The sequence below is a fragment of the Blastococcus sp. SYSU DS0753 genome (assembly GCF_054051175.1).
This window is the reverse complement of the sequence record NZ_JBJHAT010000002.1, coordinates 228,040-274,144: the sequence shown is the minus strand read 5'-3', so window position 1 is coordinate 274,144 and position 46,105 is coordinate 228,040. Positions and strand designations below refer to the sequence as shown.

41 protein-coding genes and 1 pseudogene (1 of these 42 cut by a window edge) are annotated in these 46,105 nt (G+C 73.9%); 22 read left to right on the top strand and 20 right to left on the bottom strand.

What is annotated here, in order from left to right:
• Positions 1 to 113: 113 nt before the first annotated feature.
• From ACI799_RS03270 to ACI799_RS03255, 4 genes are all read right to left on the bottom strand, one after another.
• On the bottom strand, positions 114 to 1,010 hold the full coding sequence (locus tag ACI799_RS03270; RefSeq protein ID WP_456589362.1) for a glutamate ABC transporter substrate-binding protein: 897 nt from the start codon (positions 1,008 to 1,010) through the stop codon (positions 114 to 116).
• 23 nt (positions 1,011 to 1,033) lie between these two features.
• Entirely contained in the window at positions 1,034 to 1,789 is a 756-nt protein-coding gene (locus ACI799_RS03265) for an amino acid ABC transporter ATP-binding protein (RefSeq protein ID WP_456589363.1), read from the bottom strand.
• Between the two features lie 82 nt (positions 1,790 to 1,871).
• Positions 1,872 to 2,153, bottom strand: a complete 282-nt coding sequence (locus ACI799_RS03260; RefSeq protein WP_456589364.1) for a helix-turn-helix domain-containing protein — start codon at positions 2,151 to 2,153, stop codon at positions 1,872 to 1,874.
• Positions 2,150 to 2,776, bottom strand: a complete 627-nt coding sequence (locus ACI799_RS03255; protein WP_456612441.1) for a DUF2975 domain-containing protein — start codon at positions 2,774 to 2,776, stop codon at positions 2,150 to 2,152. The genes ACI799_RS03260 and ACI799_RS03255 overlap by 4 nt, the downstream gene beginning before the upstream one ends.
• 72 nt (positions 2,777 to 2,848) lie before the next feature.
• On the opposite strand from ACI799_RS03255, the gene miaB reads away from it, so the two are divergent.
• Entirely contained in the window at positions 2,849 to 4,330 is a 1,482-nt protein-coding gene (miaB, locus tag ACI799_RS03250; RefSeq protein WP_456598769.1) for a tRNA (N6-isopentenyl adenosine(37)-C2)-methylthiotransferase MiaB, read from the top strand.
• 73 nt (positions 4,331 to 4,403) lie between these two features.
• Here miaB and ACI799_RS03245 read toward each other — a convergent pair whose 3' ends face one another.
• The gene (locus ACI799_RS03245) at positions 4,404 to 5,909 is read right to left on the bottom strand and encodes a DUF349 domain-containing protein (protein WP_456612440.1); all 1,506 of its coding nucleotides are present in this window, start codon (positions 5,907 to 5,909) and stop codon (positions 4,404 to 4,406) included.
• Between the two features lie 40 nt (positions 5,910 to 5,949).
• Between ACI799_RS03245 and ACI799_RS03240 the strand changes: the two genes are divergently transcribed.
• Genes ACI799_RS03240 through dapF form a run of 3 tightly spaced genes read left to right on the top strand, consistent with a single transcriptional unit; the run spans position 5,950 to position 8,497 of the window.
• On the top strand, positions 5,950 to 6,675 hold the full coding sequence (locus ACI799_RS03240; RefSeq protein ID WP_456612439.1) for a hypothetical protein: 726 nt from the start codon (positions 5,950 to 5,952) through the stop codon (positions 6,673 to 6,675).
• Positions 6,672 to 7,628: a tRNA (adenosine(37)-N6)-dimethylallyltransferase MiaA gene (miaA, locus tag ACI799_RS03235; RefSeq protein ID WP_456612438.1), complete on the top strand. Its 957-nt coding sequence runs from the start codon at positions 6,672 to 6,674 to the stop codon at positions 7,626 to 7,628. The genes ACI799_RS03240 and miaA overlap by 4 nt, the downstream gene beginning before the upstream one ends.
• Positions 7,625 to 8,497, top strand: coding sequence for a diaminopimelate epimerase (dapF, locus tag ACI799_RS03230; protein ID WP_456612437.1), 873 nt, complete (start codon positions 7,625 to 7,627; stop codon positions 8,495 to 8,497). The genes miaA and dapF overlap by 4 nt, the downstream gene beginning before the upstream one ends.
• A 4-nt stretch (positions 8,498 to 8,501) precedes the next feature.
• Here dapF and ACI799_RS03225 read toward each other — a convergent pair whose 3' ends face one another.
• Positions 8,502 to 8,708, bottom strand: a complete 207-nt coding sequence (locus tag ACI799_RS03225) for a hypothetical protein (protein ID WP_456612436.1) — start codon at positions 8,706 to 8,708, stop codon at positions 8,502 to 8,504.
• Between the two features lie 114 nt (positions 8,709 to 8,822).
• Here ACI799_RS03225 and hflX point away from each other — a divergent pair, with 114 nt between their 5' ends.
• From hflX to ACI799_RS03210, 3 genes are read left to right on the top strand one after another with little or no spacing between them, the layout of a single operon-like run.
• Positions 8,823 to 10,313: a GTPase HflX gene (gene hflX / locus ACI799_RS03220; protein ID WP_456589372.1), complete on the top strand. Its 1,491-nt coding sequence runs from the start codon at positions 8,823 to 8,825 to the stop codon at positions 10,311 to 10,313.
• Positions 10,314 to 10,371: 58 nt separating this feature from the next.
• Positions 10,372 to 11,094, top strand: a complete 723-nt coding sequence (locus ACI799_RS03215; protein WP_456589373.1) for a phosphatase PAP2 family protein — start codon at positions 10,372 to 10,374, stop codon at positions 11,092 to 11,094.
• Positions 11,066 to 12,097, top strand: coding sequence for a hypothetical protein (locus tag ACI799_RS03210; RefSeq protein ID WP_456612435.1), 1,032 nt, complete (start codon positions 11,066 to 11,068; stop codon positions 12,095 to 12,097). The genes ACI799_RS03215 and ACI799_RS03210 overlap by 29 nt, the downstream gene beginning before the upstream one ends.
• Before the next feature lie 3 nt (positions 12,098 to 12,100).
• On the opposite strand, the gene lexA is transcribed toward ACI799_RS03210, so the two are convergent.
• Entirely contained in the window at positions 12,101 to 12,868 is a 768-nt protein-coding gene (lexA, locus tag ACI799_RS03205) for a transcriptional repressor LexA (protein ID WP_456612434.1), read from the bottom strand.
• Positions 12,869 to 13,289: 421 nt separating this feature from the next.
• On the opposite strand from lexA, the gene ACI799_RS03200 reads away from it, so the two are divergent.
• From ACI799_RS03200 to ACI799_RS03180, 5 genes are all read left to right on the top strand, one after another.
• Entirely contained in the window at positions 13,290 to 13,586 is a 297-nt protein-coding gene (locus ACI799_RS03200) for a LysM peptidoglycan-binding domain-containing protein (protein ID WP_456598761.1), read from the top strand.
• A 125-nt stretch (positions 13,587 to 13,711) separates the two neighbouring features.
• Positions 13,712 to 14,464, top strand: coding sequence for a hypothetical protein (locus ACI799_RS03195; protein WP_456598760.1), 753 nt, complete (start codon positions 13,712 to 13,714; stop codon positions 14,462 to 14,464).
• Between the two features lie 516 nt (positions 14,465 to 14,980).
• Positions 14,981 to 15,502: a transcriptional regulator NrdR gene (gene nrdR / locus ACI799_RS03190; RefSeq protein ID WP_456589378.1), complete on the top strand. Its 522-nt coding sequence runs from the start codon at positions 14,981 to 14,983 to the stop codon at positions 15,500 to 15,502.
• Between the two features lie 144 nt (positions 15,503 to 15,646).
• Complete coding sequence (locus ACI799_RS03185; RefSeq protein ID WP_456612433.1) at positions 15,647 to 18,529, top strand: vitamin B12-dependent ribonucleotide reductase; 2,883 nt, start codon at positions 15,647 to 15,649, stop codon at positions 18,527 to 18,529.
• Positions 18,530 to 18,781: 252 nt separating this feature from the next.
• On the top strand, positions 18,782 to 19,507 hold the full coding sequence (locus ACI799_RS03180; protein ID WP_456589380.1) for an IclR family transcriptional regulator: 726 nt from the start codon (positions 18,782 to 18,784) through the stop codon (positions 19,505 to 19,507).
• 76 nt (positions 19,508 to 19,583) lie between these two features.
• Here the strand turns inward: ACI799_RS03180 and ACI799_RS03175 are convergent, their stop codons facing one another.
• The 9 genes from ACI799_RS03175 to ACI799_RS03135 form a co-directional block, all read right to left on the bottom strand.
• A complete protein-coding gene (locus tag ACI799_RS03175) occupies positions 19,584 to 21,032 on the bottom strand; it encodes an aldehyde dehydrogenase family protein (RefSeq protein WP_456589381.1) in 1,449 nt (482 codons plus the stop codon).
• Between the two features lie 67 nt (positions 21,033 to 21,099).
• Positions 21,100 to 22,314: a fumarylacetoacetase gene (fahA, locus tag ACI799_RS03170; RefSeq protein ID WP_456589382.1), complete on the bottom strand. Its 1,215-nt coding sequence runs from the start codon at positions 22,312 to 22,314 to the stop codon at positions 21,100 to 21,102.
• Positions 22,311 to 23,189, bottom strand: coding sequence for a hypothetical protein (locus ACI799_RS03165; RefSeq protein ID WP_456589383.1), 879 nt, complete (start codon positions 23,187 to 23,189; stop codon positions 22,311 to 22,313). Before ACI799_RS03165 ends, fahA begins: the two co-directional genes overlap by 4 nt.
• On the bottom strand, positions 23,186 to 24,391 hold the full coding sequence (locus tag ACI799_RS03160; protein ID WP_456589384.1) for a cupin domain-containing protein: 1,206 nt from the start codon (positions 24,389 to 24,391) through the stop codon (positions 23,186 to 23,188). The genes ACI799_RS03165 and ACI799_RS03160 overlap by 4 nt, the downstream gene beginning before the upstream one ends.
• Positions 24,392 to 24,409: 18 nt before the next feature.
• On the bottom strand, positions 24,410 to 26,017 hold the full coding sequence (locus ACI799_RS03155; RefSeq protein ID WP_456612432.1) for an FAD-dependent monooxygenase: 1,608 nt from the start codon (positions 26,015 to 26,017) through the stop codon (positions 24,410 to 24,412).
• 27 nt (positions 26,018 to 26,044) lie between these two features.
• On the bottom strand, positions 26,045 to 27,007 hold the full coding sequence (locus ACI799_RS03150; RefSeq protein ID WP_456589386.1) for an MBL fold metallo-hydrolase: 963 nt from the start codon (positions 27,005 to 27,007) through the stop codon (positions 26,045 to 26,047).
• A 169-nt stretch (positions 27,008 to 27,176) separates the two neighbouring features.
• Positions 27,177 to 28,667: an APC family permease gene (locus tag ACI799_RS03145; RefSeq protein ID WP_456612431.1), complete on the bottom strand. Its 1,491-nt coding sequence runs from the start codon at positions 28,665 to 28,667 to the stop codon at positions 27,177 to 27,179.
• Between the two features lie 418 nt (positions 28,668 to 29,085).
• Positions 29,086 to 29,676 (bottom strand): TetR/AcrR family transcriptional regulator, encoded by a 591-nt coding sequence (locus ACI799_RS03140; protein WP_456589388.1) that lies wholly within the window; start codon positions 29,674 to 29,676, stop codon positions 29,086 to 29,088.
• Positions 29,677 to 29,723: 47 nt separating this feature from the next.
• Positions 29,724 to 31,706 (bottom strand): primary-amine oxidase, encoded by a 1,983-nt coding sequence (locus ACI799_RS03135; protein ID WP_456612430.1) that lies wholly within the window; start codon positions 31,704 to 31,706, stop codon positions 29,724 to 29,726.
• 197 nt (positions 31,707 to 31,903) lie between these two features.
• Between ACI799_RS03135 and ACI799_RS03130 the strand changes: the two genes are divergently transcribed.
• Together ACI799_RS03130 and ACI799_RS03125 are read left to right on the top strand one after the other, a co-directional pair.
• Positions 31,904 to 32,203: a hypothetical protein gene (locus tag ACI799_RS03130; RefSeq protein WP_456589390.1), complete on the top strand. Its 300-nt coding sequence runs from the start codon at positions 31,904 to 31,906 to the stop codon at positions 32,201 to 32,203.
• A 10-nt stretch (positions 32,204 to 32,213) separates the two neighbouring features.
• A complete protein-coding gene (locus ACI799_RS03125; protein WP_456589391.1) occupies positions 32,214 to 33,071 on the top strand; it encodes a DUF817 domain-containing protein in 858 nt (285 codons plus the stop codon).
• A 9-nt stretch (positions 33,072 to 33,080) separates the two neighbouring features.
• Here the strand turns inward: ACI799_RS03125 and ACI799_RS03120 are convergent, their stop codons facing one another.
• The gene (locus tag ACI799_RS03120) at positions 33,081 to 34,373 is read right to left on the bottom strand and encodes a HupE/UreJ family protein (protein WP_456612429.1); all 1,293 of its coding nucleotides are present in this window, start codon (positions 34,371 to 34,373) and stop codon (positions 33,081 to 33,083) included.
• 171 nt (positions 34,374 to 34,544) lie between these two features.
• Here ACI799_RS03120 and ACI799_RS03115 point away from each other — a divergent pair, with 171 nt between their 5' ends.
• Positions 34,545 to 35,120 (top strand): hypothetical protein, encoded by a 576-nt coding sequence (locus tag ACI799_RS03115; RefSeq protein WP_456589393.1) that lies wholly within the window; start codon positions 34,545 to 34,547, stop codon positions 35,118 to 35,120.
• Here the strand turns inward: ACI799_RS03115 and ACI799_RS03110 are convergent.
• Positions 35,117 to 36,538 (bottom strand): serine hydrolase domain-containing protein, encoded by a 1,422-nt coding sequence (locus ACI799_RS03110; RefSeq protein WP_456598750.1) that lies wholly within the window; start codon positions 36,536 to 36,538, stop codon positions 35,117 to 35,119. The two genes, ACI799_RS03115 and ACI799_RS03110, sit on opposite strands and share 4 nt — an antisense overlap.
• Before the next feature lie 248 nt (positions 36,539 to 36,786).
• Here ACI799_RS03110 and ACI799_RS03105 point away from each other — a divergent pair.
• Positions 36,787 to 37,329: pseudogene (locus ACI799_RS03105) on the top strand (SemiSWEET transporter); the annotation flags it as partial.
• 93 nt (positions 37,330 to 37,422) lie between these two features.
• Here the strand turns inward: ACI799_RS03105 and ACI799_RS03100 are convergent.
• Entirely contained in the window at positions 37,423 to 38,610 is a 1,188-nt protein-coding gene (locus tag ACI799_RS03100) for a glycoside hydrolase family 26 protein (RefSeq protein ID WP_456612428.1), read from the bottom strand.
• Between the two features lie 207 nt (positions 38,611 to 38,817).
• Here ACI799_RS03100 and ACI799_RS03095 point away from each other — a divergent pair, with 207 nt between their 5' ends.
• From ACI799_RS03095 to nagB, 6 genes are all read left to right on the top strand, one after another.
• On the top strand, positions 38,818 to 39,903 hold the full coding sequence (locus ACI799_RS03095; protein WP_456612427.1) for an ROK family transcriptional regulator: 1,086 nt from the start codon (positions 38,818 to 38,820) through the stop codon (positions 39,901 to 39,903).
• A gap of 91 nt (positions 39,904 to 39,994) precedes the next feature.
• Complete coding sequence (locus ACI799_RS03090) at positions 39,995 to 41,326, top strand: extracellular solute-binding protein (protein ID WP_456589397.1); 1,332 nt, start codon at positions 39,995 to 39,997, stop codon at positions 41,324 to 41,326.
• 78 nt (positions 41,327 to 41,404) lie between these two features.
• Complete coding sequence (locus tag ACI799_RS03085) at positions 41,405 to 42,400, top strand: carbohydrate ABC transporter permease (protein WP_456612426.1); 996 nt, start codon at positions 41,405 to 41,407, stop codon at positions 42,398 to 42,400.
• Complete coding sequence (locus tag ACI799_RS03080; RefSeq protein ID WP_456612425.1) at positions 42,397 to 43,275, top strand: carbohydrate ABC transporter permease; 879 nt, start codon at positions 42,397 to 42,399, stop codon at positions 43,273 to 43,275. The genes ACI799_RS03085 and ACI799_RS03080 overlap by 4 nt, the downstream gene beginning before the upstream one ends.
• Positions 43,272 to 44,243, top strand: coding sequence for an ROK family protein (locus ACI799_RS03075; RefSeq protein ID WP_456598744.1), 972 nt, complete (start codon positions 43,272 to 43,274; stop codon positions 44,241 to 44,243). The genes ACI799_RS03080 and ACI799_RS03075 overlap by 4 nt, the downstream gene beginning before the upstream one ends.
• 3 nt (positions 44,244 to 44,246) lie before the next feature.
• Entirely contained in the window at positions 44,247 to 45,029 is a 783-nt protein-coding gene (gene nagB, locus ACI799_RS03070) for a glucosamine-6-phosphate deaminase (RefSeq protein WP_456612424.1), read from the top strand.
• 1 nt (position 45,030) lies between these two features.
• Here nagB and nagA read toward each other — a convergent pair whose 3' ends face one another.
• A protein-coding gene (nagA, locus tag ACI799_RS03065) for an N-acetylglucosamine-6-phosphate deacetylase (RefSeq protein ID WP_456612423.1) crosses the window boundary here: on the bottom strand, positions 45,031 to 46,105 show its 3' portion. Its footprint extends 74 nt past the window's final position; the window shows 1,075 of its 1,149 coding nt (coding positions 75-1,149); its start codon lies off the right edge, out of view — the gene reads right to left on this strand; its stop codon occupies positions 45,031 to 45,033.

Below are 46,105 nucleotides of genomic sequence, written 5' to 3'. Positions count from 1 at the left end.
CCCCGGGGGGAGTTTTTTTTTGAGCTGCACACCCCCCCCCCGGGGGGGGGGGGGGGGGGGGGGGGGGGGGGGGGGGGGGGGCCCCCCCCCCCCCCCCCCCGCGCCGGAGATTGTCAGTAGCGGTCGACGTCCGGCGGCTGGGGGGCCTCCTGGCCGCTGATGGCGCCGGCGGTGCGGTCCCAGGCGTCCGCCCAGGCGCCGCTCTCGTAGGCCTCTTCCAGCGTGTCGTTGATGAACGCGCGGAACTCGTCGTCACCCTTCGGCACGCCGATGCCGTACGGCTCCTCGGTGAACGGGTTGCCCACGAGCTCGAACGCGCCGTCGCTGCCGGCGACCAGGCCGGTGAGGATGACGTTGTCCGTGGTCACGGCGTCGACCTGGCCGTTGGCCAGGGCGTCGGCGCACTTGGAGTAGACGTCGAACAGCGTCAGGGTCGCCTCCGGGTAGTTGTCCCGGATGTTCTGTGCCGGCGTGGAGCCCTCCACCGAGCAGACGTTCTTGCCCGCCAGGTCCTCGGGGCCCTCGATGCCCTCCGGGTTGCCGGCCGCCACCATGATGTCCTGGCCGGCCTCGTAGTACGGCCCGGCGAAGTCGATCAGCTCCTTGCGGGCGTCGTTGATGGTGTAGGTCGCCACCACCATGTCGACCTGGCCGTTCTGGAGGAAGGGCTCGCGGTTGGCCGAGACGGTCTCGGTCCACTCGATGTCCTCGGGTGCGATGCCGAGTTCGGCGGCGATGATCTTGGCGATCTCGACGTCGAAGCCCTCAGGGGTCTCGGTGTTGGGGTTGAGGAGCCCGAACCCGGGCTGGTCGAACTTGGTGCCGACGGTGATGGACCCCGCCTCGGCCAGTTCGGCCATCGTGGTGCCGGCTTCGAAGTCGACCTCCTCCTGCACCTCGACGGTCGAGTCGGCGGCGTCCTCTGCCTGGTCGCCGGCCTCGCTGCCACCGCAGGCGGTGAGCATGAGGCCGAGGGCCGCGAGCGAGGCGGCGTAGCGGGTGGTGCGCATGAGCTGTCCTTCCGTAGGGACGGTCAGTGGTTCAGGATCTTGGACAGGAAGTCCTTGGCCCGGTCGGAGCTCGGGTTGCTGAAGAACGTCTCGGGGTCGGACGACTCCACGATCCGGCCGCCGTCCATGAACACGACGCGGTTGGCGGCCTTCCTCGCGAAACCCATCTCGTGGGTGACGACGATCATCGTCATGCCCTCGGCCGCCAGGCCGACCATCACGTCGAGCACCTCGCTGATCATCTCGGGGTCCAGGGCCGAGGTCGGCTCGTCGAAGAGCATGACCTTCGGGTCCATGGCGAGGGCCCGCGCGATCGCCACCCGCTGTTGCTGGCCACCCGAGAGCTGAGCCGGGTACTTGTCCGCCTGGGCGCCCACGCCCACCCGGTCCAGCAGCTCGCGGGCGCGCTTCTCGGCGTCCACCTTGGAGCGCTTGCGCACCTTGATCGGCCCCAGGGTGACGTTCTCGAGGATCGTCTTGTGCGCGAAGAGGTTGAAGCTTTGGAAGACCATGCCGACGTCGGCGCGCAGGCGGGCGAGCTGCTTGCCCTCCTCGGGCAGCCGCTCGCCGTCGATGACGATCTCGCCCCTCTCGATCGACTCGAGGCGGTTGATCGCGCGGCACAGCGTCGACTTGCCCGACCCCGACGGGCCGATGACGACGACGACCTCCCCGCGGGCGATCTCGAGGTCGATGTCCTGCAGCACGTGCAGGTCGCCGAACCACTTGTTCACGCCGGACAGGCGGACGAGAGGCTCTCCGGTCGTACGGCTGGTCACCCTGGGGACCCTAAGGGTGGGAGGTCGCGGTTCCCGCACCGCGCGATCACGAAGGCGTAACGAACCCCGGTAGGTCGCGCGCTCACGGCTCGGTGTCCGCCCGTTCGGGTGACCGCTCCGGCGCGACGGAGAAGAGATCGCCCGGCTGGCAGCCCAGCGCGCCGCAGACCGCGGTCAGCGTGGAGAACCGGACGGCGCGCGCCCGCCCGTTCTTGAGCACCGACAGGTTGACCACCGAGACGCCGACGCGTTCCGAGAGCTCGACCAGCGTCATGCCCCGCTCGTCCAGGAGCCGGTCCAGGTGGCACACCACGCGGTGGGCGGCGTCCTCGTCGGGGGCCGGCTCGCCCAGGCGGGGGCTCACACGGTCCCCTCGACCTCGTCCTCCAGCGCGCGCCCGCGGCGGAAGGCCTCGGCCGCGGCCAGGAGGGCGAGGGCCAGCCCGATCGGCGTGAACGGGATCGTGACCTCGAACAGGACGAGCGGGGAGTCGGGCCCGGCCAGGTCGAGGTGCTCGAGCACGGCGGTGGCGACCACTCCCTCGGCCATGGGCACCACCAGGCCGCCGAGGACGACGGCCGCGGCGAGGCCGGCCAACCGGCCGGGGTTGCGCCGGTCGAAGGGGTGCCCGTCGTGGATGGCCCAGAGCACCCGCGCCAGCAGCCATGCGCCGACAGCGACGGCGATCGCGCTCAGCGAGGCCGGCAGCTCGGTGAGCGCCCGCAGCCCGGCCGGGAGGTCGGAGGCGACCAGCGTCGACTCCGGCGTGGAGTCGACGACCCAGACGCCCTCCGGCAGCCCGGGCAGGTCGAGCGCGCGGTCCCCGGCCGGTTCGGCCGCGTTCACCGTGATGCTGCCGCCCGGCTGGGTGAGCTGGTTGATCGGCTGCACCACCGCGAAGAGGGCCGCGACGCCGGCGACGACGAACAGGACGGCGGCGCCCAGGTTCGTGCCGGTGCGGCCGAGGAAGGGGCGGCTCGTCGTCATGGCGCGGACCATAACGAAAATCGATAACAACGACAATCGTTGTGCCAACCGCGACGTACCCTTCCTCCTGTCATGAGCAGCCTTGTGGAGAGCCCCGCCCCGCGCACCTACCGGGTGCGCACCTACGGGTGCCAGATGAACGTGCACGACTCCGAGCGGCTGTCCGGCCTCCTGGAGCAGGCGGGGTACACCGCCGCGGCGGACGGGGACGACGCCGACGTCGTCGTCCTCAACACCTGCGCCGTGCGCGAGAACGCCGACAATCGCCTCTACGGCAACCTCGGGCACCTCCGCCCGGTCAAGGACGCCCGCCCCGGCATGCAGATCGCCGTCGGCGGCTGCCTCGCGCAGAAGGACCGCGGCGAGATCGTCCGGCGGGCGCCGTGGGTCGACGTCGTCTTCGGCACCCACAACGTCGGCTCGCTGCCGGCTCTTCTGGAGCGGGCCCGGCACAACGCCGAGGCGCAGGTGGAGATCGCCGAGGCGCTGGAGGTCTTCCCCTCGACCCTGCCCGCGAAGCGGGACTCGGCCTACTCCGGCTGGGTGTCGATCAGCGTCGGCTGCAACAACACCTGCACGTTCTGCATCGTCCCGGCGCTGCGCGGCAAGGAGAAGGACCGCCGTCCCGGCGAGATCCTGGCCGAGGTGCAGGCGCTGGTCGACCAGGGCGTGCTCGAGGTGACCCTGCTCGGGCAGAACGTGAACAGCTACGGCAGCGACTTCGGTGACCGTGGCGCGTTCGCCGACCTGCTGCGGGCCACCGGCCGCATCGAGGGGCTGGAGCGGATCCGGTTCACCAGCCCGCACCCGGCGATGTTCACCGACGACGTCATCGCCGCCATGGCCGAGACGCCGGCGGTCTGCCACCAGCTGCACATGCCGCTGCAGTCCGGCTCGGACGACGTCCTCAAGCGGATGCGCCGCGCCTACCGGCAGGAGCGCTACCTCGGGATCATCGACCGGGTGCGCGCCGCCATGCCCGACGCCGCGATCACCACCGACATCATCGTCGGGTTCCCGGGGGAGACGGAGGAGGACTTCCAGCAGACCCTGGACGTCGTCCGGCAGGCGCGGTTCGCCAGCGCCTTCACCTTCCAGTACTCCAAGCGGCCGGGCACGCCCGCCGCCGAGATGGAGGGGCAGCTGCCCAAGGAGGTCGTGCAGGAGCGCTACCTCCGGCTGACCGCGCTGCAGGACGAGATCAGCTGGGACGAGAACCGGAAGCTCGTCGGCGCGCGGGTGGAGCTGCTCGTGGCCGCGGGGGAGGGGAGCAAGGACGCCGCGCGCGGCCGGCTCTCCGGCCGTGCCCGCGACGGGCGGCTCGTGCACTTCACGGCGGCCGACGGGGTGCGCCCCGGCGACGTCGTCGAGACCGTCGTCACCCAGGCCGCGCCGCACCACCTGGTCGCCGACGGCCCGCTGCTGTCCCACCGGCGCACCCGCGCCGGGGACGCGAGCGAGGCCGGGACCCGGCCCACGACCCCGGGCGTCTCGCTGGGCATGCCGCGGATCGGCGTCCCCGAGCCGCTCCCGGTGCTCACGACCGGCTGCTGAACCAGGGCACAGGAAGCTTTACCTACGGGATCGCGAGCAGAACCGTAGGTAAAGCTTCCTATGCCTGGCAGGGCTAGCGGCGAGCGGACTTCTCGGCCTCGGCCAGCCACTCCCGCCGGGTGGCGAGGTTCGCCTGCGCCTCGGCGATGCGGCGCTGGTCGCCCGCGGCCTCGGCCTTGGCCAGCTGCTCCTCGGCCTTGGTGACGGCGGCCCGCATCGAGGCGACCATCGGGTTCTCCGGGGCGGTGCGCACCCGGCCGGCGTCGGCGGCCCCGCGCACCTTCTGCTCCACGGCCTGCATCCGGTCCTCGAGCTGTCGCATCACCGCGCGCGGCACGTGCCCGATGGCGTCGTAGCGCTCCTGGATCTTCCGCAGCGCGTTCTGTGCCCCGCGCAGGTCCTTGCCCGGGTCGAGTTGCTCGGCCTCGGCCAGCAGCTCCTCCTTGGCCCGCTGGTTGGCGACCTGCTCGGCGTCACGCGCCTTGTCCTGCTCGGCGCGGGCGCTGAAGAACACGTCCTGCGCGGCGCGGAACTCCTTCCACAGGTCGTCGTCGCCGTCCCGGCCGGTGCGCGGCACGGCCTTCCAGCGGTCCATCAGCGAGCGCATCGCGGCGCTGGTGGAACCCCAGTCGGTGGACGTCGACAGCCGCCGCGCCTCGGCGATCAGCTCCTGCTTGGCCGCACGGGCCTCACCGCGCTGGGCGTCCAGCTGCGCGAAGTGGGCGCCGCGGCGGCGGCCGAAGGCGTCGCGGGCGGCGGCGAACCGGGACCACAGCGCGTCGTCGGTCTTGCGGTCGATGCCGCGGATGGTCTTCCACTCCTCGACGATCGCCTTGAGGCGGTCGCCGGCGGCCTTCCAGGACGTCGACTCGGCGGCGATCTGCTCGGCCTCGGCGGCCAGGGCCTCCTTGCGCGCCACCTGCGCCGCCCGGGCGGCGGCCTTCTCCGCCCGGTACTCGACGGCGGCGGCCTCGGCGGTCGCCACGATGGCGCCGGCCCGGGCGGCCAGCCCCTCGAGGTCGCCCACCGCGGCGGCGGTCGGGATCGACTCGGCCAGCGCCTGGGCCTTCGCCTTGATCTCGCCGGGGTTGCCGGTGTGCGCCTTGAGCCGGGCCTCCAGCAGCGACACCTCGGTGGCCAGGTCGTCGAAGCGGCGGCCGTAGTGGGCGAGCCCCGCCTCGGCGTCGCCCGCCTGCCACGAGCCGACCTCGCGCTCGCCGTCGGCGGTGCGCACGTAGACGGTGCCGTCCTCGTCGACCCGGCCCCACTGCGCCGGGTCGCTCACCACCCGCTCGACCGGAGGAGCCGCCGGGGCCGGGGCCGGCGTCGGCTCCGGGGTGGTCGCGGGTTCCGGCTCGGCCGCGGGTGCGGGCGCCGGCTCCGGTGCCGGCGCCGCGCCGGTGGGGTCGGCGAGGGCCGCCTCCGCGGGGGTCGGCGCCGCCGGCGTGCCGGCCGCGGGGGTCACCGCGTCGGCGCCGTCGGTCGGGGTCGCCGCCTCGGGGGCGGGGGTCTCGGGGGTCTCCGCAATCGGCGGAGCGGCCTGCTGCACCCCGTTGCCGGGGTCGTCCGTGCTCGACACGTCCGGCAGTGTCCCACGTCGCATCGGCGACACTGCTGCGGTGACCTCCCACCCCGGCGGCGTCCCGGCCCGGACGCCCCGCCCGTCGGCCGCCGTCGCCTTCTGCCCGTGCCCGCCGCTGCTGGTGCCGGCGGTGGAGGGGCGGCCCTTGCCCGAGACCGCCGCGCTGCGGTCGGCCTGCGCGGATGCGGTGACCGCCTTGCTCGGCGCCGCGCCGGAGGTGGTGGTCGTCGTGGGGCCCGGTGCGGCGCCCGGGGAACGCTTCGGGCCCGGCGACGGCGGTGACCTCCGCGGGTTCGGCGTCGACCTGGAGCTGCCCTTCGACGGGTGGTTGCGCCCGGGAGGTCTCCGGCTCCCCCTCGCGCATACCGTCGGTACCTGGCTGCTCGACCAGGCGTCGTTCGCCGGCACCCGCGTCGGGGTCGGGCCGGCCGACCTCGGGCAGCTGCTGCGGGACCTGCCGCCTCCGGTGGGCGTGCTCGCGATGGGCGACGGCTCGGCCCGGCGCTCGGTCAAGGCACCCGGGTACCTGGATCCGGCGGCCGAGCCGTTCGACGCCGCCGTCGCCACCGCCCTGGCGACGGGGGACACCGCCGGGCTGGCCGCGCTCGACCCGGCGGCGGGGGAGCGGCTCCTCGCCGCCGGCGTATCGGTCTGGCGGGCGGTGGGAGCCGCGCTCGCGGGCCGGCACGTCACCGCGCGGCTGCGGTACGACGGGGCGCCGTTCGGGGTGGGCTACCCGGTCGCCGACTGGGTGGTCGCGTGAGCGGAGCGCCCGGCGGCGGCGGACCAGTGGTCCCGACCCCGCCGCCGGTGGTCGCGATCGTCGGCCCGACGGCGACCGGCAAGACCGCGCTCGCCGTCGAGCTGGCCCGGCGGCTGGGCGGCGAGGTGGTGAACGCCGATTCGATGCAGCTCTACCGCGGCATGGACATCGGCACCGCCAAGCCCGACCTCGCCGAGCGCGGCGGGGTGCCGCACCACCTGCTCGACCTGTGGCACGTGCGCGAACCGGCATCGGTGGCCGAGTACCGGCGGCGAGCGCGAGCCGAGATAGACCGGCTGCGGGCCGCCGGCACCGTGCCGCTGCTCGTCGGCGGCTCGGGGTTGTACGTGCGCGCCGTCCTCGACGAGCTGGAGTTTCCGGGCACCGACCCGGTGGTCCGCGCCCGCCTGGAGGGGGAGCTCGCGGACGTCGGTCCGGCCGCGCTGCACGCCCGGCTGGCCGGGCTCGACCCGGCCGCCGCCGCGGCCGTCCTGCCCAGCAACGGCCGGCGGATCGTGCGCGCTCTCGAGGTGATCGAGCTGACCGGTGGGCCGTTCCGCGCCGAGCTCCCCGAGCCGCGCCCGCACTACCCGGCGGTGGTGCTCGGGCTGGACCGCGAACCCGCGGAGCTCGACGAACGGATCGCCGTCCGGGTCGACCGGATGTGGGCCGCGGGGTTCGTGGACGAGGTGGCGGCGCTCGCCGCCGACGGGCTCCGCGAGGGGCCGACGGCCTCCCGCGCCCTCGGCTACGCCCAGGTGCTGGCCCAGTTCGACGGCGCGCTGTCGGCCGAGGAGGCACGGGAGCGCACCGTCACCACGACCCGCAGGTTCGTGCGTCGGCAGCGGTCCTGGTTCCGGCGGGACGCCGCGACGACGTGGCTCGACGCCGCCCGGGCCGACCTGGCCGACGCAGCGACCGGGGTGATCACCGGCCGTACGATCGATCCGTGACCTCCTCGCCGCGCGTGCTGCTCGGGCACGGCACCGAGAACGACTTCGTGGTGCTGCCCGACCCCGACGGCACCGTGTGGGCCGGCGACCGGCTGGATGCCGCCATGGTGCGGCGGCTGTGCGAGCGCCGGGCCGGCCTGGGGGGCGACGGCGTGCTGCGGCTGGTGCGCAGCGCCCACGTGCCCGACGCTCCCGCCGTGCTGGGGGAGGACCTGTCCCGGTGCGAGTGGTTCATGGACCACCGCAACGCCGACGGCTCCTACGCGGAGATGTGCGGCAACGGCATCCGGCTGTTCCTGCACGCGCTGATCAGCGAGGGGCTCGTCGACCGCGCCGCCTGCGCCGACGGCCTGCTCGTCGGCACCCGGGGCGGGCCCCGCCGGGTGGGCGCCGGTGCCGACGGCGGCTACTGGGTCGACATGGGCCCCGCCCGCCCGTTCGGCGAGGGCGAGGCGCTGCTCGACGGCCGGGCGTTCGCCGGTCTCGCCGTCAGCATGGGCAACCCCCACCTGGCCTGCCTGACCGACGTGCCCGTCGAGCAGCTGGACCTGACCGGTACCCCGGCGTTCGACGAGGGGCTGTTCCCGGAGGGCGTCAACGTCGAGCTGGTGAACGTCCTGGAGCCGGGTGCCCACGTGCGGCTGCGGGTCAGCGAGCGCGGGGTGGGCGAGACGCGGTCGTGCGGCACCGGCGCCTGCGCCGCGGCCTACGCGGCCCTGCGTGCCGCGGGCGCCGACGAGGGCACGGTCGTCGTCGACGTCCCCGGGGGCCGCCTGTCGGTGCAGGTGACCCCCGGGACGACGGTCCTCAGCGGTCCGGCCGTGCTGGTGTCGGCCGGCACGCTGTGCCCGGAGTGGCTCCGGGCCTGAGGCGTCAGCGGCGGTCGTCGTCGGGCGGCAGCGGGACCATCGCGTCGTCGTCGCCGGTGGCCGGAGGGGTGGGTGGCGCCCCCCGGCCGCTGTCCTGGTCGGCGCCGGCACCCATCGGGTTGCGCGGCGGGCCGCCGATGCCCTCGGGGTCCCGGCCCGGGTCGTCCAGCTCGCTGTTCGAACCCAGCCGGCTCGATGCGCTCTCGCTCATCGGTTCCTCCTCCGTGCGTCGCGTTCGTCGCGCTGGCCCTACCCCTGCCGCCGGTCGGGATGCATCCGGGGCGTCGATGCGTTGTACCGGGCGATGACAACTCAGGTGCTTTCCATGCAGGACCGTGCCACGCTGGAGACGATGACGACCGCCCCCGACGCCCTGCCTCTCGACGAGCAGGCCGACCTCGACACCCGCTCCGCGCCCACCGGGCGGTGGGCCGAGGCCGACGACACCACCGGCTCCTACGCGCTCGAGGCGCGCGGCGCCCTGCGCCGGGTGGCCGGTCTCTCCACCGAGCTCGCCGACGTCACCGAGGTCGAGTACCGGCAGCTGCGACTCGAGCGCGTCGTGCTCGTCGGCGTCTGGACCGAGGGCACCCAGGCCGACGCCGACCGCTCGCTGGCCGAGCTGGCCGCCCTGGCCGAGACGGCGGGCTCGCAGGTGCTCGAGGCGGTCAGCCAGCGGCGCGACAAGCCCGACGCCGCCACCTACGTCGGCTCGGGCAAGGCCAACGAGATCCGCGACATCGTCGCCGCCACCGGCGCCGACACCGTGATCTGCGACGGTGAGCTCACCCCCGGCCAGCTCAACCAGCTGGAGAAGGTGCTCAAGGTCAAGGTCGTCGACCGGACGGCGCTGATCCTCGACATCTTCGCCCAGCACGCGACGAGCCGGGAGGGCAAGGCCCAGGTCGAGCTCGCCCAGATGCAGTACATGCTGCCGCGGCTGCGCGGTTGGGGTGAGTCGATGTCCCGGCAGGCCGGAGGCCGGGTCGCCGGCGGTGGCGGCATCGGTACCCGCGGACCGGGTGAGACGAAGATCGAGACCGACCGCCGGCGCATCCGCGCCCGGGTGAGCAAGCTGCGGCGGGAGATCGCCGGCATGGCGACCGCCCGCGCCACCCAGCGGGCGAGCCGGGGACGCAACGCCGTGCCGAGCGTGGCGATCGCCGGGTACACCAACGCGGGCAAGTCCAGCCTGCTCAACCAGCTCACCGGCGCCGGCGTGCTGGTGGAGAACGCGCTGTTCGCCACCCTCGACCCGACGGTGCGCCGGGCGCAGTCGCCGGACGGCCGGGAGTACACGCTCACCGACACCGTCGGCTTCGTGCGCCACCTGCCGCACCAGCTGGTGGACGCGTTCCGCTCCACGCTGGAGGAGGTCGCCGCGGCGGACCTGCTGCTGCACGTGGTCGACGGCTCCGACCCCGATCCGCTCGGCCAGATCGACGCCGTCCACGTCGTGCTGAGCGAGATCGACGCGGCGGCCGTGCCGGAGGTCATCGTCGTCAACAAGGTCGACGCGATGAGCGAGGAGGACATCCTCACCCTCCGCCAGGCCCTGCCGGGCGCGGTCTGGGTCTCGGCCCGCACCGGCGTCGGCATCGACGCCCTCCGCAAGCTGGTGGCCGAGCGGCTGCCGCACCCCGACGTCGAGGTCGACGTGCTCGTGCCCTACGAGCGCGGTGATCTCGTGGCCCGGGTGCACCGGGACGGCGAGGTGCTCGGCGAGCGGCACGAGGACGGCGGCACACGGCTCACCGCGCGGGTGGACGGCGCCCTCGCCGCGGTGCTCGAGGAGTTCGCGGTCCCGGTGGGCTGAGCTGGGGCGGTCGATCGGCTCGGATCACGATCCGGTCACGGGCCGGTACGGTGGCGGCGTGACCAGGGGCGCGGTGCGAGTGGCCGAGTCACCGCGCGCCGCCCCCGTGGTCCCGCCCGGCCGGCCGCCGTGGTGGCTGGTCGCCGTGGCGCTGCTGGTCGGCGTCCTCATCACCGCCGACCTGCTCCGCCACGGGCCGTCGGAGCGGATGGACCTCCGGGTGTCGGAGATCGTCAGCGACTGGGGCCTGCGGGACACGCCGGGCTACCCGGCGGTGTGGGTGGTCACGCAGCTCGGCGGGCGCGTGACCATCCTCGTCGTCCTCGCCGGCCTGGTCGGCTACCTGCTGTGGCGGCGCGGCACCTGGATGCCGGCCCTCCGCGTGCTGCTGGCGCTCGGGGTGCTGACCGCCGGGGTGTACGCGATCAAGCACGGGATCGGGCGGACGGCGCCGGCGTTCCCGGGCTCCTACTTCTTCCACGCCGACGGCGCCTCGTTCCCCTCCGGTCACGTCGCCAACGCAGTGCTCATGTGGGGGGTGGCCCGCTGGCAGGCGGTCGAGTACGGGCTCCCGCCGGCGGTACAGCGGACCTTCTGGTGGCTGAGCGTCGTCGGGCCGGTCGCCACTGGCGCGGCGATGGTGTCGCTGGACTTCCACTGGGTCACCGACGCGGTCGTGGGCGCCGCTGTCGGGATCGTCCTCCTGGGCGTGGTTCATGCACTGGACGCGATGGTTCTGTCACGCTTGGTACGTGCCCGAGCAGGCCAAGCGAGTTCCTAGCCGCGCCCGGCGGCGTCGGCTCGTCGTCGCGAGCGCCCTGACCGGCGCCCTGGCCGTGCTCGTCCCCGCGTCCGCGTCGGCGGAGGAGCCGGCGCCGGAGGTCCGGTGCGCCATCACGGACCCCCGACTCGCCGAGCTGTCCGGCCTGGTGGTGGTAGGAGAGCAGATGCTCGCCCTCAACGACGGCGGTGACCGGGTCGAAGTCCTCGGGCTCGATGCCGCCTGTGCGGTGGTCGACGTGCAGGCCGGGGCCGCGGACCCCTTCGACCCCGAAGACCTCGGCGTCGGCTCGGACGGGAGCGTCTGGATCGCCGACACCGGTGACAACGGCACGAGCCGTGCCACCGTCGCGCTGCATGTCCTCCGGCCCGACGGCGCGGCAGCGCTGCATCGGCTGACCTACCCCGACGGCGCGCACGACGCCGAGGCGCTGCTCCTGGCCCCGGACGGAACGCCGTACCTCGTGACCAAGGAAGTGCTCGGCTCCAGCGGGGTCTACCGGCCCGCCGCCGCGCTCGTCGACGGCGGCACTGTGCCAATGGAGCGGGTGGGCACGGTCAACGTCACCCTCACCGGAACCCCGGGTGGCCCCGTGGGTCGTGCGGGGCAGTTGCTGATCACCGGAGGTGCCGTTGCCGGCGACGGGAGCGCACTGGCGCTGCGCACCTACACGGACGCCTACGTGTGGCCGCTGTCCGGTTCGGACGTGCCCGGTGCGCTGGCCGGCGAACCGGTGCGGGTGGCGCTCCCCGAGTCGCCGCAGGGCGAGGCCGTCAGCTTCTCCGCCGACAACCGGGCGCTCGTGGTCGCGAGCGAGGGCCTGCCCAGCGCCGTCACCGTGGTTCCCCTGCCCGCCGCGAGCCCGACTCCCGCGGAGGACCCGCTGCCGTCCTTCGCGGAACTCACCCGCTCGGACCGCTCGCCGATCGCCTCGGCGCTGATCGCCGCCGTCGTCGCCACTCTCGTGATCTGGGTGGGCGGGAAACTGCGCCGCCGGACCTGACCCTCAGACCCGGCGCAGGACCGACACCACCCGCCCGAGGATCGTCGCCTCGTCTCCGGGAATCGGTTCGTAGGCCGGGTTGTGCGGCAGTAGCCACACGTGACCGTCCCGGCGCTTGTAGGTCTTCACCGTCGCCTCGCCGTCGATCATCGCCGCCACGATCTCCCCGTTCTCGGCGGTCGGCTGCTGGCGGACGACGACCCAGTCGCCGTCGCAGATGGCGGCCTCGACCATCGAGTCGCCGGCCACCTTGAGCATGAAGACGGTTCCCTCGCCGACCAGCTCGCGCGGCAGCGGGAAGACGTCCTCCACCGCCTGCTCGGCGAGCACCGGGCCACCGGCGGCGATCCGGCCCACGAGCGGGACATAGGCGGGCGCGGCGGCCTGCGCGCCGTCGCCGACCACGGGGGGTTCGACCGGTGCGGCGGTGGCCCGGCCGGCATCCCCGGGCAGTCGCACGTCCAGGGCGCGCGGCCGGTTGGGGTCGCGCCGCAGCCAGCCCTTCTTCTGCAGCACCGAGAGCTGGTGCGCGACCGAGGACGCCGAGGACAGCCCGACGGCCTCGCCGATCTCACGCACCGACGGGGGGTAGCCGCGCCGGTCGATGGAGTCGCGGATCACCTCGAGCACCCGCCGCTGCCGCTGGGTGAGCCCGTCCCCATCGGCCGCGCGGTCGGGAAAGGCCCGTACCGACGCCGAACCGTCCGCCGTCCCCGGGGCCACGCCCGCGGTGCCGCCCCGGTTGCCGGACGTCCTGCTCGAGTCCGCCACGTCTCCTCCTCGCCGGCTGCCCGCGCAGCTCTCGACCCTCGTCGTCGGAGGAACGGTAGCGCCGATCGGCGGCCACTTCAAACAGGTGTTCGAAACTTTCCCGTGTCGCTCCCCAAGTGTCGGTCCCATCCGGTAGACATCGGACAGGCGTTCGAATCGAACACACGTTCGGGTCCGGCGGGTGCCGGCCAGGAGGGCTGAACACATGACGAGCAGCACGGCACTGCGGGTCCGCGGCCAGGTGCCGGTCGACCCGGGGGAGCGGCGCGCCGGTCCGCCACCCGCCCGGCATCTCCGGGTGCTCCCGCCACCTCGCTCCTACGCGGAGATGTCCGAACTCCAGCCCGCGCCGGCTCGCGGCAGGACGAGCGGCCCGCGGGCGACGGTGGGGCGGTCGCCCGGCCGGGGGTGTCGGGGGCGGGTGGAGCAGCCGCCGCTCCGGTTGACGTCGCGCGGCCGTCGCGTGCTCGTGGTCCTCACCCTCCTCCTCGCCGCGGGCGTGATCGTCCTCGGCAGCGCCGTCCTCGGGGATGCGGGTGGCGGATTGGAGCTCATGGGGACGACCAATGTGATCGTCGAGCCGGGTGACACGCTCTGGTCCATCGCCGGCACGGTCGCCGACGGGCGCGATGTCCGCGACGTCGTCGTCGACATCCAGCGGCTGAACGGGCTCGGCTCCGCGGCCATCTCGCCTGGTCAGGTCCTCGTCCTGCCCTGACGGCCCCGCAGGGCTCGGTGCCTGCGCGCCAGGGCAAGGTGTTCACAACGCGGCTCGGCGACTTCGTCAACCCTCAGTACAGGCATGTTCACCGTGCGTGCTGGTCGGCCACCTACGGTACGTCCGTGTCCAGCGTCATGGAGAACCGCGCCGCCGTGTTCACCACTCGTCCCCAGGCCGTCGAGGTCCACCAGGCGGGTGCCTGGTGTGCGGGGGAGCTGTTGGGGTGGCGACACGACGACTCCGGCGCGTGCCAGATGTGGGTGCGGGTCGTCACCGGAGGCGAAGAGCAGGCGCTCTGGATCGACCTGGGGGATGTGCGGCTCCCGGAGTCGCCGGTCGTCGAGGTGTCCCCGGTGACGCAGGCGATGCCCGCCTCCCCGTCCGCGGCACCGCTCCGGGACGGTCCGTCGACCGATGTCGAGGCGACCGCCAGCCTGCCGCTGCTGCGCGACCGCTGTGAGCCGCGGACCGGTGCCCAGCGGCCGGGCGGTCGCCGGCGCGCGCCGGAGAGCGACCCCGTGCAGGCCGCGCCGGCGTCCTCGGTGCCGGTGCCTCCTCCGGGTCGGCACCGCGCTCCGGCCACCGAGTCCGGCCCGGTCGTGGGCCGGCACCGCGCCGCCGACACCGACCTCTTCCCGGCCGTCGTCGAGAGCGCGCCGGACGCGCAGTCCCCGACCCGTGAGGACCGACCGCGGGGCGGTGGCTGGTCGGTGCCCGCGGCCCGCTCCGCGAGCACGGTCGAGACCCGCTCCACGGCGAGCGGCTGGACCCCGCCGGCCGACGTCGACCAGGATCTCCTGACCCGCCCGATGCGGTTGAGTGACCAGATCCCGCACTCGCGGCGGCCCCGGGTGGGCGGCGCGGTCAGCGTCTGATCGTCGTTCGGCGGCCCTCGCCGCGTCGACCCCGTGGGGGTGCTCGGCGCCGCCGTCGCGTGCCCGCCGGGTCGCCCGTGGCCGGGTGCGGACCGCCCAGTTCGCCGATCGGTGTGCGGCCGGCGCGTGGTTCTGCGGGTCGGAACCGCGCATGAGCGCACAGCCTTGCCGGGGCGAGCGTCCCCGGGTCGTTCCTGCGGTGTGTCGCCGCGCTCGGCACCCTCTCCGGGGAGCGTCGGGCACGGAGTTCGGCGCGTCGTCGCGGCGTGTCCTGTGACAGCTGGGGACCGCTGTTCCGCCTGCGCACCGCAGTGTCGGGGCGGAACACGCCGACGGAACGATCACTTGCACATCTTGTGTGGCCCGTCCTAGGGTTCCCCTACATCTAGTAGTTACAGAGCTGTAAGCCCGTCCACAGGCTGGTCCTCAGGTTGTCCCCGGCGCATCCACCGGATGTCCCCAGGGGAGTGCACAGCCGGCCGGTGGCGGGCGCGGCGCGAAGGGAGGTGAACCACCGTGCGTTGCCCGTTCTGCCACAACGCCGACAGTCGGGTCATCGACTCGCGGGAGGCCGACGAGGGCGCCACCACCCGGCGTCGTCGCTCCTGTCCTGCGTGCGGGCGGCGGTTCACCACCGTCGAGGAGGCGGTGCTCGCCGTCGTCAAGCGCAACGGCGTCAGCGAGCCGTTCAACCGCAGCAAGGTGGTTGCCGGCGTCCGGCGGGCCTGCCAGGGCCGGCCGGTCGACGAGGGCCAGCTCAAGCTCCTCGCCCAGCAGGTGGAGGACGCCATCCGCGCCAGTGGCGCGGCGGAGGTGCCGAGCCACGAGGTCGGCCTGGCCATCCTCGGCCCGCTGCGCGAGCTGGACGAGGTGGCCTACCTCCGGTTCGCCAGCGTCTACCGCTCCTTCACCTCGGTGGCCGACTTCGAGCGGGAGATCGCCGAGCTGAAGGCCCGGCAGCCCGCCGCGCCGCCGGGGGAGACGGGCCCGCCCGAGCCCCGGCGACCCGTTCCGTCCGGCACCGGCGCCGGCACCTGAGAACTGTCGGTGCCACCCGATAGACAGCAGTTCGAGCAGTTACCGATCGCGGCTCTTCCCCAGCCCCCGATCCACCACCGCGCAGCACCACCGCGCAGCCCCGCGAAGCACCACGCGACACACGACCAGGGAGAGCTCCACACCATGACCGAGACCGACGACCGCGTGGCCGGCGCCCGCCCCCGCCGCAGCGCCAAGACTCCCAGCCGGGCCAAGGGCCTCAAGATCAAGCGCGTCTTCACCACCGCTGGTGTGCACCCGTACGACGAGGTGACCTGGGAGCGTCGTGACGTCGTCATGACCAACTGGCGGGACGGCTCGATCAACTTCGAGCAGCGCGGTGTCGAGTTCCCGGCCGAGTGGAGCATCAACGCCACCAACATCGTCACCACGAAGTACTTCCGCGGCGCCGTCGGCACCCCGCAGCGCGAGACCAGCCTGCGCCAGCTCATCGACCGCGTGGTGCTCACCTACACCGAGGCCGGCCGCGAGCACGGCTACTTCGCCACCGAGGGCGACGCCGAGGTCTTCGAGCACGAGCTGACCTGGATGCTGCTGCACCAGTACTTCAGCTTCAACTCGCCGGTCTGGTTCAACGTCGGCACGAACGCGCCGCAGCAGGTCAGCGCCTGCTTCATCCTCGCCGTCGACGACGAGATGGACTCGATCCTGAACTGGTACCGCGAGGAGGGCCTGATCTTCAAGGGCGGCTCCGGTGCCGGCCTGAACCTCTCCCGCATCCGCTCCTCCAAGGAGCTGCTCTCCTCCGGCGGCACGGCCTCCGGCCCGGTCAGCTTCATGCGCGGCGCCGACGCCTCCGCCGGGACCATCAAGTCCGGTGGCGCCACCCGCCGCGCGGCGAAGATGGTCGTCCTCGACATCGACCACCCCGACATCGAGGAGTTCATCGAGACCAAGGCGCGCGAGGAGGACAAGATCCGCGCGCTGCGCGACGCCGGGTACGACATGGACCTCGGTGGCAAGGACATCACCAGCGTCCAGTACCAGAACGCCAACAACTCGGTCCGCGTCTCCGACGAGTTCATGCGCGCGGTGGAGGAGGGCGACGAGTTCGGCCTGCGGGCCCGCCTCGACGGCTCGGTCATCGAGACCGTCGACGCCAAGTCGCTGTTCCGCAAGGTCACCCAGGCCGCCTGGGAGTGCGCCGACCCGGGCATCCAGTACGACGACACGATCAACGACTGGCACACCAACCCCGAGACCGGCCGCATCAACGCGTCCAACCCGTGCTCGGAGTACATGAGCCTGGACAACAGCTCGTGCAACCTGGCGTCGCTGAACCTCATGAAGTTCCTCAAGGACGACGGCACGTTCGACGCCAAGAACTTCGTGAAGGCCGTCGAGTTGGTCATCACCGCGATGGACATCTCGATCTGCTTCGCCGACTTCCCGACCGAGCCGATCGGCGAGACGACCCGCGCCTACCGGCAGCTGGGCATCGGCTACGCCAACCTGGGCGCCCTGCTCATGGCGACCGGCCACGCCTACGACTCGCGCGGTGGCCAGACGCTGGCCGCGGCGATCACCTCGCTGATGACCGGCACCGCCTACCGGCGCTCGGCCGAGCTCGCCGGCATCGTGGGGGCCTACGAGGGCTTCGCCCGCAACGCCGACGCGCACGCCCGGGTCATGCGCAAGCACGCCGCGGCCAACGACGCGATCCGCCCGGTGGGCGCCGACGACGCCGACGTGCTGAAGGTCGCCACCCAGCAGTGGCAGGAGTGCCTGGAGATCGGCGCCGAGAACGGCTGGCGCAACGCCCAGGCCTCGGTGCTGGCCCCCACCGGCACGATCGGTTTCATGATGGACTGCGACACGACCGGCATCGAGCCGGACTTCTCGCTGGTCAAGTTCAAGAAGCTGGTCGGCGGCGGCTCCATGCAGATCGTCAACCAGACGGTGCCGCGGGCGCTGCGGAGCCTGGGCTACCAGGAGGAGCAGATCGAGGCGATCGTCGAGTACATCGCCGAGCACGGCCACGTCGTCGATGCCCCGAGCCTGCGCCCGGAGCACTACGAGGTGTTCGACTGCGCCATGGGTGAGCGGGCCATCTCCCCGATGGGCCACGTCCGCATGATGGCCGCGGTCCAGCCCTTCATCTCCGGCGCGATCAGCAAGACGGTCAACATGCCGGAGACGGCGACCGTCGAGGACGTCGAGACGATCTACTTCCAGGGCTGGAAGATGGGTCTCAAGGCGCTGGCGATCTACCGCGACAACTGCAAGGTCGGCCAGCCGCTGTCCGGCGGCAAGGGCAAGAACGACGGCACCAAGGACGAGGTGAAGGCCGAGGCGACGGCGCCGGCCGCGCTGGCGCACCCGGTGCGCAAGCGGCTGCCGAAGAAGCGGACGAGCGTCACCACCTCGTTCAGCGTCGCCGGGGCCGAGGGCTACATGACCGCCGGGATGTACGAGGACGGCAGCCTCGGTGAGGTCTTCCTGAAGCTCGGCAAGCAGGGGTCGACCCTCGCCGGCGTGATGGACGCCTTCTCCATCTCGCTGTCCATCGCGCTGCAGCACGGTGTTCCGCTGGAGACCTACATCCAGAAGTTCACCAACATGCGCTTCGAGCCGGCCGGCATGACCGACGACCCGGACATCCGGATCGCCCAGTCGGTGATGGACTACATCTTCCGTCGCCTGGCGCTGGACCACCTGCCGGTCGAGAAGCGGGCCGGGCTCGGCATCTTCACGGCCGAGGAGCGCGCGGCCCAGGTGGCCGGGTACGACACCTCTGCCTCGACCGCCGCGGTCGTCGAGGAGGAGGAGGTCGACCTGGAGCAGCTGCGCGGCTCCGCGCCGATCGAGAGCGCTCCGGCCAAGGAGAAGGTCACCCCGGAGGGTCCGAAGTCGGTCAAGGAGGCGCACTCCTCGGCCGAGCTCCTCGAGCTGGTCACCGGCACCGCCACCGACGCGCCGCTGTGCATGACCTGCGGCACGAAGATGCGCCCGGCCGGCAGCTGCTACGTCTGCGAGGGCTGCGGCTCCACCAGCGGCTGCAGCTGAGATGAACGGCCAGGAGGACTTCCGCTGAATCGGACGCCTTCTCCCGCCTGAGGGCAGGAGCGCCCGATCCCGGTCGGCGGGAGACCTCCTCGGCCAGCACGGCTCGCCCACCGGCCCGGCTCTGCTCGGCAGAGCCGGGCCGGTGGCATGTCCACGGCCGGAACGACGCCACCGGCGGACGGTCGGCGGCCGTGATGACGGAGCGGCGACTCAGCCGGGGTGCGGGTGGCCGCGGCGGGCGACCGTAGGCTGGTGGCGGTACCGATCACGCTCGGAAGGACGACGATGTCGGACGGCGAGGGCGCGAGCGCGCCGCAGTCACAGACGCTCGACCGCGGCATCCGCATCCTCGAGCACCTGGCTGCCACCGGCAGTCCCCAGCCGATCGCCGACATCGGGCAGGCGCTCGGTCTGCACCGGTCCATCACCTACCGCCTGCTCCGGACGCTCGAGGACCACCAGCTCGTCGAGCGCGACGCGGTCGGCCGGTACTGGCTGGGGCTGGGGATGGCCGGCCTGGCGCGCGGTGTGCGCAGCGACCTCCAGACCGCCGCCCTGCCGCGGCTCAACGCGCTCGTGGCGGAACTGGCCATGACCGCCTTCCTCGTCGTCCGGACCGGCGACGAGGCGGTCACGGTGGCCACCGTCGAGCCGCAGGACGCGTCCGCGCACGTGGTGTACCGGCCCGGCACCCGCCACCCCGTCGGCCGGGGAGCGCCCGGGCTGGCGCTGCTCATGCCCGAGCCCCCCGCCCCCGACGACCGCGACGCGCTGCGGGAGGCCCGGCGGGTCGGCTGGGCCTCCTCGCACGGCGAGGTGATCCCCGGCCTGCGATCGATCGCCGCGCCCGTGGTGGGCCCCGACGGCGGGCAGCGAGCGGCGCTCGCCGTGGTCTTCGTCGACGACACCGCCGACGTGGCCCGGATCGGGCGCGCCGTCGTCGAGGCGGCCGAGAAGGTCGGCGCCGCGCTCCGCTGACCCGCGCGGAGGACGCCGCTGCCCCGGCACCCGTGGGGGATGCCGGGGCAGCGGCGGCGCGAACCGGGACCCGGGCTCAGCCGTTGATGACCTGCGGAACCGCGACCGCCTTCAGCCCCTCCACCCCGAACTCGAGCCCGTAGCCGGACTTCTTGACCCCGCCGAAGGGGATCATCGGGTGCACGGTGCCGTGCGAGTTGATCCAGACGGTGCCGGCCTGCAGCCGCGCCGCCACGGCGCGCGCCGCTGCCCGGTCACTGCTCCACACCGAGGCGCCCAGGCCGACGTCGAGCCGGTTGGCCATCGCCACCGCCTGGTCGACGTCCTCGTACCGGATGATCGGCAGCGCCGGGCCGAACTGCTCCTCCGCCACCAGCGGGTTGTCGTCGGCCACGTCGGTGACGATCGTGGTCGGGTAGAAGTACCCGGCCGCGTCGGGGTCGGGGTCCCCACCGAGGAGCACCGTCGCGCCGGAGTCCCGCGCCGCCTCGACCAGCCGGGCGACGATGTCGAACTGCGCGCGGTTCTGCAGCGGGCCCAGCACGTTCTGCTCGTCCAGGCCCCGGCCCATGGGCATCGCCTTCGCCACGTCGACCAGCGCGGCGACGACCTCGTCGTAGACGTCGGTGTGCACGTAGAGCCGCTTGAGCGCGGCGCAGGTCTGCCCGGTGTTGATGAACGCGCCCCAGAACAGGCCCTCGGCGATGGCGCGGGGGTCGACGTCGGGCAGCACGATGCCGGCGTCGTTGCCGCCGAGCTCGAGGGTCAGCCGCTTCACCGTGTCCGCCGAGCTCTTGATGATCGCCTGCCCGGTGGCGGTCGAGCCGGTGAACATCAGCTTGTCGACGTCGGGGTGGCTGGACAGGCGGGCCCCGATCTCCCGCCCCCCGGCCACGACGGAGAGCACGTCGGCGGGCAGCACCCCGCTGAGCACGTGGACGAGGGCCAGCACGCTCAGCGGCGTGTACTCCGAGGGCTTGACCACCACGGTGTTGCCCATCCGCAGGGCGGGCGCGACCTGCCAGACGGTGATCATCATCGGCCAGTTCCACGGTCCGATGGCGCCGACGACACCGACCGGGCGGTAGTGCAGCTCCGCGTGCACCTCGCCGTCGTCGACCACTGTCTCGACCGGCAGCTCGGTGGCAGCGGTGGCGCGCAGCCAGGCCGCGCAGGCGCCGACCTCGAACCGGGCGTTGGGACCGTTGAGCGGCTTGCCCTGCTCGCGGGAGAGCAGCTCGGCGAGCGGCTCCGCGTACGCCTCGACCGCGTCCGCGGCACGCAGCAGCAGCTCGATGCGCTCCGCGTCGGTGCGGGCCGCCCACGCCGGCTGGGCGGCGCGGGCACGGGCGACGGCGTCGTCGAGGTCCGCGACGGACTGCTCCGGGGCGCGGCCGACGACCTCGCCGGTCGCGGGATCCAGGATCTCCCGGCCACCGGGATCGACGACGGCGGCCAGCAGGCTCTCGCACGTCGGGGTCTCCGGCGTGGTCGTAACGGGCTCGGTCACGGTCGGGGTGGTCATCGTCGTCCTCCGGGGTGGGGGGCTGGGGCGGTGCCGAACGGGTCGCCGGCGGTCGGGACGGTGGTGCTCACGGCGCGGGCACGGGTTCGACCCGGCCGGTGACCTCGCCGAAGGAGATCCGGCGACCGCCGGTTCCCGGCGCGGTGGCGGTGAGGGTGACGACGTCGCCGTCCTCGAGAAAGGTGCGGCTGGTGCCGTCGGGCAGCTGCACCGGCTGCTTCCCGCCCCAGGACAGCTCGATGAACGAGCCGCGCTGGTCCTCGGCCGGGCCGGACACGGTGCCCGAGGCGAACAGGTCGCCGGTGCGCAGGCTCGCGCCGTTGACCGTCATGTGCGCCAGCTGCTGGGCGGGGGTCCAGTACATGAGGCCGAACGGCGGGCAGGACACCAGCTGGCCGTTGAGCCGCACCTCGATGGCGATGTCCAGTCCCCAGTGCTCCTCGGTGGTGTCGTCCAGGTAGGGGAGCGGCCGCGGATCGCGCGGGGGCGGGGAGACCCGGGCCGCCTCCAGCGCGGCGAGGGGCACGACCCACGGCGAGACCGAGGTGAGGAAGGACTTGCCGAGGAACGGCCCCAGGGGCACGTACTCCCACGCCTGCAGGTCCCGGGCCGACCAGTCGTTGACCAGGCAGACGCCGAAGACGTGCTCCGGGAAGGCGCCCAGCGGCACCGGCCGGCCGAGCGACGAGGGGGCGCCGACGACGAACCCCACCTCCGCCTCGATGTCCAGCCGCTGCGAGGGCCCGAACGTGGGCGCCTCGTCGGTCGGGGCCTTGCGCTGCCCGCTGGGCCGCACGACCGGGGTGCCGGAGACCTGCACCGTCCCGGCGCGGCCGTGGTAGCCGATGGGCAGGTGCTTCCAGTTGGGGGTCAGCGGCGGCGAGTCCGGCCGGAACATCCGGCCGAGGTTCTCCGCGTGGTGCTGGGAGCTGTAGAAGTCGACGTAGTCGGCGACGTCGAACGGCAGGTGCAGCGTCACCTCCGCGCGCGGCAGCAGGTGCGGCTCGACGGCGCCCCGGTGCGCCGGGTCCGCGAGCAGCTCCTGCAGCCGGTCGCGCAGTGCGTTCCAGGTCTCCCGCCCCCGGCTCATGAGCGCGTTGAGCGTCGGTGCGGCGAGCGCGTCGGCGGCGGGGACGTCCAGCCGGGAGACGTCGAGGACGGAGTCGCCGATGGCGACACCGATCCGGCGGGGGCCGTCGGGCTCGGTGGAGAAGACGCCGTAGGGCAGGTTCTCCGGCCCGAAGCCCGTGCCGTCGGGGAGCTCCAACCAGGTGGCGCTCATGCCAGGGTCCGTTCCGGGGCGGCCAGCAGGCCGAGCGCCACCAGGTCCTCGACGGGCTCGGTCACGCTGCACGTGCCGAAGGAGGTGAACAGCGACCGCACCCGGTGCACCCGGTCGGCCGGCCAGGTGCGCACGGCCGAGGCGACCGTGCCCGGGTCGGTCTCGCCGAGCCAGTCCGCCGCCACGGCCGCCGGGGCCCCCGAGCTGAGCGCGGAGACGGCCAGCAGCACGTTGAGGAAGCCGTGGTGCGCGAAGCCGGTCGCCGGGGCGGTGTGCCGCACGGCGTGGTGCAGGCCGGCGGTGCACTTGAACGGCACGCTCCGCGCGATGCACGCCTGCAGGCTGTCGGCCAGCTCGGCGGAGGAGGGGAACAGCTCCGCCGACACGCCACCGGTGCGCAGCTTGGCCCGATAGCGGGTGCCGGCCAGCACGTCGAGGACGGCGTCGCGGGCGGTGGTCCGCGGCAGCTCCAGCGCCGCGGGCACCCCTTCGGGGAGGACGTCGTCCAGGGCGCGCAGCGCCTCGGCGGCGGCCGCGGCGTCGGGCGTCACCGGCACCTCGACCGCAGCCAGCGCCAGGCGCGGCTCGGCGGCGACCCGGGCGGCGGCGGCCGGGAGGTCACCGGCCGCCGCGATCAGCGAGACGTCGACGGCGGGTCCGTCGCCGACCTCGGCCACCAGCTCGTCGAGCCGGGCCGCGGGGACCACGAACGGCCCGACCAGTCCACCGAGGCGGTCGCGCAGCGCGCGGTGCTGCGGAACGGCCGCCGGCATCGGCGCGTTCCCGGGTGGGAACAGTGCGGCGTCGTCGAACAGGCCGTCGAACAGCGGCGTCGTCGCCGGTGCCGGGGCGGGCGGGTGCACCGGGGCCGTCACGCCGACGGCCCCCGTCCCGACCAGGACCACGCGTACTTGCCGTCGTCGACGGCGGTGCCGCCCTCGCCGAGGTCGAGCGGGCGGAACGTGTCGACCATGACGGCGAGCTCGTCGAAGAACTCGACACCGAGGGAGCGCTCGACGGCGCCGGGCTGCGGGCCGTGGCTGTGCCCGCCCGGGTGCAGGCTGATCGAACCCTTGCCGATGCCCGAGCCCTTGCGGGCCTCGTAGTCGCCGTCGACGTAGAACATGACCTCGTCGGAGTCGACGTTGGAGTGGTAGTAGGGCACCGGCACCGCCTCGGGGTGGTAGTCCACCTTCCGCGGCACGAAGTTGCAGATGACGAAGTTGGAACCCTCGAACACCTGGTGCACCGGCGGCGGCTGGTGCACCCGGCCGGTGATCGGCTCGAAGTCGGCGACGTTGAAGACGTAGGGGTAGAGGCAGCCGTCCCAGCCCACGACGTCGAACGGGTGCTCCGGGACGACGTGGATCGTGCCGGCGAGGCCCCCCGGGCCGGCGCCGCGGTGCTTGACGTAGACCTCGACGTCGCTGCCGTCGGCCAGCAGCGGCTCGGCGGGGCCGCGCAGGTCGCGCTCGCAGTAGGGGGCGTGCTCGAGGAACTGGCCGTAGCGGGAGAGGTAGCGCTTGGGCGGCGCGATGTGGCTGTTGGCCTCGATCGCATAGGTGCGCACCGGCTCCTCGCCGGTCGGGATCCAGCGGTGGGTGGTGGTCCGCGGGAGGACCACGTAGTCGCCCGGTCCCACGTCGAGGGAGCCGAACACCGTCTCCACCGTGGCGGTGCCGCGCTCGACGTAGACGCACTCGTCGCCGGTGGCGTTCCGGTAGTACGGCGAGGTCGCCGAGGAGACGGCGTAGGAGATCCGCACGTCGCCGTTGCCGAGGACCAGCCGGCGGCCGGTGACCGGGTCGGTGGCCTTGTGCTCCTCGCCGGGGAAGAGGTCGTGCAGCTTCAGGTGGCGGGGCACCAGGGGGGCGTTGGGGGTCAGCGTCTGGTCGGGCAGCTCCCAGGGGCGGGCGTCGACGATGGCCGACGGGACGCCGCGGTGGTAGAGCAGCGAGGAGTCGGAGGAGAAGCCCTCCTCGCCGACCAGTTCCTCGTAGTACAGGCCGCCGTCGGGACGGCGGAACCGGGTGTGCCGCTTCGGTGGGACCTGGCCCACCTGCCGGTAGAACGCCATGGGGTACTCCTTCGGGGATCAGGCGGGAACGGGAGCGGGGAGCGGGCGGGCCAGCAGCCGGGCCACCGCGGTGCCTCGGTCGGCCGGGTCGGTGAGCACGGCGGCGACGTGGGCGTCCGGGCGCAGCACCCACACCTCGCCGGGGTGTGCACCGAGGGCCTTGCGCAGCAGGCCGCCGGGGTCGAGATCGGTCATGCGGTGGACGGTCACCGGCAGGTCGCCGAGGTCGGGCAGCGCCGGCGCGTCTGCGTCGTCGCCGAGCAGGACGGTGACGCCTTCCCGGGCGAGCTGGCGGAGCCGGACCAGGTCGGGTCGGCCGGCCACCGTCACCGGGCAGTCGGGGACGAGCACCCCGGGCGCCGGGACGGGGACGTCGCCGCGCGCGGGCCGGCCGGGGAACGGGCGCGCCGGGTCAGGGGTGGTGAGCGGCGAGTCGACGTACCAGAAGGGCTCGGCCAGCCGGCCGGAGTCGACCTGCGCACGGGCCGCGGGGTCACCGGCCGCCCGCTCGAGGACGTCGAGCCGGTGGCGGGCCTCGGCCTCGTCGCGGGGCACCAGGAAACGCATCGTCGCCGTGGTGACGTCGATGTTCTCCACCGCCGCGGCGTGCCGCTCGTCGTGATAGCTCTCCAGGAGCCCCTCCGGAGCCCAGCCACGGCGGACGAAGGCGATCTTCCAGGCGGCGTTCTCGGCGTCGAGGACCCCCGAGTTCAGCCCGCGCGCGCCGAAGGGCGAGACCAGGTGCGCCGCGTCGCCGGCGACCAGCACCCGCCCGACCCGCATGCGGTCGACCACCCGGGAGTGGAAGCGGTAGACCGACTTCCACACGATCTCGTAGGGCCGGTCCCCGATGACCTGGCGGATCCGCCGGTCGAGGCCGCCCGAGGCCTCCTCGGTGGCGAGGTCGAAGTCCTGTGGCACCTGCCAGTCGATGCGGAACGTCGAGTCCGGGCAGGGGTGGATGAGGACCTGCCGGCCGGGGTTCCACTCGGGGTCGAAGTAGAACCGCCGCTCGGTCTCCCAGCCGGGCAGGTCGGTGCGGATGTCGCAGATGAGGAAGGAGTCCTCGAACGACTCCCCGGGGAAGGTGAGCCCGAGCATCGAGCGCAGGGCGTCGCCGCGCGGGCCGGGGCAGGCCACGGCGTGCGAGCCGGTGACGAGCACCTCGCCGTCCTCGGTCCGGCAGGCCACCGTCACCCCGGTGCCGTCCTGGTGCAGGCCGGTCACCCGGTGACCCCACCGGACGTCGATCAGCGGCGAGGCGGCGATGCGCTCGTCGAGCAGCGCCTCGGTCTCGCACTGCGACACGTTGACGAACGGGGGGAAGGGGGATCGGCCACGGTCGGCGAAGGTGAAGGAGAACAGCTCGGCGTCGCGGTGGAAGGTCCGGGCGGTCGTCCAGGTCACCCCCCGGCGGGCGATCTCGGCGCCGACGCCGACGGCGTCCCACACGTCGAGCACGTCACGCTGCTGGCAGATCGCCTTGCTGCCGATCGGGTCGCGCTCGGGCCGCGCGTCGAGCACGACGACGCGCAGACCCCAGCGGGCGAGCAGGAGCGCGGCGGTCTGGCCGACCGGGCCGGCGCCCAGCACCAGCACCGGCGGTCCGGGGACGGGAGTGGTCATGGGGATCTCCTCGGGAGCCGGGACCGGTCAGCCCTGGAGCTGGTCCCACACGGCGCGGTCGCGCTCGGCGGTCCAGATGACGGGGCGCTCGACACCGGAGAACTCGTCCCACAGCCGGGAGACGTCGAAGGGCAGGCAGTGCTCGAAGATCGGCCACCGGCCGTACTTGGGGGCCAGCGCCGCGTGGGTGGCCTCGAAGGCCTGCTTCAGGGTGCCGCCGGCGCGGTGGACGTCGCCCACGGTGCGCTGCATCGTGAGCAGGAAGTCGCGGGTCTGCTCGACGGCGGCGTCGACCTCGTCGCGGCCACGGGCGATCCGGCCCCGGCCGCCGACCAGCTGCCGCGCGCCGAGGGCCTTGACCCGGTCCAGGGTGCCGCCGGCCCAGTCGAAGTGGAACGCGTCGCCCGTGTAGAGGGCCGCCTGTGACTCGACCAGGTCGCCGGCGAAGAGGATCTCCTGCTTGGGCAGCCAGGCGACGATGTCGCCCTCGGTGTGGCCCCGGCCGAGGAACTCCAGGACCAGCTCGCCGCGGTCGCCGCCCAGCTCGATGGTGAGCTTGTCGCGGAAGGTCATCGTCGGCCAGGTCAGGCCGGGGATGGATTCCGGCTCCTCGAACAACCGCGGCATGCGGCCGTACTCGCTCTCCCAGTCCTGCTGGCCGCGCTCCTCGATCAGCCGCTTGGTCTGCTCGGAGCTGACGATCACCTCGGCGTCGAAGGCGCTGGCGCCCAGCACGCGCACCGCGTGGTAGTGGCTGAGCACCAGGTACCGGACCGGCTTGTCGGTGTGCTCCCGCAGCTTGGCCAGCCACCGCCGGGCGGCCACCGGCGTGGCCAGGGCCTCGAAGCAGACGAGGAAGTCCTCACCCTCGATGGCGCCGAGGTTCGGATCGCCCTCGGCGGTCAGCGCGTACACGCCGTCGGCGAGCACCTCGAGGGTCTGCTCCTTGACGCCCAGGTCGGCGGAGGAGGCGAAGGGCTTGGCTGCCATGGGATCTCCAGATCACGGGCGTTCGATAAACGAATAAGCTGTTCTTCTACTGACGGAGACGCTACGCCCGAGTGGCGTGCGACACAAGGCGTGCCGCGGCCGGAAAGCGGCGCGCAGCGACGCCCGGATCCGGGGGAGGGGCCGGGCGTCGCCGTGCGGGCGCGGCTGCTCAGCCGACGGGGGTGTGGTCCGTCGTGGGGTCTGCTGCGGCCGTGGCCGCCCAGGAGGGACGGCGGTAGACGTCCAGCGCGACGCCCAGGAGCAGGGCCACGGGGACCGAGAGGATCAGCGGCACCGCGGTCGCCATCGAGCCATCGATGAGCAGGGTGAAGTTGCTGAGCACCAGCCAGGTCAGGCCGGCCACGAGCACGATCGCGAGCGAGGGGGCGATCAGCGTCTGCCACGGTCGCGTGTCCAGCCGGGTGCGCCGGAAGAAGACCACCACCGAGACCGAGGTCATCAGGTAGAGCGCCAGCAGGGCGAGGACCCCGACGCCGCTGAACCAGGCGAACAGCGTGAGGACCGGGTCCTTGCCCAGCACGGCGAACGGCAGCACCAGGGCCAGCGCGACCAGCGTCTGCACGGCGCTGGCCACGAAGGGCGCCCCCTGGCGGGTGGTCCGGGCGACCACCGGCGGCAGCGTGCCGGTCTGGCCGAGCGAGTGCACGTAGCGGGTGAAGGCGTTGTGGAACGCGAGGATGCCGGCCAGCAACGACGTCGCGAGCAGCACGCCGCCCACCTCGCCGACCCACGGGCCCAGCTCGTCCTCGATGGCGGCGAACAGCAGGACGGTGCCGTCGCCGGACTCCAGGGCGGCGCCGGCCGCGGGCACGACCTGGTCGGCCCCGTAGTGGCTGACGACCATCCAGGAGACGAAGGCGAAGAAGAGGGAGATGACGCCGACGGCGAGGTAGGTCGCCCGCGGCACCGTGCGCTGCGGGTCGCGGGCCTCGGTCGAGTAGATGGCGGTCGACTCGAAGCCGAACATCGACGCGATGCCGAAGGTCAGGGCGATGCCCGGCGCGCCGGCCAGGAGAGCGGACGGGGAGAAGCTGGCCCCGGGGTTCAGACCCTGCGGTCCGCCGCCGGCGAGCAGGGTGGCCAGCGCGAAGGCGAGCAGGATGGCCAGCTCCGCGGCCACGATCACCCCGAGGAAGCGGGCGCCGAGCTCGACGTTGAGCGAGCCGAGCAGCTGGACCACCGCCATCGTGACGACGGCGCACAGCCACCACGGCGGGCCGAAGCCCAGGTAGGTGTCGGCCAGCGAGGAGACGATCGCGCCGTAGAGCCCGTACATGCAGGCCTGCACGGTGCTGTACGCCCACAGCGCCACCAGGGCGGAACCCGTGCCCAGGCGCCGACCGAGACCGCGGCTGATGTAGGCGTAGAACGCGCCCCCGTCCGTCACGTGGCGGCTCATGGCGATGAAGCCGACGGCGAAGACGGCGATGATCGCACCGACGACCAGGTAGGCAGCCGGCGCGCCTGCGCCGTTGCCCAGCCCGATGGCCAGCGGCAGCGCGCCGCCCATGCCGGTCAGGGGCGCCTGTGCGGACAGGACGAAGAACAGGATGCCGACGACGCCGATGGCGCCGTGCTTGAGCTGCCGGTTGCCGGTCCGCTCGCGGCTGGTCGCGGCGGTCTCCGTGGGTAGGACCATGATCGCTCCGAAGGAAGGTGGGTGCCGGCGGCCGTGCCCCGGGGGGCGTGGCGCCGGGATCGAGGCGTCACCCCGGGCGGGGCGACGGCAGGCATGGGTCAGGCCCGTCCGGGAGGGGGACGGCTCGGACCCGGGGCCCCGGGGGTGCCGGCCGGGGGAACTGGTCGGCGGGTCGGTCCGGGGGTGGTCCGCCGAGCGGCGTGCGGCGGCCGGGTGCGGGCGCCACCTGCCGGTCGGGACACGCGCCGCCGTCGGGAGGGATCCGCCTCCGGAGGGCAGTGCGGGGGGAGCGCCGCGCCGAGGGGGTGCGGGGCGGCCGTCCGGTGCGCGGCGGTGGTCGCTGCGCGCCCGGTGCCCGGCTAGCGGGTGGTGCGACGCGCCGCGTGGCGGCCGGGAGGCCGCGGGAGGAGGTGCTCGGTCAGCGAGCGAGCGCGGCCAGGGTGGCGTCGAGCATCGCCAGCTGGAGCTCGGGCGTCGTCGGCGCGTCGGGCAGCAGCGCGAGGACCTGGAGGCCGAGCGCGAGGGCGAGCAGCTGCTCCACCACGACGTCGTCGGCCGTGTCGACGACGACGTCACCGTCGGCACGCGCCTGGGCGACGAGGCCCGCGAGGTCATGCCGCCACCGCCGCATGGCCTCGTCGTTGAGCCGGGCGAGTCGCTCGTCGGTGACCGTCCGGCTCCAGAAAGGGAGCACGATCCGCGCCTCGAGCCGGGTGAGCTCGGTGGCGGGGAGGACCTCCACCAGGAACGCCCGCAGCGCGGCCAGCCCGCGCTTGCCCGCGACGGCCGCCCGGATGCGCTCGTTCGTCCGGTCGAAGACGAAGACGTAGGCCGCCTCGACGAGCTCGTCCTTGCTGGCGAAGTACGGCGCCAGGGCACCGTTGGCGTAACCGGCCGCGCGGGCGATCTCCCGCATGGTGGCCGCATCCGCCCCGCGCGAGGCCATCAGCCGCCAGGTCACCTCGAGGATCTCCTGACGTCGCTGCTCGCGGTCCACCAGCTTCGGCACGGGGCTCCCGTTCGTCGTCGGAGACCCCAGTGTCCCCGTCGGCGACCTCACCCATGGCAGCAGCCGTCCGCCCCGGCACCGCCCGCAGTGCCGTTCGCCGACCCCGCCGGCCGCGACCGGCAGTGCGCGCTGGCGTTCGGCGGGACGTCGAGCGTGGGGTTCCGGTCGAAGAACCCGACCGGCTTGAGCGTGAAGCCGGTGTAGTCGACCGGCATCACCGGCCAGTCTTCGGGCCGCGGGACGTGGGTCAGGCCGAAGGTGTGCCAGACGACGAGGTCGGTCGCCTCCAGCTCGCGGTCGGCCGCGACGTATGCCGGCAGCCCGGCGCCGCCCTTGTGCTGGTTGACGAAGTCGCCGGCGGCGTAGCGCTCCGCGGGGTCGTAGCGGGTGACCCACAGGTGCTTGGTGGCGAAGGTCGCCCGCCGGTGGATGGAGCTGCCGGGGTCGGCCAGCAGCGCCGGCCGGCCCTCGGGCAGCAGCGCGTAGGCGACGGGCTCGCCCACCCGGTTGCGGCTGTCCGGGTTGGTGATGTGCCAGATGCGGCCCACGCCCTGGTCGGCCATCCGCTGGGCCTCGGACTCCCGGTGCAGCGTCGTCCGGCGCTGCGCGAAGGCGTTGCCGCGGGGGTTGTCCGGACCCATCGGGACGCGGACGAACTCCAGCTCCTCGACGGTGTTCGTCGGGCCGTCGACCATCATGTCCAGCCGCGCGCTGAACAGGTGCTGGTGGAACGGCGCACCCAGCCCGGGGGCGAGCTGCGAGGCGTACGGGTAGCCGGCGCCCGGGTAGGCCGAGGTGAACACGACCCCGGTGGCCTTGACCTCGAAGCCGATCGTGCCGTCGAGGTACAGGTACCAGTAGAAGCCGTAGTCGTAGTTGCCGATGGTGGTGAAGAAGCTGATCACCATGCGGCGCTGCCGGCGGGTCTCGGCGGAGCCGGCCCACAGGTCGGTGTGCTTCCAGAGGACGCCGAAGTCCTCTTCGTGCATGCAGATCGCGTTGCGCAGCACCTGCGGGTTGCCGCGCTCGTCGGCGATGACGGCGTCCATGTAGGTGATGTCGCCGAGGCAGTCGCAGCCGAGCTCGAGGGCGTTGGCGTAGCGGCCGACGAGGTACTCGCCGGTGTCGAAGTAGTTCTGCCAGGAGCGGATCGGGGAGGGGTCGGCGTAGGGCACGACCATCTCGGCGATGGACGCGCGGTGGATGATCGGCCGCAGCCGGCCGGCGTCGAGGAAGCCGATCTGGTGCAGGGTGAGCCCCTCGCGGGCGTCGAACCCGACCCGCAGCTGCCAGCCCTCCCAGGTGAGCAGGTTGCCGTCGAGGGTGAAGCTCGGGCCCTCGGGCTGCGTGATCTCGATGGGCTTCAGGGTGGTCCGCATCGGCCCGGTGACCGCCGGGTCGTCGAAGTTCCCCGACTCCTCGGGGATGGGCACCGGACCGAGGTCGATCACCTGGTCGACCGTCTTGTTCATGACGTCGACGTAGCCGACGAGGCCGTCGATCGGGTGCGCCCACGGGTGGTCGGCGGGGTGGTCCTGCCGGAAGGCGAGACCGCGGAGGATGCGGCGCCCTTCCTCCTCGGGGTACTCGAAGACCCCGGCGGACAGCGGAGCGACGCGCACGTCGGCGACGTCCAGCCCGCGGGCGGCCAGCGCGGCCAGCCAGCGCTCGTCGGACGCGAGCACCTCCTCGACGAGGGCGAACTCCTCGTCGAGCACCGGCAGCTGACCGTCGACCGTCGTGTCCAGCATCCGGTCCGAGACGATCTCCCGGCGGGTGACCGAGACGACGACGTCGCGGGCAGCCGGGCGCTCGACGTCGTGCAGCAGGACGCGGAGCCTGCGGTCCGTACCCGCTCCCTCGGCGTAGAGGGCGCTCTTCTCCGGCTCCTCCAGGCCCACGTAGACGAAGCGGGTGGACTCGGCCACCAGGCCGGCCTGCGCCAGGACCTCCCGGGCTGCGGTGACCTCCGCGGCGGTCAGCTGGGCGAGCGGGTGCGTCGTGGCAGGGGGGGCCGAGGTTGCCGTCATGGGGTCTCCCAGTTTTGGTTCTACGAGTGTAGAAACACTGCGTGACGTACGTTACAGCCGTGCGACCGGCATGTGAAGAGGGTGTTCGCTTTGCGGGCAGCACTCGGGCCTGGTGGCGGGCGCTGCGGGTCACGACGGCCGCCGTGATGGGTGCCTGCGCCGTGCTGCACCTGATCGCGGCAGCGGGTTCTCCGCCCGTGTCGGACGCCCACCTGGTGCTGATGCTGGGAATGGCCGCCGTCTGCCTTCCGTGCGCGACCCACCTCGTCCTCGCTCCGTCGGCCCGGACATGGCTGCACGCCGGGGTGCTGTCGGCCGGCATGCTGCTGGCGCACTGGCTGCTGGCCGGCCTCGTCGGCGACGCCGGGCACCAGCACCCCGTCTCGGGGTGGTGGGCGGTCGCGCACGTGGGCGTCGTGCTGGGGCCCGTGCTGACGTTGTGCCTGGCCCTCGCCGGGGCGGCGGTGCAGCGCCGGGTCGCGGGCGTCGTTCACTAGCCTTCCGCGGGTGAGGCAGCTGCTCCGGTTCGGCTGGGTCCAGGCGCAGTGCTGCCTGTTCGCGGTGCTGTTCTTCCTCGGGCTGGGGTTGGTCCGGCTGGTGCCGCTGCCGATCGACCCCGCGGACGCGCTCCTGATCTGGTCGCTCGGCGTCACGCTGGTGCTCTGGCTCGTGCGCTGGGAGACCGGCCGGGAGGTCGCCGTCATCTTCGGGTTCCACCTCGTGGGCCTGGCGCTGGAGCTCTACAAGGTGCGCCAGGGGTCGTGGTCCTACCCCGACACCGGCGTGGCGACGATCGGCGGGGTGCCGCTCTACAGCGGCTTCATGTACGCCGCCGTCGGCAGCTACATCTGCCAGGCCTGGCGCCGGTTCGAGCTGCGGATCACCAACTACCGGGCCCGCACGACGGCGGCCGTGGCTGCCCTCGTCTACCTCAACTTCTTCACCTCGCACGCGATCTGGGACGTGCGGTTGCCGCTGGCCGTGGCCCTGCTCGCCGCCACGTGGCGCACGTGGGTGCACTTCACCGTCGGCCGGCGCCGCTACGCCATGCCGCTGGCGCTCTCGTTCGTCCTCATCGGCTTCTTCCTCTGGGTCGCCGAGAACGCGGCCACCCTCCTGCGGGCCTGGCAGTACCCGTCGCAGGAGTCGGTCTGGACCCTGGTCCACGCCGCCAAGCTGGGGTCGTGGTCGCTGCTGGTCGTGGTCAGCATCGTCCTGGTCGCGGCGGTCAAGGCCTACGAGGGGCGGCTGTACGGAACCGGCCGCGACCTGACCGTGCACCGCGCCTACGACGCCCCGCCCGAGCTGCTGCCCGGCCGGGCGGCGCGCCCCGCCGCGACCGTGGCCAGCGGCGCGGCTCCCTGACGGATCGCGTCACGCCCGCGGGGCAGGCGAGCCGGCGGTCACCGGCACCTCGGCTGCGGCGCGCGGAGCGGGGGAGCGGTGGTCGGCCAGCCAGCAGCCCCCGGCCACCGCGGCCAGCCCGGCGACCACCCACCACGGGTGGGCGATGACGGACTCCTCGGCCCCGGAGAGCGGGTTGGTGAGGACGCCGAGGCGGTCGAGCGCCCAGCCGGCCGCCGCGGTCAGCGCGACGGCGGCGCCGGCGATCCGGAGCCCGCCGTAGAACCGGGTGCGCGAGGCGAGGTGGAGGGAGGGGAACAGCAGGGCCACGGTGAGCAGCTGCGCCAGCTCCACACCCACGTTGAACGCCAGCAGGGCGAGCACCGAGGTCGAGCCCTCCAGGCCCAGGTCGGTGAGGATGCCCGCGAAGGCCAGGCCGTGCACGAGGCCGAAGAGCCCGGCGATGACGGTCTCGCCGTGACGGGCCAGCGGGCGCATCGCGTGGACCGCGGCAACACCCACCGACACCGCGATCAGCACCTCCACCGGTGTGCTCGGCAGCGACACCCAGCCCAGGGCCGACGCGACGAGCGTGAGCGAGTGCCCGACGGTGAAGGCGGTGACGACACCCACGACCCGGCGAACGGTGGGCAGCAGGCCGTCCGCCCGCCGCCACCGGCCCCCTCCCGCGACCAGGGGGGCGACCAGCAGCAGGGTGATCAGGAACAGCAGGTGGTCGGCGCCCTCGAGCACGTGGTGCAGGCCGTAGCCCACCATGTCGGCCAGCCCGGTCGCGGCCGTCTGCCCGACCTGCAGTGTGCCGTCGGTGGCGTCGAGCACCCCCGCGGTGGAGACCTCGCCGGCGGCGTCGGTCAGGACGACGACGGCCTCGTGGGTGCTGTCGGTCTCGATGACGGCGTCGTAGGCCAGCGTGAAGCTCGACGGATCGGCCGCCCCGGGGTCGAGGGCGACGTCCACGCTGATCGAGTCGATGCCCTCGACCGTCTCCCGAACCGGCTCGGCGTAGGTCTCGGACCACTCGGTGCCGTCGGTGCCGGTCACGGCCAGGTGCTCGTCGAGGTAGGTGAGCACGTCGGCGTAGGAGCCGGCGTCGGTCGCGGCCGCGTGGTCGGCGCCCAGCGCGTCGTCGAGGGTCTCCAGCGCGATGCTGATCGTGGCGTCCGCCCGGTCCTCCCCGACCCGCACGGACAGCGTGCTGCTGTCCAGGCTGTGCGCGGAGGCGGTCGAGGGCAGCAGGAGCACGGAGCCGCCGGTGAGGGCGGCGGCCGCGGCGAGGGTGCGGCGGCGGAGGGGGCGGGCCATGACCCAGAGGCTCGGAGACGAAGCTGGGAACTGCCCCGGAACCGGCTGGGAGACGTCGCGGAACGTAACGGGACCCTCTCCCAGCGCATTCCCAGCGGACGTCCAGGGGTGGTCGAGTTCCGCCGTCGAACCTGGTACACGACCGGCTCCCCGACCCGAGAGAAGTCCACGATGAAGCTCCGCAGGACGATCGCCACCCTCCTCCTCGCCACCGTCGTCCCGATCGCCGCCGCGTGCGGCAGCACCGGCACCGCGACCAGCTCGGAGACCAGCACCTCCGTCGCGGCCGAGGAAGCCGCCGGCAGTGGCTTCGCCGGCGGCGGCCCCGGCGGCGGTGGTGGCCCGGGCGGTGTCGACGTCGACTCCGTGACGACGGAGGCCGAGCTCATCGCGCTGGTCCAGGAGGCCTACGGCGACGGGAGCCTCGACCTGCACCGCGGTCACCAGCCCGTGCAGGACGTGCTCGACGAGGTGCTGGCGATCAGCCACGACGAGCTGCACGTGCGGATGGAGGAGCAGGAGCAGAACCTGGCCGCCGTCGCCGAGGACATCGGCGTCGACCCGCAGGAGCTGATCGACGCGCTCGTGGAGTCGTGGAGCCCGGCCGTCGACGACGTCCTGGCCGCCGGTGAGATCACCGAGGCCGAGGCCGAGCAGTACCGCGAGGCGCTGGAGGAGGCCTTCACCTTCCGCGTGACCTGGGACGGCGAGGAGGCGATGCCGACGTTCTCCGGGCTCAGCGCCTAGGGTCCCGACGCCGGGCCGGTCATGGCGGAGCGACGGCGGCGGAACTCCTCGACCGGCCGGTTCGTCACCCCGCCGAGCCGCAGCGACACCACCCGGCCGTCGGCGTCCCGCTCCAGCGGGACGAGCTCACCGGCCGCGCCGAAACCCGGCTGCGCGGCGACCCGCAGGGTGTCGGCGTCGACGATCTCCAGCTCCTCGACCCCCGGCAGGGGGTCGGCGGACGTCGGCCGGACGAGCACCAGCCGGCCCCCGAGCTCGGCGACGTCGAGCACTCCCCAGAGGCCGGCGAACCGGCCGGTGAACGACGACGGCGGCGGGGCGCCGGGCGGCGGTGCGGGCACCGTCGCCCGCGGGCGCAGTGCGACGTCCACCAGCTTCACCAGCCCGGTCGCCAGCTCCTCGGCCGGTCCGTCGATCGCGTTCGTCAGCACGCTGACGACCAGCCCGTCGGCCGGGTCGACGAAGGTCACGGTGATCTGCCCGGGGAAGCCGCCGCTGTGCCCGACGAGGCGCCGCTCGCCCACAGTGGTCAGCACCATCCCGACGCCGTACCGGCCCACCTCGGTCCCGTAGGCGGTGACCACCGACTCCAGGCGCTGCATCAGCCGCTTCGAGTCGTCGGTCAGCAGTCGCTCGTCGCCGAGCACGTGCGCCGCCCCGAAGAGGGCGAGGTCCTCGGCCGTCGAGTAGAACCCGGTCGCCGCCGCCATGGCGCCTGTGCCGGCGGGGCCGAGGGGCTCGCGGACGTCCTCACCCAGGAGCAGCCCGGTGTGCCCGCTGACGTACTCACCGGTCCGCGCCGCGTCGAGGTCGGTCCCGGTCCGGGTCAGGCCGAGCGGCTCCACGATCCGGGTGCGGACGGCGTCGGCGTAGGAGGTCCCGGTGACGGCCTCGATCGCCAGGCCCACGAGCGCGTACCCGATGTTGGAGTACTTGAAGTGCTCGTTGCGCCGGTGCACCGGGCCGGCCCGCAACGCCGCGCCGATCACCCCTGCCCGGTCCGGGAAGGGCTGCTCCAGCTGCCAGAAGTCGGCGTCGGCGCCGTCCCGCGTGATCCCGGCCTGGTGCCCGAGCAACTCGCGGACGGTCGCCCGGGCGACCGGCGAGCCGGCTGCCGCCAGCTCCGGCACGTGCGTGCCGATCGGGTCGTCGAGCCGCAGTCGCCCGGCTTCGACCAGCTGCAGCACGAGGGTCGCGGTGAACGTCTTGGAGTGGGAGGCGATGCGGAACAGGTGTGCCGGGGTCAGCGGTGCGCCGGTGGAGACGTCGGCGACCCCGACCGCTGCCGACAGCACCAGTTCGCCGCCGTGGCGGACGGCCGCCTGCACACCGGGCACCCGCCGGTGCCGCGCCTGGGCGTCCAGCCACGACCGCAGGTAACCGGCGGCGGCGCGGACGGTCTCGGTCGGCGTCGTCACGGCCGCCCAGCCTAGGGAGCCGGAACCCGTCGCGCGGCGCGGGAGGACGACGGCGGGGCGACGAGGGTCACAGAAGGCAACCGGCCGGTCACGGTCGGGTCACGAATGCATAACGCCGATGATGTCTCCGGCCACCTCCCGCCCCCGCCGATGCCGCTCACCGACGAGCGCCCCCGAGCCGGGTCCCGCGCAGCTCCTCGCCGGTGGCCACCTTCTCGCACCGACTCCGAACGGATTCCCGCTCCACCATGTCCGCCGCTCTCGGCATCCTCGCGGCCACCCTCAGCATCGCCGTCGTCTGGCCCCAGGTCTGGCTCTCCTGCCGGCACCGTCGCACCCTCGGCCTCTCACCCACCAGCGCCTGGCTCGCCGTCGCGCTCAACCTCTGCTGGCTGTCGTTCGGCCTGCTCACCGGCGACCGCGTGCAGATCCTGTCCAACGCCGTCGTCGGCGCCGGCAACACCGCGGTCCTCGCGGCGCTGCTGGTCACCCAGCCGCGGCTGCGGGCGGGGCGGGCGCTGGCGCGCACCGCGTCCGGCGCCGCCGTCCTCGCCGCCCTGGCCGGCGGGGGGCTGGCCGGCACCGTGCTGCTCGGCGCCGATCCGGCGGCGGCCACGGCGCTGCTCGGCGGGGTCGCCTCCGCGGTGGGCGCGGCGGCCGCGCTGCCCCAGCCGCTCAGCCTCCTGCGCGACCGCACCCAGGACCTCTCCGGCCTCTCGCCCGCGCGGTGGTGGCTCGGCTCCGGGGCGTGCGCCTCGTGGACCGGCTACGGCTGGTGCCTCGACCAGCCCATGGTGTGGCTGTCGGCCGGCGTCGGGCTGTGCTGCGCCCTCGTCGTCTGCGGGATGCTGCGCGCGCGGCGGGCGGTGCTGCCGGCTGCCGGATCAGCCGCCGCAGCGGGGGACGTCGCCGGCATCCAGGGCCCGGTCCGGGAGGTCGGCGCGGAAGGCGTCGCGGATCCGCGGCGAGCCGGTCGCCCGCCAGTCCACCCGGCCGCCGACCTCCGGCTCGTCCTTGGCCCACTCGAACCAGTTCACCATCGCCAGCCGGGGCAGCTGCTCGGCCAGCTGCGGATCGAACAGCTGCCGCCACCAGGCCTGCTTGACGGCCAGCTCGTCGGCGCCGCCGCCGCCCGGGGCGAAGAAGGCCGCCGTCTCGGGCACGGCCACCGGCTTCCCGTACCGCTCGCCGTAGTCGGCGTGGAAGTCCGGTAGCCCCCGGTCGTCGCCGCCCCGGCCGACGTAGGTGCCGGTCAGCTGGGCGAGGAACTTGCCCGGCTCGGGCACCTCGTTCTCGCCCCACGGGTGGGCGTCGCCCCAGTGGTAGAGCGACATCCCCACCCAGTCCACGGCGTCCTCGCCCGGCCAGTACGGGGCGTAGGGGTCGTCGGCCGCCGACAGCACGCCGTCGCCGTCGGTGTCCAGCGCCGCGACGTCATCGGGCGTGGCGGCGTGGGCGCCCCCGGTGAACGGGTAGCCGCCGCCGTAGTTGGGCGCCCACATGACCGCCGACCCCGGAGCCCCGGCGTGGACGGCGGCGGCGAGCCGCCGGAACGCCTCGACGTAGGCCGCCGGCTGCTGCCCCCAGGCATACCAGGAGCCGTTCATCTCGTGGGCGAACCGGACCACGACGGGCACCCCGCGGCCGTTGTAGCCGGCCAGCCGCTCGGCCAGGTCCGCGGTCACGCCGTCGGTGACCGCGGCCAGGCCGGCGTGCGGCTCGAGGGTGAGCAGCAGCAGGCCGCCGCCGTCCCGCACCTGCTCGACGGCGGCGTCGAGGTTGCGCTCGTCGGCGGCGGAGAAGGGGAAGCCGGTGAACGAGACGGCGACGGCGGGGCGCGAGCCGAGGGCGGTGCCGTGCTCGGCCAGCGTCGCGGCGCCCCAGTCGAGGTTCACCCCCAGGTAGACCCCGTCCCCGGCGTCCGGCCGGGTCAGCTCCGCGGCCGGGCACGCCACCCCGGTCGCCGCCTCGGTGCTCCGGTCGGCGGTGGCGCAGGCCGAGGTGCCGAGCAGGGCGCTGACGGTCAGGGCGGTCAGGGCGGTCAGGGCCAGGGCGGGCGGTCGTCGTCGCACCCGTTCTCCATCGGACGGGGCGCGGCGGGGCTGTAGTGATCGGCGCAGGTCACGGTCCGGTCACGGCGGCGCCAGCCCTTGACATAGGAATGTAAGGACGGTCTCCTAACAAACGTGAGTGTGATGCGGGACACGACGCGCCAGGGGCGCCTGCGGCGGGCGACCGCGAAGGTCCTTCCGGAACACGCGCGTGCGCACAACCGCTCCATGGTGCTGCAGCACCTGTTCCACGCCGGGCCCGGCTCACGGGCCGACCTGGCGCGGGCCACCGGGCTGACCCGGGTCACCATCTCCGACCTCGTCGCCTCCCTGATGGCCGAGGGCCTGGTGGCCGAGCTCGGCGCCCGGGCGGAGGGGCGCCCGGGCAAGCCCGGCACGCTGCTGGGGGTCCGCACCGACGCGTTCCAGATCGTCGCCGTCGACCTGGCCGACGACGAGCGGATGCACGGCGCGGTGCTCGACCTCTCCGGCGCACTGCTGCAGCGCCGCACGACCCGGGTCGAGGGGCGGACCGGGGCGGCGGCCGTGGCGGCGCTGACCTCGCTGTGCCGCGACCTCGTGGCGGTCGCCACCCGCCCCGTGCTCGGGGTCGGCGTCGGCTCGCCGGGCGTCATCGACCCCTCCGGCCGGGTGCTGCAGGCGCCCAACCGCGAGTGGTACGACCTGCCGCTGGCTGATCGGCTCGGCGCCGACCTCGGTGTCCCCGTGCACGTCGCCAACGACGCCAACACCGCGGCCCTCGGCGAGTTCACCTACGGCGGCGCCTCCGGCGGCGGGCTGCTGGTGCTCACCGTCGGGGGCGGTGTCGGGGCCGGGATCGTGCTCGACGGCGGCCTGGTGCAGGGCCACGAGCACGCGGCGGGGGAGATCGGCCACGTCACCGCCGTCGACGAGCGCGACGACATCGACGGCGCTCCGCTCGGCCGCCCGCTCCCGTGCGCGTGCGGGCGCCGCGGCTGCCTGGAGACGGTGCTCTCGGTACCGGCGCTGCGCCGGCGGATCGAGGGCCTGGACGCCCCGGGCGCGGCGGTGGCCCTCGGCGCCGTGGGGCGGCGCCTGGGCATCGTCCTGGCCCCGGTGGTCAGCGCGCTGAACCTGTCCGAGGTGGTGCTCAGCGGACCCCGCGAACTCCTCGACGGCCCGTTGCGCGAAGCGGCGCTCGCCACCCTTCACGAACGCACCATGCCCGTCGTCAGCAGCTCCCTGCAGCTGCGGATGACCTCGCTCGGCGAGGACGGGGCCCTGTCCGGGGCCGCGGTCCTCGTGCTGTCCGGCCAGCTCGGGGTCACGTGACGACCCCGAGCCGGCCAGTTGCAAGTCGGAGGACCACACCCCTGTGGCGGCGCTGTCCGGCACCGCCTGTGCACCAGGAAGGAACCCCAACATGACGAGGGTACGCACGAGCGGGCTCGCCGCCGCGAGCGTCGGCCTGCTGCTGGCGCTGACCGCCTGCGGCGGTGGGAACGAGGCCGAGGCGGGGAGCTCGGAGGAGATCCGGCTGTGGCTGGCCGGCTCCGACACCCCCCAGGAGCTGCGCGACTACCTGGTCGAGACGTTCGAGGCCGAGCACGAGGGCATGACGCTGGTCATCGAGGAGCAGGACTGGAGCGGCCTGGTGCCGCGCCTGCAGACGGCGCTGTCCTCGGAGGGGCAGACGCCCGACGTCGTGGAGATCGGCAACACCCAGAGCCCGACCTTCACCCACGCCGGCGCCTTCTCCGACATCAGCGACCTGGTCGACGAGCTGGGCGGTGACGACCTGCTCGAGGGCTTCGTGGAGGCCGGCACGGTGGACGGCGACGTGTACGCGGTGCCGTACTACTCCGGCGCGCGTGCGGTGTTCTACCGCAAGGACCTCTTCCAGCAGGCCGGCGTCGAGGTGCCGGAGACCCTCGAGGAGTTCGGCGCCGCGGCCGTCGCGCTGCAGGAGGCCAACCCCGCAGGCACGCCGAACTTCTCCGGCTTCTGGTTCCCCGGCCAGGACTGGTACAACGGCATCGCCTGGATCTACAGCGCCGGCGGGAGCCTCGCCGAGCAGGACGGCGACCGGTGGGTCGGCGCGCTGTCCAGCCCCGAGTCGCAGGAGGGGCTGGCCCAGGTCCAGGAGCTGTTCGCGAACGCGACGAACGCCCCGCGCGACGCCGACTCGGCCGAGCCCTGGGTGCCGTTCAACAACGGCGAGGCGGCGATGTTCTCCGCCCCGACGTGGGCCCGCTGGAGCATCGACCTGCCCGAGTGCAACCAGGGCGTCGACCCCGACGACGAGTCGGAGGCGGCCCAGGCCGCGCTCGCCGAGCAGCAGGCCTGCAACGAGGAGAAGACCGGGATCTTCCCGCTCCCCGGGCCGACGGCGGGGGAGCCGGCCACTGTCTTCGCCGGTGGTTCCAACATCGCCATCCCGGCGAAGTCGGGGAACCAGGAGGCGGCCCGCGACCTGCTGCGGATCATCTTCAGCGAGGAGTACCAGACGATGCTCGCCGAGAACGGCCTGATCCCGGGCAACAGCGAGTACGCCGACGCCCTCGGCGACGACGTCTACGCCGAGGCGGCGCTCGCTGCCGCCCTCGACGCCAAGCTGACCCCGCCGGCGGAGAAGTGGGCCGACGTGGAGGCCAACCGCATCCTGGAGGACTTCTTCCAGCAGATCGCCTCCGGTGCCGATCCGGCGGAGGCGGCGGCGCGGGCCGACCAGCTGATCACGGACACGCTCGCCTGACCCTGTGATCCGGGGCGGGGGCCCGACCGCCCGCCGACCGCGGCGGCCGCGCCCCCGCTCCCACGCCCCGGAGGAACCGTGTCCACATCCCGCACGTCCCCCGCGGCGGTGCTCCCGCCGGCACCGCCGCGCGCCGCCGTCCCACCGGTCCACCCGGCTCCGGCGGCCGCGCCCGGCCCGCGGCGGCGCCGGTCGCTGCGCTCCCGCCTGGGGCCCTACCTGCTCCTGGTGCCCGCGCTGGTCCCCGTCGCGGTCGGCCTCGGATACCCGCTGGTGCGGCAGTTCGTGCTCTCGTTCCAGGAGTACGGGCTGGCCCAGCAGTTCGGCCGGCCGGCCGAGTGGGTGGGGCTGCGCAACTACACGGAGCTGCTGTCGGACCCCTACGTCTGGGGCGTGATCGGGCGGTCCGTGCTGTTCTGCCTGGTCAACGCGGCGCTGACGATGCTGGTCGGCATCGCCCTGGCGGTCCTCCTGACCCGGGTGGGCCGCGGACCCCGCATCACTCTCCAGGTCGGGTTGCTGCTGGCCTGGGGGACGCCGGTGCTCGCCACCATGACGGTCTGGCAGTGGCTGTTCGACTCGCAGTACGGGGTGATCAACTGGTTGCTCGCCGAGCCGCTGGGCATGGCCGGGATGCGCCACCACTCCTGGATCATCGAGCCGGCCTCGTTCTACCTCGTGGCGACCGTCATCGTCGTCTGGATGTCGGTGCCCTTCGTGGTGTTCACCGTCTACGCCGGGCTGCTGCAGGTGCCCGAGGAGTGCGTGGAGGCCGCGCAGCTCGACGGCGCCAACGCCTGGCAGCGGCTGCGCCACCTCTCGCTGCCCATGGTGGCGCCCGTGCTGCTCGTCGTCGCCCTGCTCCAGGTGATCTGGGACCTGCGGGTCTTCACCCAGATCCACGTCCTGCAGCGGGCCGGGGCACCGACCCGGGAGACCCACCTGCTCGGCACCTACATCTACTCGCTGGCGAAGGAGTTCTCGATGGCCGGAGCCATGGCCACGATCATGCTGGTCATCACCTTCGTGCTCACGGTCTTCTACATCCGCCGGATGCTGAAGGAGGAGGTGTGAGCCCCGCGCACACGGGTGCCCCCGCACCCGCCCGGCGGCGCACCCGCGGCGGCGGGACGGGGCGGCGGCTGCTCGGCCTGCTCGCCGTCGCCGTCGCGCTGGTGTGGGTCTTCCCGATCTACTGGATGGTCAACAGCGCATTCCTGCCGACGAATCGGATGCGTACCGGCGAGCCGTCGTTCCTGCCATTCGGGGGCACCCTGTCGAATTTCCGGAACGTGCTGACGAACCCTGATTTCTACGCTGCCTTCAAGGTGTCGCTGGCGGTCACCGGCCTCACCCTCGTCGTCGCCATCCTGTTCGCATTCCTGGGTGCGCTCGCGATCAGCAGGTTCCGTTTCCGCGGGCGCCGGTCGTTCATCCTCACGGTTCTCGTGGTGCAGATGATCCCGGCCGAGGGACTGTTCATCTCCCAGTACCAGATGTTGGACAGCTGGGGCCTGGTGAACGCGGTCCTGGGGCTCACCATCGTCTACGTGGCGGCGATCGTGCCGTTCACCGTGTGGATGCTGCGGGGCTTCCTCGCCGGGGTGCCGCTGGAGCTGGAGGAGGCCGCGATGATGGACGGTCTCTCGCGCACCGGGGCCTTCTTCCGCATCACCTTCCCGCTGCTGGCGCCCGGCCTCGTCGCCGCCGGTGTCTACGGGTTCCTGCAGGCCTGGAACGAGTACACGCTGGCCCTGGTGGTCATGACCGATCCCGACCAGCGGACCCTCCCGCTGTGGCTGCAGGGCCTGGTGGAGGCCAACCGGGCCACGGACTGGGGCGTCGTCATGGCCGGGGCCACGCTCATCTCCGTGCCGGTCATCGTGTTCTTCCTGTTCGTGCAGAAGCGGATGAGCGCCGGGCTGGTGGCCGGGGCGGTGAAGGGGTGAGCGCGCACCGGTCCGGCGCTCGGAGCTGCTCGGTCGGGCTCGACATCGGGGGGACGAAGGTCCTGGGCGTGCTCCTGGGCCCCGACGGGGACGTGCTGCGGACCCTGCGGGTGCCGACCCGCCCGGGTGTGCCCGGCGTCGTCGACACCGCCGAGGAGGTGGTGCGCCGGCTGTGCGCCGATGCCGGCGTGGCGCCGCGGGCGCTGGCGGGGGTCGGCGCCGGGGTGCCGGGGCTGGTCGACCCGGCCACCGGGCGGCTGTCCTACGCGGTCAACCTGGGGATCCACGAGCGCGGGGTCGACCTGGCGCCGGTGCTCGCCGCCCGCCTGGACGGGGTTCCCGTCGTCCTGGAGAACGACCTGAACGCCGCGGCCGTGGGCGCCGCCCGGCTGCTGGGGCTGCCGGGGGACCTGGCGCTGCTGGCCCTGGGCACCGGCGTGGCCGCGGGGTTGCTGCTCGGCGGCGAGCTCCGGCGCGGGCGGCACGGCGCCGCCGGCGAGATCGGCCACCTCCCGTACGACCCGGCCGGGCACCGCTGCCCGTGCGGTCAGCTGGGCTGCCTGGAGCTGTACGCCTCCGGCGCCGCCCTGGACCTCGCGTGGCCCGTCCGGTCCGCGCGGCCGGCGGCCGCCGACCTCTTCGCCGCCGCCGCGGCGGGGGACCGCCGGGCGGTCGTGGTCCGGGACCGGTTCGCCGACGCCGTGGCGACGGCGGTGCGGTTGCTCGTGCTCACCTGCGACGTCGAGCACGTCGTCCTGGGCGGCGGGGTGGCCGACGTCGGCCCGCCGCTGCTGGACGCGGTGGTGGCCGCCGCCGGGCGCCAGGCCGCGGGGTCGGCGTTCCTGCAGAGCCTCGCCGTCCCCGAGCGGGTGCAGCTGGTGCCCCGCGACCTCCCGGTGGCACCGGTGGGTGCGGCGGTGTGCGCCCGCGGCGGGGTGCCCGGTGTGGTCGAGCCGGTGGGATCCTGACGCATGGAGGTCGTGATCCTGCCCGGCCCGGACGACGTGGCCCGGGAGGCTGCGGCCCGGGTCGCAGCCGTCGTCCGGAGGCGCCGCGACGCGGTGCTGGGTCTGGCCACCGGGTCCTCGCCGCTCGGTCTCTACGCCGAGCTCGCCCGTCAGGTCGCCGCCGGTGAGCTCGACGTCTCCGGCGTCCGCGGCTTCGCCCTCGACGAGTACGTCGGCCTCCCGCCCGAGCACCCGGAGAGCTACGCCTCGGTCATCCGGCGGACCGTCACCCGGCCGCTGGGGCTGGATCCGGCCCGGGTGCACGTGCCCGACGGCCGCGCGGCCGACCTGGCCGAGGCGGCGGCCGGCTACGAGCGGGCGATCGTCGCGGCCGGCGGCATCGACCTGCAGATCCTCGGCATCGGCACCAACGGGCACATCGGGTTCAACGAGCCGACGTCGTCCATCGCCTCACGCACCCGGGTCAAGACGCTGGCGCCGCGCACCCGCGCCGACAACGCCCGCTTCTTCGCCTCCCCCGACGAGGTGCCGATGCACTGCCTCACCCAGGGGCTGGGCACCATCCTCGAGGCCCGCGAGCTCCTGCTCGTGGCGCAGGGGGAGCGCAAGGCCGACGCCGTCGCCGCGGCGGTGGAGGGCCCGCTGAGCAGCATGTGCCCGGCGTCGGTGCTGCAGCTGCACCCGCGGGCCGCCGTGTTCGTCGACGAGGCGGCGGCCTCCCGGCTGCGCCTGGCCGACTACTACCGCCACACGCACGCCCACAAGCCGGCCGGCTCCGGCGGGTGAGTCAGCGGACCGGACGGCCGGCCGCCCAGACCGCGCGCACCGACCAGTCGTCGTCCAGCACCACGGCGTCGGCCACGGAGCCCGGCGCCAGCCGGCCTATCCGGGAGCCGAGGCCGAGGGCGCGCGCCGGCGTGCGGGTCAGCGCTGTCACGGCGACGACCGGATCCAGCCCGACGTCCGCCACGGCGGTACGCAGCGCACGGTCCAGCGTGAGCGTCGAGCCGGCCAGCGTGTCGGTGCCCGCCAGCACCGCGCGGCCGGCGCGCACCTCGACGTCGGCCCCGCCCAGGCGGTAGCGGCCGTCTCCGGTGCCCGCCGCCGCCATCGCGTCGGAGACCAGGGCCACCCGGGCGGGCGCCCCGGCGAACAGCAGCCCCACGACCGACGGGTGGACGTGGTGCCCGTCGAGCACGACCTCCAGCGTCACCCGGGGGTCGGTGAGCGCGGCGCCGACCGGCCCGGGGGAGCGGTGCCCGAGGCCGGGCATCGCGTTGAAGGCGTGGGTGAGCACCCGGGCGCCCGCGTCGAACGCCCGGGCGGTGCACGCCATGTCGGCCTCGGTGTGCCCGACGGCCACGGTGACCCCGGCCGCGGTGAGGCGGCGCGCGGCGTCGAGCGCACCGGGCAGCTCGGGGGCGATCGTGACGGAGCGCAGCGCGCCGCGGGCGGCGCGCAGCAGCCGCTCGACGACGTCGGGTGCCGGTGGGCGCAGGTGCCCGGGGTCGTGCGCCCCGCACCGGGACGCCGCCAGGAACGGCCCCTCCAGGTGCGCGCCGAGCACCCGCTCGTCGGACCGGGCCAGGTCGGCGATCGCGGCGAGGGAGGCCTCCAGACGCTCCACGGGCGCGGCGACCAGGCTGATCAGCGAGCGGGTCGTGCCGTGGGCGCGGTGCACCTCCAGCGCCCGGCGCATGCCGTCGGGGCCGTCCTCCGCGGTGTACCCGCCGCCGCCGTGGACGTGCAGGTCGACGAACCCGGGGGTCAGCCAGGCGCCGGCCAGGTCGACGACCCGGTCGGCGGCCGGCGCTTCCCCGGTGCCGGCCGCGGCGATCGTGTCGCCCCGGAAGAGCACCCAG

Excerpts from the sequence above, each read along its gene's own strand:
- nagB (WP_456612424.1), top strand. The coding sequence starts at position 44,247 with ATGGAGGTCGTGATCCTGCCCGGCCCGGACGACGTGGCCCGGGAGGCT.
- ACI799_RS03090 (WP_456589397.1), top strand. The coding sequence starts at position 39,995 with ATGACGAGGGTACGCACGAGCGGGCTCGCCGCCGCGAGCGTCGGCCTG.
- ACI799_RS03150 (WP_456589386.1), bottom strand. The coding sequence starts at position 27,007 with ATGGCAGCCAAGCCCTTCGCCTCCTCCGCCGACCTGGGCGTCAAGGAG.
- ACI799_RS03175 (WP_456589381.1), bottom strand. The coding sequence starts at position 21,032 with ATGACCACCCCGACCGTGACCGAGCCCGTTACGACCACGCCGGAGACC.
- hflX (WP_456589372.1), top strand. The coding sequence starts at position 8,823 with ATGCAGGACCGTGCCACGCTGGAGACGATGACGACCGCCCCCGACGCC.
- ACI799_RS03155 (WP_456612432.1), bottom strand. The coding sequence starts at position 26,017 with ATGACCACTCCCGTCCCCGGACCGCCGGTGCTGGTGCTGGGCGCCGGC.
- fahA (WP_456589382.1), bottom strand. The coding sequence starts at position 22,314 with ATGAGCGCCACCTGGTTGGAGCTCCCCGACGGCACGGGCTTCGGGCCG.
- ACI799_RS03120 (WP_456612429.1), bottom strand. The coding sequence starts at position 34,373 with ATGGCCCGCCCCCTCCGCCGCCGCACCCTCGCCGCGGCCGCCGCCCTC.
- ACI799_RS03225 (WP_456612436.1), bottom strand. The coding sequence starts at position 8,708 with ATGAGCGAGAGCGCATCGAGCCGGCTGGGTTCGAACAGCGAGCTGGAC.
- ACI799_RS03160 (WP_456589384.1), bottom strand. The coding sequence starts at position 24,391 with ATGGCGTTCTACCGGCAGGTGGGCCAGGTCCCACCGAAGCGGCACACC.
- miaB (WP_456598769.1), top strand. The coding sequence starts at position 2,849 with ATGAGCAGCCTTGTGGAGAGCCCCGCCCCGCGCACCTACCGGGTGCGC.
- ACI799_RS03145 (WP_456612431.1), bottom strand. The coding sequence starts at position 28,667 with ATGGTCCTACCCACGGAGACCGCCGCGACCAGCCGCGAGCGGACCGGC.
- ACI799_RS03270 (WP_456589362.1), bottom strand. The coding sequence starts at position 1,010 with ATGCGCACCACCCGCTACGCCGCCTCGCTCGCGGCCCTCGGCCTCATG.
- ACI799_RS03135 (WP_456612430.1), bottom strand. The coding sequence starts at position 31,706 with ATGACGGCAACCTCGGCCCCCCCTGCCACGACGCACCCGCTCGCCCAG.
- ACI799_RS03115 (WP_456589393.1), top strand. The coding sequence starts at position 34,545 with ATGAAGCTCCGCAGGACGATCGCCACCCTCCTCCTCGCCACCGTCGTC.
- ACI799_RS03095 (WP_456612427.1), top strand. The coding sequence starts at position 38,818 with ATGGTGCTGCAGCACCTGTTCCACGCCGGGCCCGGCTCACGGGCCGAC.
- ACI799_RS03185 (WP_456612433.1), top strand. The coding sequence starts at position 15,647 with ATGACCGAGACCGACGACCGCGTGGCCGGCGCCCGCCCCCGCCGCAGC.
- ACI799_RS03255 (WP_456612441.1), bottom strand. The coding sequence starts at position 2,776 with ATGACGACGAGCCGCCCCTTCCTCGGCCGCACCGGCACGAACCTGGGC.